Source organism: Mycobacterium sp. P4_H6 (genome assembly GCF_056400845.1).
This window is the reverse complement of the sequence record NZ_JBFUKN010000024.1, coordinates 1-56,205: the sequence shown is the minus strand read 5'-3', so window position 1 is coordinate 56,205 and position 56,205 is coordinate 1. Positions and strand designations below refer to the sequence as shown.

61 protein-coding genes (1 of these 61 only partly in view) are annotated in these 56,205 nt (G+C 68.3%); 18 read left to right on the top strand and 43 right to left on the bottom strand.

Annotated elements, in window-relative coordinates; all coding sequences use genetic code 11:
* On the bottom strand, positions 1-164 hold the start of the coding sequence (locus AC1DTF_RS12600) for an NAD(P)H-dependent flavin oxidoreductase (protein WP_477474278.1). It extends 967 nt beyond the left edge of the window; 164 of the gene's 1,131 nt are visible here — the first part of the coding sequence; the start codon lies at positions 162-164; the stop codon falls past the left edge of the window.
* Between the two features lie 71 nt (positions 165-235).
* Here AC1DTF_RS12600 and AC1DTF_RS12595 point away from each other — a divergent pair, with 71 nt between their 5' ends.
* Positions 236-1,591: a hypothetical protein gene (locus AC1DTF_RS12595; RefSeq protein ID WP_477474277.1), complete on the top strand. Its 1,356-nt coding sequence runs from the start codon at positions 236-238 to the stop codon at positions 1,589-1,591.
* Here the strand turns inward: AC1DTF_RS12595 and AC1DTF_RS12590 are convergent.
* Genes AC1DTF_RS12590 through AC1DTF_RS12570 form a run of 5 tightly spaced genes read right to left on the bottom strand, consistent with a single transcriptional unit; the run spans position 1,517 to position 5,028 of the window.
* A complete protein-coding gene (locus AC1DTF_RS12590; RefSeq protein ID WP_477474276.1) occupies positions 1,517-1,981 on the bottom strand; it encodes a hypothetical protein in 465 nt (154 codons plus the stop codon). The genes AC1DTF_RS12595 and AC1DTF_RS12590 overlap by 75 nt on opposite strands.
* On the bottom strand, positions 1,978-3,069 hold the full coding sequence (locus AC1DTF_RS12585) for a molybdopterin-dependent oxidoreductase (RefSeq protein ID WP_477474289.1): 1,092 nt from the start codon (positions 3,067-3,069) through the stop codon (positions 1,978-1,980). Before AC1DTF_RS12585 ends, AC1DTF_RS12590 begins: the two co-directional genes overlap by 4 nt.
* Before the next feature lie 5 nt (positions 3,070-3,074).
* Positions 3,075-3,704, bottom strand: coding sequence for a class I SAM-dependent methyltransferase (locus AC1DTF_RS12580; protein ID WP_477474275.1), 630 nt, complete (start codon positions 3,702-3,704; stop codon positions 3,075-3,077).
* Between the two features lie 2 nt (positions 3,705-3,706).
* On the bottom strand, positions 3,707-4,366 hold the full coding sequence (locus tag AC1DTF_RS12575) for a TIGR04282 family arsenosugar biosynthesis glycosyltransferase (protein WP_477474274.1): 660 nt from the start codon (positions 4,364-4,366) through the stop codon (positions 3,707-3,709).
* Positions 4,366-5,028, bottom strand: a complete 663-nt coding sequence (locus tag AC1DTF_RS12570; RefSeq protein ID WP_477474273.1) for a glycosyltransferase family 2 protein — start codon at positions 5,026-5,028, stop codon at positions 4,366-4,368. Before AC1DTF_RS12570 ends, AC1DTF_RS12575 begins: the two co-directional genes overlap by 1 nt.
* A gap of 103 nt (positions 5,029-5,131) precedes the next feature.
* On the opposite strand from AC1DTF_RS12570, the gene AC1DTF_RS12565 reads away from it, so the two are divergent.
* Positions 5,132-5,806 (top strand): response regulator transcription factor, encoded by a 675-nt coding sequence (locus tag AC1DTF_RS12565; protein ID WP_057170081.1) that lies wholly within the window; start codon positions 5,132-5,134, stop codon positions 5,804-5,806.
* A gap of 14 nt (positions 5,807-5,820) precedes the next feature.
* Positions 5,821-6,819 (top strand): sensor histidine kinase, encoded by a 999-nt coding sequence (locus AC1DTF_RS12560; protein WP_200962287.1) that lies wholly within the window; start codon positions 5,821-5,823, stop codon positions 6,817-6,819.
* On the opposite strand, the gene AC1DTF_RS12555 is transcribed toward AC1DTF_RS12560, so the two are convergent.
* Genes AC1DTF_RS12555 through AC1DTF_RS12545 form a run of 3 tightly spaced genes read right to left on the bottom strand, consistent with a single transcriptional unit; the run spans position 6,816 to position 8,841 of the window.
* Complete coding sequence (locus AC1DTF_RS12555; protein ID WP_477474272.1) at positions 6,816-7,847, bottom strand: NAD-dependent epimerase/dehydratase family protein; 1,032 nt, start codon at positions 7,845-7,847, stop codon at positions 6,816-6,818. The two genes, AC1DTF_RS12560 and AC1DTF_RS12555, sit on opposite strands and share 4 nt — an antisense overlap.
* Entirely contained in the window at positions 7,844-8,623 is a 780-nt protein-coding gene (locus AC1DTF_RS12550; RefSeq protein WP_477474288.1) for an S-methyl-5'-thioadenosine phosphorylase, read from the bottom strand. The genes AC1DTF_RS12555 and AC1DTF_RS12550 overlap by 4 nt, the downstream gene beginning before the upstream one ends.
* Positions 8,620-8,841, bottom strand: coding sequence for a hypothetical protein (locus tag AC1DTF_RS12545; protein WP_057170085.1), 222 nt, complete (start codon positions 8,839-8,841; stop codon positions 8,620-8,622). Before AC1DTF_RS12545 ends, AC1DTF_RS12550 begins: the two co-directional genes overlap by 4 nt.
* Before the next feature lie 106 nt (positions 8,842-8,947).
* Here AC1DTF_RS12545 and AC1DTF_RS12540 point away from each other — a divergent pair, with 106 nt between their 5' ends.
* Positions 8,948-9,817, top strand: a complete 870-nt coding sequence (locus AC1DTF_RS12540) for a 1,4-dihydroxy-2-naphthoate polyprenyltransferase (RefSeq protein ID WP_057170663.1) — start codon at positions 8,948-8,950, stop codon at positions 9,815-9,817.
* 79 nt (positions 9,818-9,896) lie between these two features.
* On the opposite strand, the gene AC1DTF_RS12535 is transcribed toward AC1DTF_RS12540, so the two are convergent.
* Positions 9,897-10,583 carry a DUF3159 domain-containing protein gene (locus AC1DTF_RS12535; RefSeq protein ID WP_057170086.1) on the bottom strand — a complete coding sequence of 229 codons (687 nt, stop codon included), beginning with the start codon at positions 10,581-10,583 and terminating at the stop codon, positions 9,897-9,899.
* 63 nt (positions 10,584-10,646) lie between these two features.
* On the opposite strand from AC1DTF_RS12535, the gene AC1DTF_RS12530 reads away from it, so the two are divergent.
* Positions 10,647-11,387 (top strand): helix-turn-helix domain-containing protein, encoded by a 741-nt coding sequence (locus tag AC1DTF_RS12530; protein ID WP_477474271.1) that lies wholly within the window; start codon positions 10,647-10,649, stop codon positions 11,385-11,387.
* Here AC1DTF_RS12530 and AC1DTF_RS12525 read toward each other — a convergent pair.
* Complete coding sequence (locus AC1DTF_RS12525; protein WP_477474270.1) at positions 11,367-13,598, bottom strand: S9 family peptidase; 2,232 nt, start codon at positions 13,596-13,598, stop codon at positions 11,367-11,369. The genes AC1DTF_RS12530 and AC1DTF_RS12525 overlap by 21 nt on opposite strands.
* A gap of 79 nt (positions 13,599-13,677) precedes the next feature.
* Here AC1DTF_RS12525 and AC1DTF_RS12520 point away from each other — a divergent pair, with 79 nt between their 5' ends.
* A complete protein-coding gene (locus AC1DTF_RS12520) occupies positions 13,678-14,883 on the top strand; it encodes an MFS transporter (protein WP_477474269.1) in 1,206 nt (401 codons plus the stop codon).
* Here the strand turns inward: AC1DTF_RS12520 and AC1DTF_RS12515 are convergent.
* Positions 14,880-15,152 (bottom strand): DUF4229 domain-containing protein, encoded by a 273-nt coding sequence (locus AC1DTF_RS12515; protein ID WP_200962288.1) that lies wholly within the window; start codon positions 15,150-15,152, stop codon positions 14,880-14,882. The two genes, AC1DTF_RS12520 and AC1DTF_RS12515, sit on opposite strands and share 4 nt — an antisense overlap.
* Positions 15,153-15,231: 79 nt before the next feature.
* Between AC1DTF_RS12515 and AC1DTF_RS12510 the strand changes: the two genes are divergently transcribed.
* Positions 15,232-15,393 (top strand): hypothetical protein, encoded by a 162-nt coding sequence (locus AC1DTF_RS12510; RefSeq protein ID WP_200962272.1) that lies wholly within the window; start codon positions 15,232-15,234, stop codon positions 15,391-15,393.
* Here the strand turns inward: AC1DTF_RS12510 and AC1DTF_RS12505 are convergent, their stop codons facing one another.
* The 7 genes from AC1DTF_RS12505 to hemL are packed head-to-tail and all read right to left on the bottom strand — an operon-like array spanning position 15,394 to position 22,231.
* Positions 15,394-16,473 (bottom strand): MinD/ParA family ATP-binding protein, encoded by a 1,080-nt coding sequence (locus AC1DTF_RS12505; RefSeq protein WP_477474268.1) that lies wholly within the window; start codon positions 16,471-16,473, stop codon positions 15,394-15,396. It abuts the gene before it with no gap.
* A 3-nt stretch (positions 16,474-16,476) separates the two neighbouring features.
* Complete coding sequence (gene ccsB / locus AC1DTF_RS12500; protein WP_057170091.1) at positions 16,477-17,442, bottom strand: c-type cytochrome biogenesis protein CcsB; 966 nt, start codon at positions 17,440-17,442, stop codon at positions 16,477-16,479.
* A complete protein-coding gene (resB, locus tag AC1DTF_RS12495) occupies positions 17,439-19,001 on the bottom strand; it encodes a cytochrome c biogenesis protein ResB (protein ID WP_057170092.1) in 1,563 nt (520 codons plus the stop codon). Before resB ends, ccsB begins: the two co-directional genes overlap by 4 nt.
* Entirely contained in the window at positions 18,998-19,729 is a 732-nt protein-coding gene (locus AC1DTF_RS12490; protein WP_442928766.1) for a cytochrome c biogenesis CcdA family protein, read from the bottom strand. The genes resB and AC1DTF_RS12490 overlap by 4 nt, the downstream gene beginning before the upstream one ends.
* Positions 19,726-20,286 (bottom strand): TlpA disulfide reductase family protein, encoded by a 561-nt coding sequence (locus tag AC1DTF_RS12485; protein WP_477474287.1) that lies wholly within the window; start codon positions 20,284-20,286, stop codon positions 19,726-19,728. The genes AC1DTF_RS12490 and AC1DTF_RS12485 overlap by 4 nt, the downstream gene beginning before the upstream one ends.
* 23 nt (positions 20,287-20,309) lie before the next feature.
* Positions 20,310-20,897 (bottom strand): histidine phosphatase family protein, encoded by a 588-nt coding sequence (locus tag AC1DTF_RS12480; RefSeq protein ID WP_057170093.1) that lies wholly within the window; start codon positions 20,895-20,897, stop codon positions 20,310-20,312.
* A gap of 23 nt (positions 20,898-20,920) precedes the next feature.
* A complete protein-coding gene (gene hemL, locus AC1DTF_RS12475; RefSeq protein ID WP_477474267.1) occupies positions 20,921-22,231 on the bottom strand; it encodes a glutamate-1-semialdehyde 2,1-aminomutase in 1,311 nt (436 codons plus the stop codon).
* A gap of 188 nt (positions 22,232-22,419) precedes the next feature.
* On the opposite strand from hemL, the gene AC1DTF_RS12470 reads away from it, so the two are divergent.
* From AC1DTF_RS12470 to AC1DTF_RS12460, 3 genes are read left to right on the top strand one after another with little or no spacing between them, the layout of a single operon-like run.
* Complete coding sequence (locus tag AC1DTF_RS12470) at positions 22,420-23,283, top strand: class I SAM-dependent methyltransferase (RefSeq protein ID WP_057170095.1); 864 nt, start codon at positions 22,420-22,422, stop codon at positions 23,281-23,283.
* Positions 23,280-30,728, top strand: a complete 7,449-nt coding sequence (locus AC1DTF_RS12465; protein ID WP_477474266.1) for an amino acid adenylation domain-containing protein — start codon at positions 23,280-23,282, stop codon at positions 30,726-30,728. The genes AC1DTF_RS12470 and AC1DTF_RS12465 overlap by 4 nt, the downstream gene beginning before the upstream one ends.
* Positions 30,729-30,738: 10 nt before the next feature.
* The gene (locus tag AC1DTF_RS12460; protein WP_477474265.1) at positions 30,739-31,122 is read left to right on the top strand and encodes a nitroreductase family deazaflavin-dependent oxidoreductase; all 384 of its coding nucleotides are present in this window, start codon (positions 30,739-30,741) and stop codon (positions 31,120-31,122) included.
* Here the strand turns inward: AC1DTF_RS12460 and AC1DTF_RS12455 are convergent.
* From AC1DTF_RS12455 to AC1DTF_RS12435, 5 genes are all read right to left on the bottom strand, one after another.
* Complete coding sequence (locus AC1DTF_RS12455; RefSeq protein ID WP_477474264.1) at positions 31,106-31,585, bottom strand: pyridoxamine 5'-phosphate oxidase family protein; 480 nt, start codon at positions 31,583-31,585, stop codon at positions 31,106-31,108. The genes AC1DTF_RS12460 and AC1DTF_RS12455 overlap by 17 nt on opposite strands.
* A gap of 9 nt (positions 31,586-31,594) precedes the next feature.
* Positions 31,595-31,810 carry a hypothetical protein gene (locus AC1DTF_RS12450; RefSeq protein ID WP_477474263.1) on the bottom strand — a complete coding sequence of 72 codons (216 nt, stop codon included), beginning with the start codon at positions 31,808-31,810 and terminating at the stop codon, positions 31,595-31,597.
* 37 nt (positions 31,811-31,847) lie between these two features.
* Entirely contained in the window at positions 31,848-32,438 is a 591-nt protein-coding gene (locus AC1DTF_RS12445; protein WP_057170099.1) for a TetR/AcrR family transcriptional regulator, read from the bottom strand.
* Positions 32,425-33,300 (bottom strand): oxygenase MpaB family protein, encoded by an 876-nt coding sequence (locus AC1DTF_RS12440; protein WP_057170100.1) that lies wholly within the window; start codon positions 33,298-33,300, stop codon positions 32,425-32,427. The genes AC1DTF_RS12445 and AC1DTF_RS12440 overlap by 14 nt, the downstream gene beginning before the upstream one ends.
* A 74-nt stretch (positions 33,301-33,374) precedes the next feature.
* Positions 33,375-34,106: a cutinase family protein gene (locus tag AC1DTF_RS12435; protein ID WP_477474262.1), complete on the bottom strand. Its 732-nt coding sequence runs from the start codon at positions 34,104-34,106 to the stop codon at positions 33,375-33,377.
* A gap of 254 nt (positions 34,107-34,360) precedes the next feature.
* Here AC1DTF_RS12435 and AC1DTF_RS12430 point away from each other — a divergent pair, with 254 nt between their 5' ends.
* On the top strand, positions 34,361-34,921 hold the full coding sequence (locus tag AC1DTF_RS12430; RefSeq protein WP_477474261.1) for a hypothetical protein: 561 nt from the start codon (positions 34,361-34,363) through the stop codon (positions 34,919-34,921).
* Positions 34,922-35,030: 109 nt separating this feature from the next.
* Complete coding sequence (locus AC1DTF_RS12425; protein WP_477474260.1) at positions 35,031-35,402, top strand: heme-binding protein; 372 nt, start codon at positions 35,031-35,033, stop codon at positions 35,400-35,402.
* 13 nt (positions 35,403-35,415) lie between these two features.
* Here AC1DTF_RS12425 and AC1DTF_RS12420 read toward each other — a convergent pair whose 3' ends face one another.
* The 9 genes from AC1DTF_RS12420 to AC1DTF_RS12380 all read right to left on the bottom strand — a co-directional run bounded on the left by AC1DTF_RS12420 (position 35,416) and on the right by AC1DTF_RS12380 (position 42,288).
* Entirely contained in the window at positions 35,416-35,652 is a 237-nt protein-coding gene (locus tag AC1DTF_RS12420; RefSeq protein WP_477474259.1) for a hypothetical protein, read from the bottom strand.
* Complete coding sequence (locus AC1DTF_RS12415) at positions 35,649-36,140, bottom strand: DUF3093 domain-containing protein (protein ID WP_477474258.1); 492 nt, start codon at positions 36,138-36,140, stop codon at positions 35,649-35,651. The genes AC1DTF_RS12420 and AC1DTF_RS12415 overlap by 4 nt, the downstream gene beginning before the upstream one ends.
* Positions 36,137-36,580 (bottom strand): hypothetical protein, encoded by a 444-nt coding sequence (locus tag AC1DTF_RS12410; protein WP_477474257.1) that lies wholly within the window; start codon positions 36,578-36,580, stop codon positions 36,137-36,139. Before AC1DTF_RS12410 ends, AC1DTF_RS12415 begins: the two co-directional genes overlap by 4 nt.
* Positions 36,581-36,592: 12 nt before the next feature.
* A complete protein-coding gene (locus AC1DTF_RS12405) occupies positions 36,593-37,027 on the bottom strand; it encodes a hypothetical protein (protein ID WP_477474256.1) in 435 nt (144 codons plus the stop codon).
* Positions 37,015-37,995 (bottom strand): porphobilinogen synthase, encoded by a 981-nt coding sequence (hemB, locus tag AC1DTF_RS12400; protein ID WP_477474255.1) that lies wholly within the window; start codon positions 37,993-37,995, stop codon positions 37,015-37,017. Before hemB ends, AC1DTF_RS12405 begins: the two co-directional genes overlap by 13 nt.
* The gene (locus tag AC1DTF_RS12395) at positions 37,995-39,662 is read right to left on the bottom strand and encodes a bifunctional uroporphyrinogen-III C-methyltransferase/uroporphyrinogen-III synthase (RefSeq protein ID WP_477474254.1); all 1,668 of its coding nucleotides are present in this window, start codon (positions 39,660-39,662) and stop codon (positions 37,995-37,997) included. Before AC1DTF_RS12395 ends, hemB begins: the two co-directional genes overlap by 1 nt.
* Positions 39,659-40,594 carry a hydroxymethylbilane synthase gene (hemC, locus tag AC1DTF_RS12390; protein ID WP_477474253.1) on the bottom strand — a complete coding sequence of 312 codons (936 nt, stop codon included), beginning with the start codon at positions 40,592-40,594 and terminating at the stop codon, positions 39,659-39,661. The genes AC1DTF_RS12395 and hemC overlap by 4 nt, the downstream gene beginning before the upstream one ends.
* Entirely contained in the window at positions 40,591-41,934 is a 1,344-nt protein-coding gene (locus AC1DTF_RS12385) for a glutamyl-tRNA reductase (protein ID WP_477474252.1), read from the bottom strand. Before AC1DTF_RS12385 ends, hemC begins: the two co-directional genes overlap by 4 nt.
* Before the next feature lie 114 nt (positions 41,935-42,048).
* Complete coding sequence (locus AC1DTF_RS12380; RefSeq protein WP_442928779.1) at positions 42,049-42,288, bottom strand: glutaredoxin family protein; 240 nt, start codon at positions 42,286-42,288, stop codon at positions 42,049-42,051.
* A 50-nt stretch (positions 42,289-42,338) separates the two neighbouring features.
* Between AC1DTF_RS12380 and AC1DTF_RS12375 the strand changes: the two genes are divergently transcribed.
* The 3 genes from AC1DTF_RS12375 (at position 42,339) to AC1DTF_RS12365 (ending at position 44,650) form a co-directional block, all read left to right on the top strand.
* Positions 42,339-43,139 (top strand): HAD family hydrolase, encoded by an 801-nt coding sequence (locus AC1DTF_RS12375; RefSeq protein ID WP_057170110.1) that lies wholly within the window; start codon positions 42,339-42,341, stop codon positions 43,137-43,139.
* Positions 43,140-43,165: 26 nt separating this feature from the next.
* A complete protein-coding gene (locus tag AC1DTF_RS12370) occupies positions 43,166-43,696 on the top strand; it encodes an FAS1-like dehydratase domain-containing protein (RefSeq protein WP_057170111.1) in 531 nt (176 codons plus the stop codon).
* A 111-nt stretch (positions 43,697-43,807) separates the two neighbouring features.
* The gene (locus tag AC1DTF_RS12365) at positions 43,808-44,650 is read left to right on the top strand and encodes a hypothetical protein (protein ID WP_477474251.1); all 843 of its coding nucleotides are present in this window, start codon (positions 43,808-43,810) and stop codon (positions 44,648-44,650) included.
* A 61-nt stretch (positions 44,651-44,711) separates the two neighbouring features.
* Here the strand turns inward: AC1DTF_RS12365 and AC1DTF_RS12360 are convergent, their stop codons facing one another.
* The 9 genes from AC1DTF_RS12360 to AC1DTF_RS12320 form a co-directional block, all read right to left on the bottom strand.
* Positions 44,712-45,776: a lysophospholipid acyltransferase family protein gene (locus tag AC1DTF_RS12360; protein WP_477474250.1), complete on the bottom strand. Its 1,065-nt coding sequence runs from the start codon at positions 45,774-45,776 to the stop codon at positions 44,712-44,714.
* A gap of 35 nt (positions 45,777-45,811) precedes the next feature.
* The gene (locus AC1DTF_RS12355; protein ID WP_477474249.1) at positions 45,812-46,867 is read right to left on the bottom strand and encodes an SDR family oxidoreductase; all 1,056 of its coding nucleotides are present in this window, start codon (positions 46,865-46,867) and stop codon (positions 45,812-45,814) included.
* A gap of 29 nt (positions 46,868-46,896) precedes the next feature.
* On the bottom strand, positions 46,897-46,998 hold the full coding sequence (locus AC1DTF_RS12350) for a 30S ribosomal protein bS22 (RefSeq protein ID WP_003402602.1): 102 nt from the start codon (positions 46,996-46,998) through the stop codon (positions 46,897-46,899).
* 76 nt (positions 46,999-47,074) lie between these two features.
* Positions 47,075-47,305 carry a cell division/environmental response transcriptional regulator gene (locus AC1DTF_RS12345; RefSeq protein ID WP_057170115.1) on the bottom strand — a complete coding sequence of 77 codons (231 nt, stop codon included), beginning with the start codon at positions 47,303-47,305 and terminating at the stop codon, positions 47,075-47,077.
* 137 nt (positions 47,306-47,442) lie between these two features.
* Positions 47,443-48,294 carry a pyrroline-5-carboxylate reductase gene (gene proC / locus AC1DTF_RS12340; protein ID WP_477474248.1) on the bottom strand — a complete coding sequence of 284 codons (852 nt, stop codon included), beginning with the start codon at positions 48,292-48,294 and terminating at the stop codon, positions 47,443-47,445.
* A 58-nt stretch (positions 48,295-48,352) separates the two neighbouring features.
* The gene (locus AC1DTF_RS12335) at positions 48,353-49,159 is read right to left on the bottom strand and encodes a thioesterase family protein (protein WP_477474247.1); all 807 of its coding nucleotides are present in this window, start codon (positions 49,157-49,159) and stop codon (positions 48,353-48,355) included.
* Positions 49,156-50,001 (bottom strand): sugar phosphate isomerase/epimerase family protein, encoded by an 846-nt coding sequence (locus AC1DTF_RS12330; protein ID WP_477474246.1) that lies wholly within the window; start codon positions 49,999-50,001, stop codon positions 49,156-49,158. Before AC1DTF_RS12330 ends, AC1DTF_RS12335 begins: the two co-directional genes overlap by 4 nt.
* Positions 50,002-50,997 (bottom strand): FUSC family protein, encoded by a 996-nt coding sequence (locus AC1DTF_RS12325; protein ID WP_477474245.1) that lies wholly within the window; start codon positions 50,995-50,997, stop codon positions 50,002-50,004.
* A complete protein-coding gene (locus tag AC1DTF_RS12320; protein WP_057170120.1) occupies positions 50,994-51,974 on the bottom strand; it encodes a Ppx/GppA family phosphatase in 981 nt (326 codons plus the stop codon). Before AC1DTF_RS12320 ends, AC1DTF_RS12325 begins: the two co-directional genes overlap by 4 nt.
* A 34-nt stretch (positions 51,975-52,008) precedes the next feature.
* Between AC1DTF_RS12320 and AC1DTF_RS12315 the strand changes: the two genes are divergently transcribed.
* Both AC1DTF_RS12315 and AC1DTF_RS12310 read left to right on the top strand, forming a co-directional pair.
* The gene (locus tag AC1DTF_RS12315; RefSeq protein ID WP_235571546.1) at positions 52,009-52,797 is read left to right on the top strand and encodes a DUF3109 family protein; all 789 of its coding nucleotides are present in this window, start codon (positions 52,009-52,011) and stop codon (positions 52,795-52,797) included.
* A gap of 425 nt (positions 52,798-53,222) precedes the next feature.
* A complete protein-coding gene (locus AC1DTF_RS12310; RefSeq protein WP_477474286.1) occupies positions 53,223-54,569 on the top strand; it encodes a sugar transferase in 1,347 nt (448 codons plus the stop codon).
* Here the strand turns inward: AC1DTF_RS12310 and AC1DTF_RS12305 are convergent.
* The gene (locus tag AC1DTF_RS12305; RefSeq protein ID WP_477474244.1) at positions 54,547-55,476 is read right to left on the bottom strand and encodes an amino acid--[acyl-carrier-protein] ligase; all 930 of its coding nucleotides are present in this window, start codon (positions 55,474-55,476) and stop codon (positions 54,547-54,549) included. The genes AC1DTF_RS12310 and AC1DTF_RS12305 overlap by 23 nt on opposite strands.
* 354 nt (positions 55,477-55,830) lie before the next feature.
* On the opposite strand from AC1DTF_RS12305, the gene AC1DTF_RS12300 reads away from it, so the two are divergent.
* Positions 55,831-56,076, top strand: a complete 246-nt coding sequence (locus AC1DTF_RS12300) for an acyl carrier protein (protein ID WP_057170122.1) — start codon at positions 55,831-55,833, stop codon at positions 56,074-56,076.
* The last annotated feature ends 129 nt before the right edge of the window (positions 56,077-56,205 follow it).

Here is a 56,205-nt window from a genome sequence, read left to right as displayed (position 1 = left end):
AGCTCGCGGTCCAGCTGTTCGGGCGAATACGCGGCACCGCCGAGCACCCCGAAACCGCCGGCGTTGCTGACCGCGGCCACCACATCGCGGCAGTGGCTGAAGGCGAAGAGCGGGAAGTCGATGCCGTAGCTCGCGCAGAAGGCGGACGAAGAAGAGGGGCTCATCCGCTCATTATCGACACCCGTCAAGTTTGGTGTGCGCGGGGTCCCCGGCAAACACCCATAGTGTGGAGGACATGCGTATCGGACGACGAGAAGCTGTGGCGCTGTCCGTGGGGGTGGTGTTGCTGGTCGCGGCGTTCGTGGTGCCCCATCTGAATCTCGGCATCGTCACCCCGATGATCAACAGCACCCCCCAACGACTGCGCGATTTCGCCGACACCGCACCGATCTTCGGATGGTGGAACGCCCACGTCGGCTGGGGCACCGTGCCGGCGCTGCTGATCGCCGCAGCGGTGATGCGGTGGGGCCCGAGCGTGGCTGCCACGATGCGCTGGCGGTCACTCGTCGGTCTCACCTGGGCGACGTCATTTCTGTGGGCCTTCTCGCTGGCCATGATCGACGGCTGGGAGCGCGGTTTCGCCGGGCGCCTGGCCGCCCGCCACGAGTATCTGCGCCAGGTCCCGACGATCACCGACATTCCCGAGGCGCTACGCACGTTCGCCGGCAGAATCCTGGATTTCCAACCGGATTCGTGGATCACCCATGTTTCCGGCCACCCGCCGGGCGCCCTGTTGACCTTCGTCTGGCTGGATCGCATCGGGCTGGGTGGTGGCGCGTGGGCCGGCCTGCTGTGCGTACTGGTGGGCTCCAGCGCCGCCGCGGCGATCATCATCGCGATCCGCGCGGTCTCGGACGAGGCGACCGCGCGGCTGGCAGCACCCTTCGTCGCGGTGGCCCCGACCGCCATCTGGATCGCGGTGTCGGCCGACGGGTATTTCGCCGGGGTGGCCGCCTGGGGTATCGCGCTGCTGGCACTGGCAGTGCACGGCTCGAGGCGCTGGTCAATACCCGCCGCGGCCGGTGCCGGGCTGCTGTTGGGCTGGGGCATCTTCCTCAACTACGGGCTGGGCCTGATCGCGGTGCCCGCGGTGGCGGTTCTGCTGACCGCCAACGGTTGGCGTGCAGCACTGCGCGCCCTGGTGCCCGCTGCGATCGCGGCGCTGGCCGTGGTGGCGGTGTTCTACGCGGCCGGATTCTGGTGGTTCGACGGGTATCACCTGGTGCAGGAACGCTATTGGCAGGGCATCGCCAACGACCGGCCGTTCCAGTACTGGGTGTGGGGGAACCTGGCCTCCGCGGTGTGCGCCATCGGCCTGGGCAGCGTGGCGGGCCTCGGCAGGGTCTTCGACATCAAGGCGTTGCGCCGGCGATCCGGACTGCACGTGCTGCTGACGGGGGCGTTCCTGTCCATCGTGCTCGCCGACCTCAGCATGCTCAGCAAGGCTGAGACCGAACGCATCTGGCTGCCGTTCACGGTCTGGCTGACCGCGGCCGCGGCGCTGCTGCCGCCCCGGTCACACCGGTGGTGGCTGGCGCTCAACGTCATCGGCGCCCTGACGATCAACCACCTGATCCTGACGAATTGGTAACCGCCGCAACAGAAGGTAGATGGGCACGCACAGCCACACCACGGCCAACGCAATGGACAATCCCAGCGGGTAGTCACGATCGAGCACGCTGGGGTTGTCCGGCCGCATACCCGGTCGGCTGAACACCGGGATCGCCAGCAGCACCAGCACCGCGCTGCACAACCCGGCCACCGCGACCGGGGACTGCCATGGCAGCGGAATCAGCCGCCGCCCGGCCAGCCCGATGGCCACGCACACCGGCGCGAACACCAGATCGTGGACCACCGCGGCCACCACCGCCCAGACCAGGATGCGCACGATGATCACCGACGGAAGGTCCAGGAGCAGCACGGCCCCGTAGCCGCCGAGACCGATTCCCAGCAGTGCCAGCAGAATCCGGGTGAGTGTCACGACAGCACCTCGATGCGCGAGAGCCATTTGGTCTGCAGCACTCCCGGGCGACTTGGCGCGATCAATCGGCACGGATATCCGTGGTCCAGGTTCAGGGTCTCACCGTTGAGTTCCAGGGCGATCAGGGTGTGCTCATCGCGGGCGTGGCGGGCGGGCAGCACCGTCCGCGAATACGGCCCCGGCGGCTCCAGCGACACCATCCGCACATCGGCATCCGGTGAACCATCGACGGCGGCCACGAGATCGGCCAGCACCACCCCGGTCCATTCGGCGTCCGCGCTCCAGCCCTCCACACACGCGATCGGCAACCGGTGGGTGGACTGCGGCAAAGCGCGCAACTCGTCGACGGTGAAGGTTCGGGTGCGCTCACCGTTGACAACCGTCAGCCGGTAGTCCGGGGCTGCGGCGGCCCGCCCCACCCCGGCGGCAGCGGCCGAGCGGTTCACCGGAAGACCCTGCGGCCCTTCACCGGTGCGTGGAGCGAGCACCGACACCCGGCGCAGCAGCGGCACCGACTGACCCACGGTGACCACCGTGGCCGCCGCCACCGCCAGCCAGGCGCCGCGCAGCACGGTGCGCCTGCCCGGTCCGACCCGCCCACCGTCGGCGAGCACGTCGAGGGGTTCACCGAGAGCGCGGCGGATGACCGGCAGTTTCACTGCGATGTGCACCAGTACCGCACCCGCCGCCACATAGGCCATCGCGTAATGCGCTGTGGGGAAATAGAATTTGAACGCATACCACTGGGCGATGTTCAGCAGACCGGTCGACAGTTCGAACAGGACGGCCGCGACGAGCACCAGGATCGAGGCCCGTTCCAGCATCCTGACCGGTCCCCCGATGATCGGTCGCTCGAACAGCTTCGGCCACACCGACCACAGTTTCACCACCACCAGCGGTATCGCGGCGATACCGGAAGCAACGTGCAGGCCCTGGGTGAACCGGTACAACCACACCGGACGAGTGGGCCAGAGGAACCACGGCTGCGGATGCTGGATGAAGTGACTGAGCAACCCGGTGATGAAGCACACCGTCACGGCGATCCCGAGCGCAATACCGACCCTGGCGGTCACGGCGGTGCCGCGCAGTGCGGTCACCGCGCGACCAGGCTCCCGATCACCCGATCACCGATGGGATGCACGGCCCGCAACGCCAGCCCGACATCCTCGGCGATCCGCGCCGCGCAGTCCAGGCCGACCGAGGCCCACCGGAACCACGGACCGATGGCATCGGCCGATTCCAGCCGCACCCACCGCGCCTCGACTCCGGTTACCGCCGTGTCGAATTCGGCCAGGCACTCGCCTCCCCGGCGCAGCAGCTCACCGGCGCGCTGCAGGACCCGCCACGGATCCCCGCCCAGCCCGATATTTCCATCGGCCAGCAGCGCGGTGTGCCAGCGCCCGATTCCGGGTAGCGGACCGAAGAGGTCGCGGCGCAGTACCGGCACGCCACTGCTGCGGGCCAATTCGACGGCGCAGGCGGATTGGTCGACGCCCAGCGCCGGCACACCGCGCTCCAACAGATCGGCGACCAGGCGACCCGGGCCGCATCCCAAATCGATGGTGGGACCGGTGCACATGCTGACGATGGCGCGATCGAACACGCTGTCCGCGCGCGACCCGATCAGCCAGTCGTGCACCGGAAGCCGTTTCACCCGGCCGTCCTCCTGCCGGATCCAACATCGCTCACCGTCCAGGGCCTGTTCGTACAGATCTCCGTGCACCCCTACACCCCCGCGGTCCGGGTGGTCTGCGCGAACCGGCCGGTGGGGGCACACGCGCACCGCACCCCGTCGATATCGGCGATGGTGTCGACGTCGGCGAGTTCGTCGACCAGTCGCACACCCAGACCGGCATCGAACAGCGCGAGCAGTGTGCGGGCACCGGTATCGGGCTGCGACATCGGCACATCACACAGGCAGCCGGCCATCGCCGGGTCCTGCACGCCGAGCACCCACCAGCCACCGTCGGCGGCCATGCCGAGCACCGTGTCGGCTTCCCGTAGCGCGTCACCGCATTCGCCGATCAGTGCGGGACTGACCTGCGGGGTATCCATGCCGATCTGGATCACCGGCAGTCCGGCCTCGGCTGCGTCCTCGTGAGCATGCGCGAGCCGCTCAGAAAAACCGTCACCGCGTTGCGCGATGACGGTGAAATCGGCCAGCCGGTCCGCGATCTCGTCGGACCGACACGCCTTACGTAGATCACCGGTGAGCGCCACCACCCTCCGTGCCACCGGGGCGGCGGCCACCGCGTCCAGCGTGTCGAGCAGGGCCGCCGCGGCGATATCGGCGGCCACCCTGTCACCGACGGCGGCGGCCAGCCTGGTCTTGGCCAGACCGGGCACCGGCGCCTTGGCCACCACCAAGACGGTCCCGCGCCACATCAGATTGCCCGCCAGAAATCCCAGGCGGCGGTGGCGCTACCGCGCACCGAACCGCTGACCTTGGACTTGCCGCCGGTGCGGGGGCCGTAGACCACATCGCATTCGACCACTCGCCAATCCGCCTTCGCGGCGCGGACCAGCAACTCCAGCGGGTACCCGGACCGGCGATCGGTGACACCGAGTGCCAACAGCTTGTCCCGGCGGACCACCCGCATCGGCGCGATATCGTGCACCGGCAGGTGGTAGCGCTGGCGTAGCCGCCAGCACACCGCGGCCGTGCCGAGCCGGGCGTGCCACGGCCAGCTAAGTCCCGGCGCGGCGCGGCGCCGACCGATCGCCATATCAGCGCCCAGGTCGAGTTCGTCAACCAGACCCGGCAGCTCCTGGGGGTCCAGCGAACCATCCCCGTCGAGCACCGCCACGATGGGCGTCGCCGCGGCGACCACCCCCGCATGCACCGCCGAGCCGTAACCCGGACGTGCCTCATGCACCACTGTCGCGCCGTGCGCGCGAGCCACGCTCGCGGTGTCGTCTGTGCTGTTGTTGTCGACCACCAGCGCCCTATACCCGTTCGGGATCGCCGCCAACACACCTGCCAGCGAATTTTGCTCATTGAGGCATGGAAGTACGACCGTGACGAGAGCCGGTTCGCGGTCGGTCATGGCAACGACGGTAGGCGGCCTACCGGACGGATGCCACAGCAAAACGGTGACGGAACCGTGACACCGCAGCTCCGCGGGCCTCCGGCGGCTAGCCTCGGAAGCTATGACCCGGGTGCTGATCGCCGACGACGACACCGTCGTGCGCGATGTGGTCCGCCGGTATCTGGAACGCGATGGGCTGGATGTGGCGATCGCGCACGACGGCACCCAGGCCCGGCAGCTGTTGGAATCCGGTCAGATCGACGTGGCCGTGCTCGACGTGATGATGCCCGGCTCGGACGGGCTGACCCTGTGCCGCGATCTGCGCCGCGACGGTGACTTCAGCCTGCCGGTGATCCTGCTGACCGCGCTCGGCGAGCAGGATGACCGGATCGCCGGACTGGAAGCCGGCGCCGACGACTATCTGACCAAACCGTTCAGCCCGCGCGAGTTGGCCCTGCGGGTGCGCTCGCTGCTGCGGCGTCTGCCGGGACCGATAATGCCTGTGCCGATGGAACTTTCGGTGGGCGAGCTGTGCGTGTCGACCGCTGCCCGCGCTGTCACGGTGGCCGGGCGTCCGGTCAGTCTGACCAACCGGGAGTTCGATCTGCTGGTCTTCTTCCTGACCCACACCGACACCGTGTTCTCCCGTGCCGATCTGCTCAAACAGGTGTGGCGTTGGGACTTCGGGGACATGTCCACCGTCACGGTGCATGTCAAACGACTGCGCGCCAAGCTCGGCGACCAGCACCGGGTGCAGACCGTGTGGGGCCGCGGCTACCTGTGGAGCGCACAGTGACCGACCTGTGGGAGATGGCCGGGTGGGCGTTGGCCTGCTCCATACCGGTGGTCGCGGCGGGAGCGCTGGTGATCCGGCTGGCGCGATCGTGGTCCCTGGCGGTCAGCATGGTGGCACTGGTGCTGATCCCGACACTGGCCACCTTCACCGGTGTGCTGGGCGCCAGCGGGTTCATGATCACCCAGACCTTCGAGCAGATCGCCGTGGTCCTGGTGATCGTCTCGGTGGTGACCATTCCGACCGCCGTCATGCTGGCCCGCTACCAGGCCCGGCGCACCGTGTGGGAGAAAGAGATCCGCGATTCGGAGCGGGCCGCCGAGGAGTCCCGGCGCCGCCTGGTCGCCTTCGTCAGTCATGACCTGCGTACACCGCTGGCCGGGATCCGCGCGGTCTCCGAAGCGATCGCCGACGGTGTCGTCACCGACGACGAGGTACGCATACAGGCCAAACACATCGAGCAGGAATCGATCCGGCTCGCCGCGATGGTCGACGACCTGTTCGAGATGTCGAAGATCAACGCCGGTGCGGTGGCACCCACACAGGAACCGGTGGCACTCGACGAGGTGGTCGACGATGTCCTTGCAGCGCACCGCATTCCCGCGCAGCGGGCCGGGGTGAGCTTGCGGGCCGAACTTCCCGAGCAGCCGGTTCGCATCGTGGGTAGCGATCGTTCCCTGGTCCGGGTGTTATCGAACCTGGTGGCCAATGCCGTCGCCCACACACCGGCAGGCGGCAGCGTCACGCTGGCGGTCGGCTCCGAGGGCGGGCACGCCTGGGCCAGGGTCGACGACACCGGTGTCGGCATCGACGAGGCCGATCTGCCGCGGGTGTTCGACGTGGCGTACCGCGGGTCCAACGGTCGTGTGCCACGTGATGATTCGTCGTTGCCGAGCGGGTCCGGTCTGGGACTGGCGATCGCCGCGGGGCTGGTGCAGGCGCACGGGGGATCGCTGACCGCCCACAACCTGGACACCGGCGCCCGGTTCGAGGTGCGGTTACCGCTGTCGGGTTAATCCCGCAGCGGCGCGAAGGCGAACTCGGCCAGACCGTCGTGCGGGTCCACCGCGGCGCGGAAGCCCAGCAGCTCGGCCGCCCGCGCCGGGTCGGCGACGATATGGCGGACATCCCCGTTGCGGTACTGCCCGGTGACCTCCGGAGCGGGCGCCTCGCGCGCTTCACTGAGCCGGGTGGCGACATCGAGAATCGACACCGGCCGCCCCGAACACACGTTGAACGCGGTGAATCCGCCGAGGTTCGCCTCGACCGCCGCGACATTGGCCGCGGCCACATCGTCGACGTGCACGAAGTCGCGCATCTGCCCGCCGTCCTCGTACACCTTGGGCACCCCGCCGGCTTCGAGCTGCGAACGGAAGATCGCGGCCACCCCCGAGTACGGGGTGTCCCGGGGCATCCCCGGCCCGTAGACGTTGTGATAGCGCAGTGCGACCACCGAACCGCCGACCGAGTCGTTGAACGCCAGCGCGTAATGCTCCTGCGCGGTCTTGCTGGCCGCGTACAGGCTGCGCGGCTTCAGCGGTGCGTCCTCGTCGACCAGGCGCCAGCGCAGCGGTTCCCCGCCGAGCGGGCAGCGGTGATCGAAGACCCCGCCGTCGAGGTCCTTCTTGGTGCGCGGCAGCGGTTCGACCGGTCCGTGCTCGGGGCAGTCATAGCCGCCCTGCCCGTAGACCACCATCGAGGACGCCAGCACCAGCCGCGAGCAGCCCGCGGCGAACATCGCGGCCAGCAGCACCGTGGTGCCGTAGTCGTTGTGACTGCCGTAGGACGGCGCGTCCGCGGCGTTGACCCCGGCACCGACCACCGCGGCCTGGTGGCAGACCACGTCGACACCGTCGAGCAGGCCTGTCACGGCGTCGGCGTCCCGGATGTCGAGCAGCCGGCATTCCGGTGGCGGCCCGGCGCCGCCGCGATGCGCGGCGGGCAGCATGACGTCGACGGYGACCACCTCGTGACCGGCATCGGTCAGCTGCGCCCAGATCCGGCTGCCGATGAATCCGGCGGCACCGGTCAGCAGCACCCTCACGGCAGTTCGAACGGCAGCGTGACGCCTTCGTGTGCCAGGCAGTGCGTGCAGGTGCGTTCGGGTGCGACCCCCGCGATGGCCTCGTGCACCAGCTGCTTGAAGCCGCCGATGTTGCGTTCGAACTCCGCGAACRCATCCACCGCGCGCACACCCGCACCGGCTTCCACGCCGGCATCCAGATCGGTCACCAAAGCAATCGCGGCGTAACACATTTCGAGTTCCCGTGCCAGCACCGACTCGGGATAGCCGGTCATGTTCACCAGCGTGAAGCCTTGAGCGGCCCACCACTGGCTCTCGGCGCGGGTGGAGAACCGCGGGCCCTGGATGACGACCATGGTGCCGCCGTCGACCACCGAGGGCAGCTCGGATGCCGCAGCCCGCAGCGTCGGGCAGTACGGGTCGGCGAACCCGACGTGGATACCGCCGGAATCGAAGTAGGTGTCGGCACGCCCGCTGGTCCGGTCGACGAGCTGATCGGGTACCACGATGGCGCCCGGCCCGAGTTCCGGGGTCAGGCTGCCGACCGCGCACGGCGCGAAAATGCGCCGCACCCCGAGCGCCCGCAGCGCCCACATGTTCGCGCGGTACGGCACGGTGTGCGGGGAGAACTCGTGGCTGAGCCCGTGCCGCGGCAGGAACGCCACGTCATGGCCGGCGACGGTGCCGACGGTGATCGCCGCACTGGGCGCACCGTAGGGGGTGTCCAGGCTGATGGTTCGGGCGTCCGGGCCGAAGAAGGTGTAGAAGCCGCTACCTCCGATGACGCCGAGCATCAGGCGTCGGGCTGCCCGTCCAGTTCGGCGCGTTCAGCGGCCTGCCGCGCGGCATCACGGATGGCGAACGCATCGGTGGCCAGCCCGCCGATCGCATTGGCCACATCCTTGACCGCGGTGGTGATGATGGTCGCGACCTCGCCCACCGTGGATGCCACAGTCTCCACGCCCTCCTGCAGGGCGTCCTTGGTGATTTCACTCTTGCTGAGTCGGTCAGTCATGTGCTCAGTCTCATGCCGACCACCCGATGTGACAAGGTGCGCCGCGTCACGCCTGCTCAGGCAGGTTGTTCCCCCGCCCCGGTGCGCACGTGCAACGATGGCGCGCGTGGCTAGCTTTGCGCAATGGATAGAGGGCGCCCGCCCGCGCACCCTCCCGAATGCGGTCGCGCCCGTCATCGCCGGCACCGGCGCGGCGGCGTGGCTCGGCGAGGCCGTGTGGTGGAAGGCGCTACTCGCGCTGGTGGTCTCGCTGGCCCTGATCGTCGGGGTGAACTACGCCAACGACTACTCCGACGGGATCCGGGGCACCGACGATGTCCGCAGCGGACCACTGCGGCTGGTCGGTTCCAAGGTGGCCTCTCCGCGCGCGGTGCTGACCGCGGCGCTGGTGAGTCTGGTGGTGGGTGCCGGAGCGGGGCTGGCGCTGGCGATCGTGAGCCAGCCCTGGCTGATCGCCATCGGCGGCGCCTGCATCGCGGCCGCCTGGCTCTACACCGGCGGGTCCAAACCGTACGGCTACCGCGGGCTCGGCGAGGTCGCGGTCTTCGTGTTCTTCGGTCTGGTCGCGGTGCTGGGCACGCAGTACACCCAGGCGCTGCGGGTGGACTGGGTGGGCCTGGCCATGGCGGTCGCGATGGGCTCGTTGTCCTCGGCGGTGCTGGTGGCCAACAACTTACGAGACATCCCCACCGACACCGACTCCGGCAAGATCACGCTGGCCGTGCGCCTCGGCGATGCGAAGACCCGAATCCTCTACGTCGGCCTGCTGGCGGTGGCCTTCGCGTTGACCCTGGTGCTCATGCTGGCCACGCCCTGGACCGCGGTGGGGCTGGTTGCCCTGCCGCTGGCCGTGCGGGCGGCCGGACCGGTGCGGCGCGGACTCGGCGGCCGCGAACTGATTCCGGTGCTGCGCGACACCGGGCTCACCATGCTGGTGTGGGCGATCGCGGTCGCGCTGGCACTGGCGCTGGGCTGACCGTCCCCGCAACCCTCGTTGCGAGATCGACCTGAGGGTCGCGATCTCTGCGGAACTGACCGGAATCACGACCGTGAGCTCAATCTCGACCTGAGCACTCCGACCGCACTGCAGCCGGGGCCAGCGTCGTCGGGGGTGCGGGCTCGCGCTCCTCGACCACGGTGACCGATCGCCGGTTCGCCCGGCGGACCGCCCAGAAGACCACCAACAGCGCGACCCCGAGCAGCGGATAGCCCATCCCGATCCGGGCGAACGCCAACCAGCCGGTGTGGCCACCGTCGTAGAGCCACTGCTGGACCACGAACCGCGCCGCGAACAGGGCCACGAACGCCAGCGTCGCGATATCGAAACCCCGCAGCACGGACCTGTCGGCACGCCACGCCGGGTCCGGTCCGCTGCTGCGCAACAGATTCCAGATCACCCCGACCAGCGGACGGCGCGCCAGCAGGGACACCGTGAACGCGGCGGCCATGGCCAGGCTGATCCAGATGCCCGGCAGGAAGTAGTTTTCCGCCGAGCCGGTGTAGTAGGCGATCAGCGCCGCGATGACCACGCCGAGCAGACCGGACACGGCAGGCTGAATTGGTTGCCTGCGCGCCAGCCGGAACACGATCAGTGCGGCACTGACCGCGACAGCCACCACCACCGCCACATCCAGTCCGGCGATCGCGTTGGCGATGACATAGGCGAAGGTGGGCACGCTCGCGAGCACCAGCCCGGACACGCCACCCACCCGTTCCAGCACAGTCGGTTCAGCTTTGTTCATGGCGCCATCGCACACTCGGACGTAACGGCACAGTCAAGTCCGGGCCTGGGCCAAGATGGACAGGTGGCCTGGAGTACCCGTGAAATCGCCGAACTCGCCGGCACCAGCCTGCGGGCCGTCCGGCACTACCACCAGATCGGCCTGCTCCCCGAGCCCGATCGGCGCTCCAACGGCTACAAGCAGTACAGCGTGGCGCACCTGGTCCGGCTGGTGCGCATCAAACGACTCGTCGACCTGGGGTTCTCGCTGCCGCAGATCGCGGCGCTGGGCGACGACGACGATCATCCCGAGCAGGCGCTGCGGGAGCTCGATGCCGAACTGGCCGCGACGATCGAGCGGCTGCAACGGGCGCGGGACGAACTGGCCGTGCTGTTGGAGCACTCGGCGCCGACCGATCTGCCGCACGACTTCGTGCCACCGGAAGCGGCGGCCAAGATGACCGACGCCGATCGTGCCCTCGTCGTCGTGCTGAGCCGGGTCCTGGGGCCCCGCGGTATGCAGGTCTATGCGGACATGATGCGGGAGACGCCCGAGGACCCGGCGTCGGCCGAATTCGACACCCTGCCCGCCGATGCCGATGAGCCGACGCGGAACGACCTCGCGGAACGTCTGGCGCTCTACATCCGGGCGGTGAACCAGGCTCATCCCGGACTCGCCGAGTCCCGGTCCGACGCCCCCCGCGGGGAACGCTTCGCGACCAAGACGATCAGCGGCGCGATGGCCGATCTCTACAACCCGGCGCAGCTCGACGTGCTGCGCCGGGCCGGCGAGATCCTGCGCGCCTCAGCCACCCAGGGTCGGTAGCGGCAGCGGCGCCAGCCGGTGGCCCGGCGGTTCGGTGCCGTGCAGGTGCCGGACGAAATAGTCCCAGGTGCGACGCAGGAAATAGTGCTGCCGACCGATCAGCGCGTGCTCGGCGCCCGGGATCATGATCAGGTCGAAATCCTTGTCGGCCTTGATGAGTGCGTCGATGAGACGCATCGTCATGTACGGGTGCGCGTTGTCATCGAGCTCACCGTGGATGAGCAGCAGCTTGCCGGTGAGGTTGCCGGCCAGCGTGGCGTTCGAGATGGCACGCCTGCCTTCGTCGCTGAGGTCGCCGTGGTAGTGCTCGGCCCACATCGCGAGGTTGATGTTGTTGTCGTGGTTGCCCGATGTCGCGACCGCCACGTGGTAGGCCTCGGGGTACATCAGGACGGCACGCGCGGCGGCAAAGGCGCCGGCGGACTGGCCGGTGATACCGACGCGTCCGGTGTCCAGCCACGGGTATCGGTGCCCGAGTTCCCGGATCGCCGCGACGTGGTCGTCCAAGGCTCCACCGTTGCCGAGGTCGCCGTAGGAATGGTCCTGAAATGCCTTGCCCCGCGCCGCGCTACCGCGCCCGTCGATCGCCACGACGGCGAAGCCGAGCGCTGCGAAGGCCTCCGGTTCGCCCTGATGGGGCGGATCGAACGATGGTCCGGCCCGGTAGATCTGCGGGCCCGGATAGATGTGCTCGATGATCGGATAGCGCCGATCCGGGTCGAAATCGTGTGGGCGCCAGAGCAGACCGTAGATCGGTGTCCTGCCGTCCGCGGCGGTCGTGCGGAAGCGCTCGGGTGGGCTCCAGCCAAGTGCCTGCAGCGCCGCCGTGTCCGGTGACTCGAGCTCGACGGTGACCTTCCCATCGGCGTCGAGCACAACAGATCGGGGCGCCACGCTCGACGACGATGCCCGGTCGACGATGTAGCCACCCTCGGGTGGGCTCACGGCGTCGTGGTCGAGATGGTCGTCGGTGAGCCGGGTGAATCCGGAACCGTCGAGATCGATCCGGCAGATCTGCCGGAGGTACGGATCGTCGGCGACGAGACCGCCCGCGACGAACCACACCTGCCGGCGTTCCTCGTCGACCCACAGCAGCGAGCGCACAAGCCACGGCCCGGTGGTGATCTGGCTGATCTGTTGTCCGTCGGCCGAGTAGAGATACAGATGCCCCCAGCCGTCGCGCTGCGACCACCAGACGATCTCGCCGGAGTCCAGCACATGCACCATCTGCGGGTCCCCCAGTTGCACCGTGGGGTCGACGCGGGTTTCGCCGGTCTCGGTGATGAGGGTGGTCGTGGCGCCCGTCGCCGGGTCGAGGCGGCGCAGCTCGAGGGTGCGGGCGTCGCGGGAATGGTGCAGGAAGTGCACGGCATCTGTTCCCGTCCACCAGGCGTAGACGAGCGCGGTGTTGTGCATGATCGCCGTCGGCGGATCCTGCTGCCGGACCACGGAACGATCGGTGACGTCGAGGACGTTCCACGTCATCTGGGCCACCGCGTCCTCACCGGGCATCGTGTAGCGGGTGCGGTGCTCGACCGGGCGGCCACCGTCGCGCGGCGTGGATTCGATGAGCACCAGCTCCGGCAGGTCACGTTGATCGATGCGCTGCACCAGGATTCGCGTGGAGTCCGGTGACCAGTGGAAGAAGAGCGGGGCCGGCAGGCCGAGAAGGCGCATCAGAGCCTTCGCCCCGGTGGTCTCGGGCAGACTGCCGTAGTCGAAGTGCGGTTCGGCATCCTCGGTGAGCGCGAACTCGTGCCCACCGTCGGCCCGCCGGACCCAGATGTTGCCGTCCCGACTGAACGCCACCCACTGCTCATCCGGGGACGGCACCTCACCGGGCAGGGGCGTCACATGATCGGACTTGCGCAGGCCCAGACCGTCCGACCATTCCCACGCCTGCTCGAGCGCGTTGAACCGCACCGCATCGCCATGGAACTCGACCGCCGCGATCGACAGATCGTCGCCGTTCACCGCATGTCCCGATGCCACCGAGAGCGCCGCGGCCAATCGGTCGTGATCGAACGCGTCGCGGCGGCCACCGGCGGCCGGATCGACGATCACGTAACGGGTGCCGACCTGGTACCAGAACCGTGTGCCGCCGGAAAGCCACTGCGGCGCCAGCCTGCTGCCCGGGACCTTGCGCTCCCGGTAGGGGGCGAGCAGTTGCTCGGCGCGTGCGTAATCGGAGTCGGTGAGGATTCGGGTCACGGACACATACGACACCCGGACGTAGCGGCATGGTCAACCGCCTTGACCGTGCCGCAACGGCACAGCCTTACCTGGAGCCATGCCGTTCATCGCCGTCGCCTACCTGAGCTCGCACTTCCTGAGTTTCCTCGGGAACGGGATCCTGGCGGTCGCACTGCCGCTGATCGTGCTGCAGACGACGGGGAGTCCGCTCAGCGTCGGCGCGGTGTCCGCGGCCACCGCGGGTCCCGCGCTGCTGGTGGGACTTGCCGCCGGCGTGCTGATCGACCGGGTGAACCGGCGGACCTGCTCGATGCTCTCCGATATCGTCTCGGCCGCCGCGGTGGCGGCGATACCGGTGGTCGATCTGCTCTGGGGTCTCAGCCTCAGCTGGCTCGTCGGGCTCGCCATCGTCGGATCCTTCGGCGATGTGCCGGGCATGACCGCCCGGCAGGTGATGGTCCCCGCGGTGGCCCGCCACGCCGGGGTGTCGCTGGAGCGGCTGATCGGCCTGCGGCAGTCCATGACATCGATGGCACTGGTCATCGGGCCGGCCGCCGCGGGCACACTGCTGTCCTTGTTCGACGGCAGCACAGTGCTTTTCGTGACCGCTGCGACATCGGCCGCCGCCGCGCTGATCACCACGGCCCTGCCGCACCGGCTGGGTCGCGTCGACGCCGTCACCACCGACCGCGACTCGCTGTGGACTCAGCTGGCGGCGGGCGCGGCGGCGGTGCGCAACAGCCTGTTCCTGACCGGTACCGTCACGCTCACGGTGGGGCTGGCGGTCACCCTCGGCGGACTGCAGGGCCTGGTGCTGCCGCTGTACTTCAGCGTCATCGGGCGGCCGGACCTGCTCGGTTTCGTGCTGACCGCACTCGCCCTCGGGATGCTGGCGGGGACCACCACCTTCGCCGCGGTCGGTACGCGGATGTCGAGGACGTTCTGGTTGACGTCCGCGTTGATCGGGACGACGGTGGGCTTCCTGTTGATGGCGACGCTGATCTCGCCGGCGTGGGTGTTCGCCGGGGCGGCGATCCTCGGCGTCGCGAACGCGGTGCTCGGCGCCGTCCTGGGGGTGTTGCAGGCCGAACGGATTGCGGACGGGGTCCGTGGCCGGGTGCTGAGCCTGCAGAACGCGTGCCTGCAGGTCGCCGCGCCGGCAGGCATCGGGATGGCGGGCGTCATCGCGGAGTTCGGCTCGCCGGTCGCGGCCGGTGTCACCGTGTTCGTCATCTGGCTCGCCGTCGCAGGCACGCTGATGGCGTCGCGGGCGCTGGCCGATCTCGAACCGGCGGCCGGTTAGCTGTCCTCGCCGCGCAACCGCGCCTGCAGGGTTTCCTTGTCCTTGCGGCGGCGCTCGTCGAACTCGGCGATGCTCAGGGTGGCCCGCCGGCGCAGCGGCGCGAAGATCCAGATGCCCAGCGGCAACGCCAGCACCAGAGCGAACAGCACCGCGACCACGACCGGGAACTCGCGCAGCCCGACGAGATGTCCCGCGCCGATGATCACCCCGGTGAGGACTGCGGCGAGCGCCAGCCGGGCGAACAGGTAGGCACCGACATCACGCAGCATCCGGGGACCCGGCCGAGAATCAGACACGGCCCGAGCCTACCGAGGCAACGCGTATATTCGGAGCAAGGAGGTTATTCGCTTGCAGTACTTACTCCTGGCCCTGATCGTGGCCGGGCTCGCATATGCGACTTACCGATTGGTGCGCGCTTCGGCCAATCGCCCGAGGCCGCGCGTCATCGGACCGGACGACGATCCCGATTTCCTGCGCAGGCTCCGCGACGGCGACAACCCGCGCAGCTAGTCAGCTCGCGCTCGGGAACCCCGCGGCAACCACCGCTGCCAGCCGCAGCAACGCCTCACGCGTCGGCGGCTTCAGGCGTTCCAGACTGATCTCGGCGCCCTCCTCCAGGTGCGGGTCGAAGGGCACCTGAAGCACCGCCCGGCACCGCCGGGAGAAGTGGTCGACGACCTTCTGCAGATCGACCTTGCCGGAGCGCGGACGCACCGCGTTGACCACCGCGACGGCATTGCGCACCAGATCCTGATGGCCGTGGGCGTCCAGCCAGTCCAGCGTCGCCGATGCCGAGCGCGCCCCGTCCACCGAACCGGAGCTGACGACGATCAACACATCGGCCTTCGACAGCACCGCGGCCATCGCCGAGTGCAGCATCCCGGTACCGCAATCGGTCAGTACCAGGCTGTAATAGCGCTCCAGCAGTTCGACGGTCCGCGCGTAGTCCTGTGAACTGAATGCCTCGGAGACCGCCGGATCGGATTCCGAAGCCAGCACCTCCAGCCGGCTCGGGCCCTGCGAGGTGTAGCGCCGGACATCGCTGTAGGAGGCGATCCCCTCGGCGTCGCGCAGCAGGTGCCGCACGGTCGCCGGGGTCTCCAGGGGCACCTTCTGGCTCAGGGTCCCGCGGTCGGGGTTGGCGTCCACCGCGATGACCCGGTCACCCCGGCTGGACGCGAAGGTGGCCCCCAGCGTCGCGGTGACCGTCGTCTTGCCGACGCCGCCCTTCAGCGACAGCACCGCGATGCGGTAGCAGCCACGCAGCGGCCGGCCGACCTCTTCGAGCAGGGTGATCTGGTTGGTGACCTTCGGGCTCTCACCGACGTTGAGCAGCTTGAACGACCCGAGATACACCCAGCGACGCCAACCCTTCGAGGGTGCCTGTTTGGGCCGGCCGAGCAGCGCCACGGTGGACAGATCGAGGTAGGGCGCCGGCAGCGGGACCGGGCTGGTCTGTGGCGGCAGATCCGCTGCGCTCGGCCCACCCTGCACAACAGGGAACCCGTGCGGCGGTGTCGGCGCCGTCCACTCCGGCGGCAGCGCCAGCGAGGGATCGACGAAGCGGTTCTGCGCCCGGAAGCTCGGCACGGCTCAGACCCCCGCGTACGAGTGCAGACCCACCGTGACCAGGTTGATGAAGAACAGGTTGAAGACCATCGCGATGAACCCGACGACGTTGATCCAGGCGGCCTTCTTGTCGCGCCAGCCCGCGGTCGACCGGGCGTGCAGGTACGCGGCGTACACCACCCATGCGATGAACGACACCGTCTCCTTGGGGTCCCAGCCCCAGTACCGGCCCCACGCCTCCTCGGCCCAGATGGCGCCGAAGATGACACCGAACCCGAACACCGGGAAGGCGAAGATGGTGGTGCGGTAGGCGATACGGTCCAGCAGCTGCGCATCCGGCAGGCGTTGCAGCATCCGCCCGAAGCCGTTGTCCCGCTGGGCGAGCGGGGACATCTTCAGCAGGAACAGCACACTGGCCACACCGCCGACCAGGAAGACACCCGAGCCGAGGCTGACCACCGAGACGTGGATCGGCAACCAGTAGGACTGCAGAGCGGGCATCACCGGCGCGGCATGGGTGTAGAGCCACTTGCCCGAGACGGTCAGCAGGACCAGCACCGGCGGCAGCACGAAGACCCACAGCCCGCGGTACTGCGGCCGGCGCAACACCACAGCGGCGGCGACCAAACCGGAGAAGCACGTCAGGTTGATGAACTCGTACATGTTGCCCCACGGCACCCGCGAGGTCGCCAGACCGCGCAGCACGATGCACGCCGCGAGCAGCGCGATACCGACGTAGGTCAACGCGACACCCGCGCGTCCGATGCGCTCATCGGCGGTGCGGGTCGGGGCATCGGTGACGATGCCGGGGGTGGCGCTGTCGGCACCCACGGCTGCGCCCACCAGTTCGCGGGCCTCGACCTTGCGGCCGCGCGAGTACGCCAGTTCGACGGCCAGCAGCAGCAGCGCCAGCACCAGGACCACCACCGACGAGGTGAAGGCCCAGTCCGAATACCTGGCCAGCTCGATATCGATGTCGGTGCTGTTCACGCGTGCTTACCTCCGTCTGTGAGCAGTCGGTCCGTCAACCGCTCGAACTCGTCGCCCCACCCGGAGTTGTCGGTGCGGGCCAGTCCCCCGAGTTCGACGCTCACGGTACCCGCAGGTGCGGGGGTGATCCGAACCCAGATGCGGCGGCGTCGCACCACCAGCGACACCACCAGACCGGCCATCATGGTCAGCGAGAACACCAGCACCCAGATCTGCGCGGGATCGTGGGACACCTGCAGATTGATGAACGGGACGGCTCCGTCGAAACGGACGGTGGTGCCGTCCTCGAGGCGTTTCTCCTCGCCCACGTTGAGGTTGACCCGGGCCTCCTTGTTGAGGCGGCCCTGCCCGATCAGCCGGGGATCCAGGTCGAAGATGGACTGCGGGCGCCCGGTGTCCAGGCCGGCGTCGCCGCGGTAGATGTCGATGGCCACCGCGGGCTTGTTCAGCGCCGGGAAGCTGGAGGACAGCAGCGTGCCCTGCAGGAATTCGGTCGGGGCGAACAGACCCTGGATCGCGATCTGTTGCTCGCGGCGTTCATCGGGATCGGGATAGGTGCCCGCCGGCGGATCGACCCGGATCACTCCGGAGGACAGCAGCGTCATCGGATCGTCGGGGCGCCACTGCATCGTGCTGGTGCGGGTCTGTCCGTCGGGGAAGGTGACGGTGAACGTCGGTGCGTATCCGTGGCCCTGCAGGTAGACCCGGTCCCCGCCGACGCGCAACGGGTGGTTGACCTCGAGGCGGTAGTCATTCCAGGTGTTGCTCTCCAGATCCGCGCCGGCCTGGTATTCGATGTTCGCGGCGAAGGTGACGGCCTGACCGCTGGGCAGGTAGTCGGCGTCGAAATCGTTGACCTTCACACAGATCGGGTACAGCGAGGTGCCGTCGACGGTGTTGCCGGCCCGGAACGAGTCGAAGGCGGCCGGGGATGCCGAACAGAACCCGGGTCCACCGTCGGCGATGACGATGACGTTGCCCTCGTAGCCGAACAGCTTGCCGGCGGCGATGGCCACCAGCAGGCCGAGCAGGGAGAAGTGGAAGACGATGTTGCCGAACTCGCGCAGATAGCCCTTCTCGGCCGAGATCTCGGTGACACCGTCGTCCACCCGCGTGGTGCGCCGCCAGCCCTTCAGCCGGTCGTCGATGGACGCGGCCAACTGCGCCGGCTCACCGGGTATCTCGGCCTCGTGGTGTTTGGGCAGCCGGGACAGGTTGCGCGGCGCGGGGACCGGCACCGCACGCACGCTCTTGATGTGCTCGGCGAGCCGCGGGGTCAGGCAGCCGACCAGCGAGATGAACAGCAGCACGTAGATGGCGGTGAACCAGAAGCTGGAGAAGACGTCGAAGCCCTGCACCCGGTCCAGCCACGGGCCGATGGTCGGGTGTTGGGCCAGGTACTCGTCGACCTTGGCAGCGTTGAGGCTGCGCTGCGGCAGCAGGGCTCCGGGGATGGCGGCCAGCGCGAGCAGGAACAACAGCACCAGCGCGGTGCCCATGGAGGTCAGGGTGCGCCAGGTGTTGCGGATCAGCGCCCACACTTTCCGGAAGGCCCTCATATCGGCAGCCTCACATCCGACACGAACGCGTCGCGCACCCAGGCCACGAAATCACCCCAGAGTCCGGTCACCAGTGCGATGCCGACCGCGATCATCAGCACGCCACCGAAGATCTGGATACCGCGGGTGTGGGCGCGCAGCCAGCCCAGCCCGCGCACCGCCCGGGCCGACCCGAAGGCCAGCAACACAAACGGCAGACCCAGGCCCAGGCAGTAGGCGATCACCAGGGTGATGCCGCGGGCCACCGCCGATCCCTCGGTGGCCGAGGACACCGCGATCACCGCGGTCAGTGTCGGGCCCAGGCACGGCGTCCAGCCCAGCGCGAACACCGCACCCAGCAGCGGCGCCCCGGCCAGCGTCGAGAGTTGTCGCGGCGCGAATCGGGCTTCACGTTGCAGCAGCGGGATGAAGCCGATGAACACCAGACCCATCGCGATGGTGACCACGCCGCCGATGCGTTGCAGCAGTTCCTGATTGGTGATCAACGCCGTCGTCATGCCAAGGACCGCAACGCTGCCGAGTACGAACACCACGGTGAATCCCGCGACGAACAGGCCGGCCGCGCCGGCCACCCGGAAGCGGCTGTCCCCGCCGGAGATCGCGGCAAGGTAGGACAGGTAGCCGGGCACCAGCGGCACCACGCACGGTGAGGCGAAGGACACCAGCCCGGCCAGCATGCTCAGCCCGACCGCCAGCAGCAGCGGTCCACCCGTGATCAGATCGGTCACTGTTCTGCAGCCAGCCGTTCGACCACCGGTTTCAGATCCGTGGCCAGTAGCTCACGCAGGAACACCGCGGCCACCCGGTGCTGACGATCCAGCACCAGTGTGGAGGGGATGACGGTGGTCGGGTACTTGCCGCCGAACGCGATCATGGTGCGCATCGACGGGTCGTAGATCGACGGGAAGGTGACATTGCGGTCGGTGACGAAATCGACCGCGGCATCCCGGTTGTTGTCGCGCACATCGATTCCCAGGAACTGCACGCCCAGGTCCTTGGTCTGTTCGTGGACCCGCTGCAACTCACCGATCTCGGCGCGGCAGGGCCCACACCACTGTCCCCACACGTTGATGACCACGACCTTGCCCGCGAAATCCGAGAGCGCCAGCGTCCGCTCCGGGTCCATCAGGTCCGGGCCTGCTAATTTCCCTGGCACACCGCGAGATTCGGRGGGATCGTAAAAGATGTCGGTCTTGCCACCGGGCGCGACGAACTCGAAGGTGCCGCCCTGAGCGACGGCGTCGTCACCGGTACTGCACCCGGACACCACGACCGCCAGCGACATCGCCAGGGCGAAAACCCACTTCACTAGATGCCCCAGGGCTCCGTGTAACCCCAGCGGACGAGGCGGTCATCGTCGAAGGTGAACGAGGTGATGGACGCCAGGTTGCACAACCGGCTGTGCGGGAGCGGTAGATGCGGCAGCTTGCGGCCCGTCATCGCCCGGCGCAGCGTCTCCACCGGCAGCTGATGGCTGACGCAGACCGCCTCGTGGCCGGCCGCCTTCTCCCGCGCGCGGTGCAGCGCGGCGATCATCCGCGGCGCGATGTCGTCATAGTGCTCACCCCAGGTCGGTTTGCGCGGGTTGCGCAGGCGCGGCCAGTTGCGCGGGTCGCGCAGGGCGCCGTCCCCGGGTGCCACGCGCTTGCCCTCGAAGTCGTTCCACGATTCGATCAGGTCGTCGTCGGTGTCGATGTCCAACCCGTGCACCGCGGCGATCGGCGCCGCGGTCTGCTGGGCGCGCTCCAGCGGGGAAGCCACCACATAGGTGATGTCCTTGGGCGCCAACCAATCCGCCGCGGACTGGGCCTGCAGCCGGCCGCGGTCGGACAGGTTGTAGCCGGGCAGCCGGCCGTAGAGCACCTTCTCCGGGTTGTGTACCTCGCCATGGCGCATGACATGGACCGTCGTACGTGTCGTCACCGCGTCGCCTCGGCGGCCGCGCGCGCCGCGTGCGGCAGGGCCGCGGCGATCCGGTCGAAGGCGTCATCGTCGAGGGCGGTCGAGACGAACCAGGTTTCGAAGGCGCTGCACGGCGGATAGATGCCGGCGTCCAGCAGCGCGTGGAAGAACGCGGGGTAACGCCAGGTCTCGGTGGCCTTGGCGGTGGCGAAGTCCGTCGGCTCACTGTCCCCGAAGAAGACCGTCAGGAAGTTCCCGGCGCGCGATACCCGGTGCGCGACCGAGGCCTCGGTGAGGGCGCCGGTGATCAGCGCGCCGAGCCGGTCGGCGTTGGCATCGAGGGTGGCGTACACGGTGTCATCGGCGGCGCGCAGCGTGGCCAGACCGGCCGCCATGGCCACCGGGTTCCCCGACAGCGTGCCCGCCTGATACACCGGGCCGAGCGGGGCGAGCTTCTCCATCACCTCGGCGCGGCCACCGAACGCCGCAGCAGGCAGGCCGCCGCTCATCACCTTGCCGAAGGTGAACAGATCGGCGTCGACGGGATCCAGGCCGTACCAACCGGACCGGCTGAGCCGGWATCCGGTCATCACCTCGTCCATGATCAGCAGGGCCTCGTGCTCGGCGGTGATCCGGCGCAGCGCCGCGTTGTAACCCGGCAGCGGCGCCACGGTGCCCATGTTGCCCGGGCTGGCCTCGGTGATGACACACGCGATCTGTTCGCCGTGCGTGGCGAACGCCTCCTCGACGGCGGCGACGTCGTTGTAGGGCAACACGATGGTGTCGGCGGCGGCGGCGCCGGTGACCCCGGGCGAGGACGGCAGGCCCAGGGTCGCCACACCGGATCCGGCGTCGGCGAGCAGCGCGTCGCTGTGACCGTGATAGCAGCCGGAGAACTTGATGATCTTGGGGCGCCCGGTGAATCCGCGCGCCAACCTGATGGCGCTCATGGTGGCCTCGGTACCCGAGTTGACGAAGCGGATGCGCTCGACGGGCGCGACGCGGTCGATGATCTCGCGGGCCAGTTCGGTCTCGGCCGGCGTCGGGGCGCCGAAGGACAGCCCGTCGGCGGCGACGCGCTGCACCGCCTCGACGACGCCCGGGTATGCGTGTCCGAGGATCATCGGTCCCCAGGAGCACACCAGGTCCACGTAGCGGTTGCCGTCGGCGTCGGTCAGCCAATAGCCGTTGGCCGAGGTGATGAAGCGCGGGGTCCCGCCGACGGCGCTGAAGGCCCGCACCGGCGAGTTCACCCCGCCGGGGATCACCGATGACGCGTCGGCGAACAACTTCGCGGAGGCCGAAACGGATGAACCGGTACTGCTCATGACCCCCAGTGTTCCAGTCAATGCCAACTCAGCAACTACAGGGTGTAGTGGAACAGATCCGCCGTAGACGTGGCAAATCCCACACTCCACTATCGCAAACTCGCATGTTCGGGCAAAATGCCTGATTTAGCGGATAATCATCCTGAATATGCGTCGTTAGGAAAATTCTTGTGACCGATCAGCTACCTATGAGCCAGGCCGCGATCCGATATCCGTTCGGATTGCCGGAACAGGGCTGGCGCAAAGCGGTCAAGGTCAGCCTGGGGCGCACCCTGCTCACGCTGCGCCCGCGCTACGGCCGGCAGCTGCTCGATCAGGGCGATCCCGCAACCTTCACGCTGGCCGATCGGCTGATGCTGGCCGGCTGGACCAGCCGCGCCACGCCCGCCGACTGGCCGGCGCTCAGCGCCCTGCACCAGCGGTTCTGGGCTGGACCCGGTGGCGCGCGGTTCAGCGCGGACCCCGACATCGCCGAGCGTTTCCAGGAGTGGTTCCTGCGCGAGCACGCCCGCCCGTTGGAGTTCCTGCGCCGCGAGCTGAGTACCCGGTCCTGCCCCGCGCTCTGCGAGATCGGCAGCGGCAACGGCCTGGCCCTGGAGTACCTCAGCCGGCAACTCCCCGAGATCGGCCGCTTCGTCGGCGTCGACATCAACGCCGAGGCGACCCGCACCAACGCCCGCCGCTGGCAGCACGAGGACCGGCTGGGATTCGTCGCCGCCGACGCGGTGTCCTGGATCGACGCGAACACCGGCGCCGACTGGACGTACTTCTCCAATGCCGGCGTGCTGGAGTACCTGCCCGAGGAGAGGGTCACCGAGCTCTACCGGATCACCGCGCAGCGCGGTGGCTGGTGGCTGCTCACCGAACCGGTCTACACCGGCTACGACCTGAGCACCGAAACCCGCTCGCGTCCGCACGGCAACGAGTTCAGCTTCTGCCACAACCACCCGCACCTACTCACCCGGGCCGGCTGGGACGTCGTCGAGCAGTACGAGACCGAAGTGGCGGGCATGCGCTTCCTCACCATTTCTGCGCGAAAGGCTGCCGCGTGAGCACCATCCAGGATCTGTTCGCGCAGCAGGTCGCCCGCACCCCGGACGCCGAGGCGATCGCCCACCGCGACGGGTCGCTGACCTACGCCGAGTTCAACGCCCGGGCCAACGGCCTGGCGCACCGACTGATCGATGCCGGACTGACGCCGGGCACCGGGGTGGCCTTTCTGTGCGACCGCACCCCGCTGCTGCCGATCGCGCTGATGGGCATCCTGAAGGCTCGCGGCTACTACATACCGCTGGACCCGACCTACCCCGCCGCCCGCATCGACGGAATCCTGGCCGACGCCCAACCGTTCGCAGTGGTCACCGACCGTGACGCGGAGGGCCTGCGCGCCATGGGTATTCAGGCCGGCACCCGGGTGGTACAGCTGCGCGATGACGATGCCGGCCACGACACCAACCCACCGGCGGGCAGCGCCGATGACCTGGTGTACTCCATCTACACCTCCGGATCCACCGGAAAACCCAAGGGCACCCTGAACTTTCAGCGCGGCGCGGTCAACGTCAACCGCTGGATGATCGACGGTTTCGGCGTCGGCCCGCAGACCCGTGCACTGGTGGCGACCTCCATCGGCTTCGACATCACCAGCAAGGCGATCTGCTCACCACTGCTGGCCGGGGGCACCGTGGTGCTCTACGACTCCCCCGTCTATGACCCGCCGCGTATCCGCGCCGCCATCGTCGACTTCGGCGTCAACACCCTCAGTCACACGCCGACCGGTCTGCTCGGCCTCATCGAGGACGGCAGTGCGGCGACCTACGCGCAGATGGCCGGCGTGCGACGGCTGTTGATCCTGGGCGAGGCGCTGCGCCTGGACCGGTTCCGAAACTGGCTGACCCACGCCGATATCCGGCCCGCGCTGTTCAACGGCTACGGGCCCACCGAGTGCGCCGACACCATCGCCGCCCACGAGGTCACCGACGCCGATATCAGCACCGGCGGTGACTGCCCGCTCGGTGACGCCCTGCCCAATATCGTGCTCACCGTCCGCGACCGTGACCTGCGCCTGGTCACTCACGGCGAAAAGGGCGAGCTGTGCGTGCAGGGTGTCTGCGTGGGCGCCGGGTACCGCAACCTGCCCGAGCAGACCGCGGCCGCGTTCGTCGCCGACCCGCTGGGCGGTGACACGCTCTACCGCACCGGCGATCTGGTCAGCCGGCGCGCCGACGGGGTGTTGCTCTATCACGGCCGGATGGACCACCAGGTCAAGATCCGCGGTCACCGGGTGGAACTCGGCGAGATCGAACAGGCCCTCAACCGCATCCCCGGTGTACTGGAGAGCGTGGTGACCGCGCCGTCCCGACCGGACGGGGAACGCTTCGTGGCGGCCTACCTGCGCACCTCCTCCGAGGGTGCGCGGGACCGAACCGCACTCAATGCCGTACTGGCGCATGATCTTCCCGACTTCATGGTCCCGGCCAGCTACACCTTCATGGACGCCTTCCCGGTCAACGCCAGCTTCAAGGTGGACCGCAAGGCGCTGCCCGCACCGGTGCTGGGGCGCCCCGCACTGGGCACCGCGTACCGGCCGCCGGCCGATGCGCTGGAACGCACGCTGACCGCCATCTGGGAAGACCTCCTCGGGTTCCCCGGCGCCGGTGCCGAGGACCCGTTCTTCGAACTGGGCGGCAACTCGCTGCTGGCCACCCGGCTGGTGACCCGGGTCAACGCCGAAGTCGGTGCGGCACTGACGATCACCGAGTTCTTCGAGAAGCCGACGATCGCCGGGGTGGCCGCCAGGCTGGCGCGGCCCGAACCGGCCGCCGCGCCCGTGCCGCGCGCCCCGCGGCACCGCCGCACAGGCGAACACATCGCGATCGTCGGCATGGCGGCCAGGGTGCCCGGTGCCGCCGACGTAGCGACGTTCTGGCGCAACCTGCTCGACGGGGTGGACTCGCTGGAAGTGCTGGAGTTCAACCCGGACCTGCCCGGGCAGGTGCCGGTCAGCGGCTGGGTCGCCGACTCGGAAACCTTCGACCACACCTTCTTCGGCTACACCCCGCACGAGGCCGAACGGATAGACCCGCAGCAGCGCCTGCTGTTGCAGACCGCGGTGGCCGCCTTCGAGGACGCCGGGCTGGCCACCGCCACCAGCACGCTGCGCGCCGGCATCTACGCCGGTGTGGCCGCCAACAGCTACCTCACCCGCAACGTGTTGCCGCACGATCAGACCGGCGATTACGGCCTGGGCTACGCACTGGTCGGCAATGACAAGGATTACGCCGCCACCCGCATCGCCTACAAACTGGGACTGACCGGGCCCGCGATGAGCGTGCAGACGGCATGCTCGTCCAGTGGCGCCGCGCTACACCTGGCCTGTCAGGCACTGCTGGCCGACGACTGCGATGTGGCGCTGGCCGGCGGCGCGTCGCTGCCCTGGCAGTACCGCCACGGGCACGAGCACATTCCCGGCGGGGCGCTCAGCGCCGACGGGCGGGTACGCGCGTTCGATGCCGATGCCAGCGGCATGGTGCTCACCGGCGGCGGCGCGTGTGTCGTGTTGCGGCGCCTCGACGACGCGATTGCCGACGGCCACACCATCCACGCCGTCATCCGCGCCACCGCCCTGAACAACGACGGCGGTGAGCGTGCCAGTTTCACCGCGCCCAGCATCGCCGGGCAGCGGGACGTGGTGCGTACCGCGCTGGACCGTTCCGGTATCAACGCCCGCAGCATCGGCGTGCTGGAGGCCCACGGCACCGGCACCCCGCTCGGCGACCCCATCGAGGTGGCCGCCATCACCCAGTCCTGGCGGGAGGACACCGAGGACACCGGGTTCTGTGCGATCGGCAGCGTGAAGACCAACATCGGGCACCTCGATGCCGCAGCGGCCATGACCGGCGCGATCAAGCTGGCCCTGATGCTGCGCCACGGCGAACGCCCGGCCACCCTGAACTTCGAAAAGCCCAACCCGGACTGCGCCTTCGAGTCCTCGCCGTTCTTCGTCAACGACACCCGCACCAGCTGGGCGCCCGACGGTCCGCGCCGAGGCGCGCTGTCCTCGTTCGGTTTCGGCGGCACCAATTTCCACGCCATCCTGGAGCAGGGCCCGGTCCAGGCGTCCACCCCGGCCCGCCGGGAGTGGCAGGTGCTGCGCCTGTCGGCGCGCAGCGCCGAGGCGCTGCAGACCCAGATCGACGACCTGGCCCGGGTGCTGACCGGCTCCGCGGATTCGCTCGCCGATATCGCCTACACACTCGATGTGGGCCGCAACCGGCACCAGTACCGGGCCGCGGTGGTGGCCCGGTCCCCCGGGCAGGCCGCCACCCGGCTCGCGGACCCAGAAAGCGTTGTCACCGGACGTGATCCGCAGGGGCGCCCGCACCTGGTGTTCGGTTTTCCCGGCCAGGGCGCCCAGCACACCGGGATGGGACGCCGGCTCTACGAGACCGAGAGCGTGTTCCGCAGCGCGGTCAACCAGTGCGCCGACATCCTGCTGCCAGCGCTGAACGTCGATCTCCGCGATGTGCTCTTCGATGCTGATTCCGCCGATGCACTGCGCGACACCCAGCTGGCCCAGCCGGCCATCTTCACCATCAGCTACGCCACCGCCAAGCTGTGGATGAGCTGGGGATTGAAGCCGCACACCATGATCGGGCACAGCGTCGGCGAGTTCGTGGCCGCCACCCTGGCCGGTGTGTTCGAGCTCGAGCATGCGCTGCTGATCCTCGCCGAACGCGCCCGGCTGATGCAGTCGATGCCGGCGGGCGGGATGCTCGCGGTGCGGCTGTCCGAACAGGACGCCGGCCGGTACGTGCGCGGGTCGGTCGCCGTTGCCGGTGTCAACTCGCCGAAGCTGACCGTGCTGTCCGGCCCGCATGGTGAACTCGACGAGGTACGGGCTCAACTGGAGTCCGCGGGGGTGCCCACCACCGCGCTGCACACCAGTCACGCCTTCCACTCACCGATGATGGATCCGATCGTCGATGCGTTCACCCGGGTGGTCGCGCAGTATCCGCGCACCGCGCCGTCGCTGCCGTTCTACTCCAGCCTGTCCGGGCTGCCGATCACCGACGAGCAGGCCCAGGACCCGAATTACTGGGCGCAGCAGTTACGTCACGCGGTGCGTTTCGCGCCTGCCCTGCGCCACGTCGCCGAACATCCCGGCGTCGTGTTGCTGGAATGCGGTCCCGGTCAGAACCTCACCACCAGTGCCCGCCAGTGCGGGGTCACCGCGGTGGCTTCACTCCCCCATGCCGGTGCCGCCGACGCCGACGATGCCGAGCACGTCGCCGCCGCGGTGGGCCGGCTGTTCCTGTGTGGGGTGGACACCGATGCCCGCCGGGTGCACGCCGGCGAGACCCGGCTCCGGGTCAGCCTGCCGACCTACCCGTTCGCCAAGTCCCGGCACTGGCTCACCCCGGCCGGAGCGCTGCCCGTCACCGCCGCCGCCCCGGCACCGGAAACAGAGGCACCTCAGCAGGACATCGAGGCCGACCCGGCGGACCGGATGACCACCTTCGTGCGGACACTGTTCGCCGAGGTGGCCGGTGTCGACATCGGCCCTGATGACGATCACCGCTCCTTCCTGGAGATGGGGTTCGATTCCCTGCTGCTGACCCAGATCACCACCCAGGTCAACCAGCGGCGCTCGGTCTCGCTGCGGTTTCGCCAACTGCTGGAGGAGTTCACCACCCCGGCCGGGCTGGCGGCGCACCTGCTGGAACTCGACGCCGGCGGCGCAGATCCGCAGAAGCCCAAGGTCTTCGGTGCGGGAGCCCGCATCAGCAAGACCGCCGACGAGTCGTTGACGCCGCGGCAGCGGGCCGCGCTCGACGATTTCGTCGCCCGCTACACCGCGCGGACCACGCGCAGCCGTGCCTACGCCGACGAGCATCGTCCGCACCTGGCGGATCCGCGTGCGGTGTCCGGGTTCCGGCCGTTGTGGAAGGACCTGGTCTACCCGATCGTGTCGGAGACCTCGAAGGGCCCGCGGTTCACCGATATCGACGGCAACGACTATGTCGACATCACCAACGGCTTCGGCTCGGTGTTCTTCGGCCATCGACCGGATTTCGTGGTGGACGCGGTGCAACGGCAGATCGAGCGCGACATCATCATCGGCCCGCAGAACCCCATCGCCGGTGAATGCGCCAAGCTGTTCGGGGAAATGACCGGCCATGAGCGGGTCGCCTTCTGCAACACCGGTTCCGAGGCGGTGCTGGCCGCGATCCGGCTGGCCCGCACCGTCACCGGGCGCAACCTCATCGTGCAGCACGAGGGTGACTACCACGGCATCACCGATGAGGTCCTGGTCCGCAGCACACCGAGCGGCCGGACCGTGCCCGCCGCGCCCGGCGTCCCGCCGGAGAGCGTGGCCAACACCATCGTCCTGGAATACGGCACCGCGGAATCGCTTGCGGTGCTGCGTGAACGGGCCCACGAGCTGGCGGCCGTGCTCATCGAACCCGTGCAGTCCCGCAAGCCCGATCTGCAGCCCGCCGACTATGTACGCGAGGTGCGCCGGATCTGCGATGAGAGCGGCACCGCACTGATCATGGACGAAGTGGTGTGCGGTTTCCGCGTGCACTGGGCAGGCGCCCAGGGTGTGTGGGGTGTGAAGGCCGATATCGGTTGCTACGGCAAGGTTTTCGGTGCCGGGCTGCCGGTCGGTGCACTGGCGGGCACCGCCCGGTTCATGGACGCCCTCGACGGTGGCAGCTGGCAGTTCGGGGACGACTCGATGCCCGAGGTGGGAGTCACCTACTTCGCGGGCACCTTCGTGCGCCACCCGCTCACGATGGCCGTCGTGCACGCCACCCTCAAGCACATGAAGGACAATCCGGGCCTGCAGGACCGGGTCAATGCCACCGCCGCGGACATGGTGGACCGCCTCAACGCGCTGTTCCGTTCCGAGGGTGTGCCCATGCACATCGGCCGGTTCGGGTCGCTGATGAAGCCGGAGTGGACCCAGGAACTCGCCTTCGGCGAACTGTTCTACTACTTCCTGCGCGAAGCCGGGGTGAACGCCTGGGATGCCCGGCCGAACTATCTGACCACCGAACACGGTCCGGCCGAGGTGCAGTTCATCGTCGATGCGTTCGCCTACGCCATCGCGCAGATGGAGCAGGGCGGCTTCTTCGACGATGTGACGCCGACGGCGGAACTGTTCGGCGCGACCGTCAGCGCGGACGGCACGACGATCACTTTGCCCAGCACCGAATCCCAGCGTGAGGTCTGGCTGGCCGCCCGCTTCGTCGGCAACAACAGCGTCGCCTACAACGAAGGTCTGAGCCTGGACCTGGCCGGGCGCCTCGACGAGCAGGCAATGCGGCACGGCCTGCAGACCCTGCTGGACCGGCATGAGTCGCTGCGCGCCCGGTTCTCCCGCGACGGCCGGTCCCTGGTGATCGACACGACCGTCGAACTCGACCTGCCGGTGCACGACCTGAGCGGACTCGACGAGCCGACCCGGRCCGCCTCGCTGGCCCAGATCCACGACCACGAGATGAGCAGCCGCTTCGATCTGCGCAACGGGCCGCTGGTGCGGTTCCGGTTGGTGCGACTGGGCGCCGAGCACCACAAGCTGCTGTTCGTGACCCATCACGCGGTGTGCGACGGCTGGTCGGGTGCGGTCGCGCTGAGCGAGCTGGCCGCGCTGTATTCGGCACGGGTGGAGGGACGCGACGCGGCGTTGCCCGCCGCACCGCGATACGCCGACTACAGCGCCGTCGAGCATCACTTCCTGCAGTCCCGTACCGGCCGGCTGCACCAGGACTACTGGCTCAAGCAGCTGCGCGAGGTGCCTGCGCCACCGCAGATTCCGGGCGACCGGCCCGGCGGTGACGACAGTGATTTGTCCGCGGCCCGGGTGGACCTACCGCTGGATGCCGATCTGGTGAGCCGGTTGCGCACCGTGGGCAGCGCGCACGGCGCCAGCCTGGTGGCCACCATGCTGACCGGGTTCGCCGGTCTGCTGCAGCAGCGAACCGGGCAGGACGATCTGGTGATCGGGCTGGCCGCGGCCGGTCAGTCCTTCCACGATCAGGGCAGGCTGGTGGGGCACTGCGTGAACCTGCTGCCCCTGCGTCTGCAGATCGACGGCGCCGACAGCTTCACCGACGCCCTGCGGGGCACCCGAGGCGCCCTGCTGGACGCCTACGACCACCAGGGCGTCAGCGTGGGCACACTGACCGAGCAGCTCAACCTGACCCGGGTCGGCAACCGCCCGCCCCTGGTCAGCGTGGTGTTCAACATCGACGTGCGTGACGACGACATCCGGCATACCGGGCTGACCGTCGGCTACGAGACCCTGGTGCGGCAGGCCGAGACGTTCGAACTGTTCATCAACGTCGTCGACAGCGGCTCGGCCATGGTGTTGGAGGCGAGTTACCGCACCGCCCTGTACAGCGGGGAGCTGATCCGGAATCTGCTGGCGCAGTTCGAGAATCTGCTGCGCAATGTCTGCAGCAACCCCGCGGCGACCGTCGGAGAGCTCTAGAATCCACCGCATGCTCTTCGCCCGCCAACGTGCCGAGTTCAACCGTAAGTACGTCAACCCGGTGGTGGAGCCGCTGGCCGGGTATGTGCCACTGTGGTCGGCCGTCGACCACGTCGGCCGCAAATCCGGGAAGGACTACCGCACACCGGTGACGGCGTTCCCGACGACCGATGGGGTCGCGGTGCTGTTGCCCTACGGCACTGACACCGACTGGGTACGCAACCTGCAGGCCTCCGGGTCCGGGCGGGTGCAGATCGACGGTCGCAGCCTGCTCGTGGAGGAACCCCGGGTGGTGCCGCTGAGTGAGGCGCTGAGCGTCGCGAAGGGGCCGTGGCGACACGTATTGCGCATCGCCCCAATCGAATCCGCGTTGTTGCTCACGCGCTCCAGCTGAGCACCTCGCCGGTCGCCGCGGTCATCACGGTGCCGGGTTGCACGCGCAGCCGGTACGGCGCCAGCCGGAGGACGGCGAAGGCGGACGAGGTGGGCGAGTCCCAGCCCGGGATGATGGTCGGGTTGTAGCCCAGCGGTTCGGGGGCGTTGACGAACTTGTCCCACACCATCTTTCGGGTGTCGTCATCGGTGTACCACTCGACGAGGCAGTCTGCGCTGCAGGTGTCGTGGTTGGGCGCCCAGTAATTGACCGACATGAACGGGTGCACGGCGAGGTGCTGCTGCTTGACCGGCGACGGTACGGTGGCCACCCAGCCGAACAGGTCGGTGCCGTCCCACTCCCAGATCGGGTGCAGAACTCTGCTGCGCGGCTTGCTGTCGGCGTCCACGGTGGCCACCGAGGCCCACACGATGGAATGGGCCATGTCCACGAAGGCGGGGGCGGTCTGTTCCAGCGGCGTCACCCGGTCAGCTTAATTCTTCGGGGTCTGGTCTTCTGTGGAGTCCTGGTCTTCTTCGGTGGAGTTCTCGTTGTATTTCGGGTTTCCGTCGTCGTCCAGCCAGTCGGTCACCGCGGTGCCCGATACCGTGCCATCGCTGCCGGGCAGCACGGACGTCGGACGGTTGTCCTCATAGGCCCCGATTTCTTCCGGCGTCGCCTTGGTGCCGCGGTCAGGTTGAGTAGTCATGGCTCACGGCTGCCCGAATATGTGACCCACCAAACAATCAGGCCGAGACCGAGCGTAAAGCCGCAGGCAGGCTGGGCAGGAAGTGCCGGGTCGCGAAGGCCCGTACGTCGTCGGCGGTCTGCAACGGCTGCACGCTGGGCAACAGCAGCACCATGGCCGCATACCGCAGGATGGTGTCGGCCAGGTCGTTGACGGCTTGAGCGCCGATCCGCTCGGCGAATCCGTCCGGGAAGATCACGAGCAGTGCGGCGGCCATCCTTTCGACGGCGGCGCCGTAGTGCCGGTGCAGCATCTCCTGGGCCAGAGCGGGATCGTCGACGATCATCTGGTTGAGCACCCGGTGCCGACGGAACCGCATGATCGACAGCGTGAACGCCTCGACGTAGTAGTTCGATTGCGGCTTGGCCGCTTTCAACTCCTTGGCGATATCGGCGAACAATGCCACGTTCTCACGTTCGATGACCGCGCCGACGAGTTCGTCCCGGTTGGCGAAGCGCCGGTAGATGGTGGTCCGGCTGACCCCGGCCCGCCGCGCGACATCGTCGAGGGCGACCTTGCGGAAGCCGTGCCGCTCCAACTCGACGAGTGCCGCGTCGAGGATGGTTTCGCCGGCGTCAGCCCCTGGCATAGCCGGCTTGGGCGAACTTGCTGTAGCGCACCGACATCGGCAGTTTGTCCCAGGCCCAGTTGACCGGGCGGGACCGGCAGAGTGCGGCGAACCGTTGGTAGTTGCGTTCCTGGCGCTCGGTCCAGGGCAGGCCCAGCAGGTCGCGCGCCCGCGGTGGCAGCCCGCCGGCGGTGATGAATGCGGCGACGGGATCGAAGACCTTCGCGATGAGCTTCCAGACCACCGGGTTCACCCCCTTGGGGCACGGGAATCCCTTGGTGACATAGCCGACGCCGTACCTGGCGGACTTGTGCGGGACGGCGACCTCTTCGAGCATCCGGTCCCAGTACTGCACGAACTCGGCGTAGGTGGCCGGCTGCGGACGGTCGCTGACCCCGTAGCGCCGGTACCAGGTCTTGGATTCCAGATAGATCTGCTCCTTCTCCGCCTCGCTGAGCCGCTTGACGAAAGTGTCGGCGAAGTAGATGACCTGCTCGACGAACGTGGCGTGGGCCCAGTAGTAGGTATCCGGATCCAGTGCGTGGTAACGCCCGGCCGGCGTACCGTCCGGGCCCGGCATGTCGCCCTTGATGTTGTGGTGGAAGTCGCGTACCTGGGTGCCTGCGTTGTTGTCCTCGGAGCCGTACACCGTCTTGAAGATCGGCGGKATGGTGCGCTTGAGGCGCTCGGCGGTGTCGGAGAAGAACGTCGAGTGGTCCAACACGCCCTGGCCGAGTTCGGCGAGCATGTTCTGCAGCACCGCGGGGCGCGGCCCGATCAGGTACATCCGGTTCTCACCGAAGTACTTCCACACCAAGGAGTCGGGCCCGAGCGGCAATGCGTCGTCGAGTGCCTCGGGTACGTTCTCCGCCAGTTCCGTCATGGGGAACAGTGTTACAGATTTTGAACTTTGTTCCAACAGGCTGTGGTGTGGGTCATACGCCCCGCGGACTGCCGCTACCCGGAGGCCTGGTCGACGACGGCGTCTCCGGTTTCGGTGACGCCGGACCGGGACGCGGCGAACTCGGCGGCCTGGTCGACCAGACCGTTCGCCGCGTACATGTTGTGGGCGTTGCCGTCGCCGCCGCCCGGGGCGCACACCGGATCGGTCGGGATGCACAGATCCAGCGTCTTATCGGTGTATCCGGCGCCGACGGTGATGGGGGGAGCACCGGTGTAGATCATCTGCAGGAAACCGCTCGACGGCTTGCCGAACAACGCGACCGCGGCGACGTGATCGGCCACCGACGGTTCCAGCGGACCGGTCAGGCCCGGCGGCAGGGCGAAGCCCTCCGGCACCGCATCAGCGGTGATGTAGGCGGCCACCGCCGCCCCCTGGGAGAACCCGCCGAGCACCACCTTGGTGTCCGGGCAGGCCGCCACCGTGGCACGGATCTTGTTACCGGCGTCCACCACACCGTCGGCGGCCGTCGCGAAGTCCAGCGACGCGGGGTAGTTCACCGGATACACGTCCACCGACTTGCCTGCGGTCTTGGCGCGCAGCGCATCCACGAATGCCTGGCCCGTTCCGCCCACCCCGGGCGCTTCGAAAGTGCCCCGCGCGAACACCACCTGGATGTCCGGGCAGGCCTGGGGCTCGGCCGCGGCCTGCCCCGCCACCGCCAGCGATCCGGCCGCCACACACGCCGCGGATGCCGCGGCCCCCAACCAACGTTCGATTCTTGTCATCGTCTACCGCCCAGAGCTCGATTCCCGACTCCGCGGTGACGCCGCTGCCCCCGCGACCAGCACGGCCGAGATTACCCCTGAACGGGGCTGCCGAACCCGTCACATATTGTGTTCTGCCCCACGGCTCACGGGGTGCCGCCGGATGGGGCGTCTTGACGATCCGTGAAAATCCTGAGACCAAATTGTTGGTTTTCACCCTTTGCGACTTACGTAGGCGTAAATAAAGGGGAGGTCGTCACTCTGGTCGGGGGTCCATGATGGTTCGCACCATTGTCATCGCAGCTTCCATCGTCCTGACGGGTGCGACTCTTGCCGCCCCGGCGACGGCCGACCCGCAGGATGAGGTGTTCAGCTCCACGTGGCCAGTGCTGGACGCGCCCCTTCAGCCCGGTCCCGATATCGACATACCCAATCCCGATATCAACGTGCCCAACGTCAACATGCCCAACGTCAACGTGCCCAACGTCAACGTGCCCAACGTCAACGTGCCCGGCATCCCCGGCGACGTGAACGTGCCCAACGTCAACGTGCCCGGCATTCCCGGGAACATCAATGTTCCCAACGCCAATATCGATGCCGACCTGGCCGAGATCGTCCCAGACTTCAATGTCCCGGAGATCGCTGAGATCGTGCCCAACTTCGATGTCCCGAATGTCAACGTGCCGAACGTGAATGTGCCGAACGTGAATGTGCCGAACGTGAATGTGCCGAACGTGAATGTGCCGAACGTGAACGTTCCCAATGTCAACATCCCACGCGGCGGCGGTGGCGGCCGCGGCGGCGGTGGCGGTGGCGGTGGCGGGCGCGGACGGTAGCCGGAAGTTCCCGCCGACACGAACATCGCGACTGGCCATGGCCCGTGTTGTGTTGTCAGTTCTCGACTCTGGCAATTGCTCGTTGCACCCACACCCAAAGGAGTCCAACATGTTGCTCAATGCCCGTCTCGCCGGTCGCACCGTCGCCGGTGCCATCGGGGCCGGTTCGGCCGTCTGCGCGTTGCTACTGACCGCTGTCCCGTCAGCACTGGCCGACCCCCCGCTCAACTGCACTGCCGGCGACGCATCGCAGGTCAGGGCGAGCGTCTCGGCAGGAACGTCGGTCTACCTCTTCACACACCCCTGGGTGAACGATTTCTTCACCGGGCTGCAGGGCCAACCGCATGACCAGATCCGAACGCAGGTCCAGGATTACCTGACGGCCCATCCTCGGGAGCAGGCCGAACTACAGGCGATTCGCCAGCCGCTGGTCGACCTACGGAACCGTTGCGGGACCGGCGCCAACCTGCCTGAGCAGTAACCGGTGGAGCGGTCTAGCGCCGAGAGCGGCGCCACCGGGCGATGCCCAACACCGCCAGTACACCGGCGGCGGTGAGCAGCGCCAGCGCGAGCACCAGCAGCGGCGGGTAGTAGACCGTCGTCGACAGCGTGGGTTGGCCATCCATGATCGGTGGCACCTGCTCCGGGGAACCGGCGGCGCGCCAACTCGCCACCGCGGCAACCAGCGCCACGGCGGCAACGACGAGTTGCACCATCGCGGTGCGCCTCACGATGCCGCCTCCCCGACCAACGATTCCAGGGCCGCGCGCAGCGTGCGGTGCCTGCGTGCCCAAGCCTGTCCGGAACGGCCGTCGGTCAGCTTCATACCGATCCCGGTACGACCGCGGGGGATGCCGCTGAGCTCACCGAAGGCACGGTAGGACTGCCATTTCTCGGCCTCGTGACGCTTGGGCCCCGGATAGATCTTCACGATGTCGGCGATGGTGACGAACTCGGTCCCCTGCCGCAGCGTGGTGGGCGTCAGCTCCACCGAGGTGTGTATGCGGGCGGCCTTGATCTGGATCCAGAGGAAGCCACTGACCAGGATGGTGAAGGCCACAGGCACCCCGAACTGCACGCCGACGCCACCGGACAGCTGGATGAACATCATCGCCGCGCCGGCCGCCGGACCGGCCAGCAACCACCACCAGGTGCCACCCGGCTCGCGGAATAACACCTGCTCGGTGGTCTCGGGAGCCGGCGGGATGCTCTCGGTCATTGCACCTCCAGAAACCAGTCCGAGGCCGCCGGCCGCATGAACAGCGTCGCCCCGATGGCCACCGGCACCACCCCGAAAAGGGCCAGCGGCGCGACGGCGAACGGTGCCAGCAGCGCCAGCACGAACACCAGCGCCACCAGCACCACCGACAGCCACACCATCGCCCGGCGGAACCGCAGATCCCCGTTGCGGGCGCGGCCGGCCAGGAAGCTCAGCACCAGACCGGTGAGTAACAGCAGTGCGCTGATACCGCCCCGCATGATCACGATGCTGCGGACCTCGCTGTCGGACAGCTCGGTGGAGAAGGCGCTGCGCGGGGTGCTGATCGCGCTGCTCAGCCCGAGCAGACCACCGGCCAGCAGCAGCACCGATCCCGCCAGGACCAGCCAGAATGCGATGTTGACGAGGGCCGGGCGCGGCGCGGGTGTGGGTTTGGTCATATCGGCGCCAGCCTATCGGGTGAGGTATTCGTGAGCGTCCTTGCGGTGCAACAGCACCACGCCACCGAGGATCAGCACCGAGCCGATGATGGTGCACGCCGCGAACCCGACCGCGGCGAACTCGGACCGCTCCCCGGTGAACAGGCTGGAGACCGAATAGACCACCGCCGTCAGCCCCGCGGCGGTCAGCAGGGTGCGCGGCCAGCGGTAGCCCAGCCGCATCAGCACCGCGAAGGTCACGACGACGGCGATGGTCACCACGACGAACAGACCCGACACCGCGTAGACGTGGCTCCCGGCGTCCGGCATGGGTGCGGTGGCCAGGTCGATGAGGTAACCGATCACCATCAGCGGGAGCGCTGCCATCCAGAGCCAGAACCCGGTGTCGATGTCCTCTGGGCGGCTGGCCGGCGGTGTGGCGGGCGGTTCTTCGGTCACGCCAGCCATCCGGCGGCCTCGGCCGCCCAGTAGGTCAGCACGATATCGGCGCCGGCACGGCGGATGCTGACCAGCGACTCCAGCGCGGAGGCCCGCAGATCGATCCAGCCGTTGGCGGCGGCGGCGCTGATCATCGAGTACTCCCCCGAGATCTGATAGGCGGCCACCGGCACCGGCGAGATGTCGGCAGCGGCGGCGACCACATCGAGGTAACTCATCGCCGGTTTGACCATCACGATGTCGGCGCCTTCGTCGATGTCCAGCGCGATCTCGTGTACGGCCTCGCGGGCATTGCCCGGATCCTGCTGATAGGTCCGCCGGTCACCGGACAGGCTGGAGCCGACCGCTTCCCGGAAGGGGCCGTAGAACGCCGAGGCGAACTTCGCGGCATAGGCCAGGATCGCGACGTCCTCGTGCCCGGCCGCATCCAGACCGTCCCGGATGGCCGCCACCTGGCCGTCCATCATCCCGCTCGGGCCGACCACGTGCGCACCCGAATGAGCCTGGGCCACAGCCAGTTTCACGTACTGATCGTTGGTGGCGTCGTTGTCGACCCGGCCGTGCGCGTCCAGGACGCCGCAGTGCCCGTGGTCGGTGAACTCGTCGAGGCAGGTGTCGGCCATCAGCACGGTGACATCACCGAGATCCCCGGCGAGATCGGCCAGGGCCACGTTCAGGATGCCGTCCGGGTCCAGGCCCGCGCTCCCGACGGCGTCCTTGTCCTCGTCGCGCGGCACACCGAACAACATGAGTCCGCCCACACCGGCGGCCACCGCGTCGGCGGCGGCCCGGCGCAACGAATCCCGGGTGTGCTGAACGACTCCCGGCATCGAGGTGATCGGGCGTGGTTCCGACAGTCCGTCGGCGACGAACATCGGCAGCACCAGATGCCGTGGCTCCAGCGAGGTCTGCGCCACCAGCCGGCGCATCGCCGGCGTGGAACGAAGCCTGCGTGGACGGTGGCGGGGGTACCCCATTACCGCCGGCGGCTCTTCTTGCGCGGCGGAGGCAGCGCACCCTCGGCACGCAGTCGGGCGGCGTGCTCGGCCAGCGCCTCGACCAGCGGACCGACCGCGGCCGTCTCCGGCTGCACATCGACGCGCAGGCCGAATTCGACTGCAGTTTCGGCCGTCTTCGGGCCGATGCAGGCGACGATGGTGCGTGCGTGCGGCTTACCGGCGATACCGACCAGGTTGCGCACCGTCGAGCTCGAGGTGAAGCAGACCGCGTCGAACCCGCCGGTCTTGATCATCTCGCGGGTCTGCGCCGGCGGCGGAGCGGCGCGCACGGTGCGGTAGGCGGTGACATCCTCGATCTCCCAGCCACGTTCGCGCAGGCCCTCGGCCAGGGTTTCGGTGGCGATATCGGCACGCGGCAACAGCACCCGGTTCACCGGATCGAAAATCTCGTCGTAGTCCGGGAATTCGTCGAGCAGGCCCAGCGAGGACTGCTCGCCGGCGGGCACCAGCTCCGGGTTGATGCCGAAGGCACGGACCCGGTCCGCGGTGGCCTGACCGACACAGGCGATCTTCACACCGGAGAACGCCCGGGCATCCAGACCGAACTCGTTGAACTTCTCCCACACCGCACGCACCGCGTTGGTGGAGGTGAAGACCACCCACTGGAACCGGCCGTCGACCAGACCCTTGACGGCCCTTTCCATCTGGGCCGGGCTGCGCGGCGGCTCGACGGCGATGGTGGGCACCTCGACCGGCAGCGCGCCGTGGGTGACCAGGCGATCACTCATCTCGCCGGCCTGATCCTTGGTACGCGGCACCAGCACGGTCCAGCCGTACAGTGCGCGGCTCTCCCACCAGTTCAGCTTCGCGCGGTTGGCGACGGTCTTGCCGATCGTCACCACCAGCGGCCCACCCAGCGGACCCAGGGCACCGCCGGTGGACTCGGCGGCGGTCAGAATCGCCTTGTCTCCCAAGCCGATCAGCGTGGTCTCCACCGAATGCTGCTGGCAGGTGGTGCCGTGCGCGGTGACGACGGCCGGGGTGTTCTCGGCCAGGCCGAACTCGACCAGGGTGCGCGCAGCGTCCGCCAGATGCGAGGCTGTGGCGTGCAGGATCAGCGGCCCGGGGGCGGCGGCCAGCGCGGCCCAATCCACGTTCGGGTCACGGACGTCGGCCACGGTGTGCGAGGAACCCAGCGGCAGGCCGGCGTACGTCGGGACCGCGGTGGTGTCCGGCAGGCCGGGCACGATCTCGAAGTTCAGGTGGGTGCGGGCCAGCGTGTTGACCTCGGTGATGACCGCGTCGACCGACAGCGGGTCACCGGCCACCAGCCGGACCACGTCCACGCCGTGGCGGGCCTCGGCGGCCAGGGTCTTGGCGACCTCGGCCGGGTCCCCCAGTGCGGGACGCACATCGGGGCCACCGGGCAGCACGGCTGCCGTCTCGCCACCGTCGGAATCCGAGGCGGGAGCTTCCGGTGCCGGCCCGGAGGTGGGCGGCAGCTCGGAACCGACCAGCGCCAGCACCGCTTCGGGTACGTCGGGGTCGGTGAAGACCGTCGCGGCGTTGGCGAGTACCGTCCGCGCACGGGTCGTCAGCAAGCCTGGATCGCCCGGGCCTGAGCCTACGAACGTGATACGGCCGGGCCGGATCTTTCGGCCCCGGCTACCTGCGTGCCCAGTCATCTGTCACTCCCAGCATCTGCCAACACGTCGCGTGCACCCAGTTCGAACAGTTCCGCGGCCACCGAGAGCCCTAGCTCCCGTGCCCGTTCCGGAGTACCGATACCGGACGCACGGATCACGTCGGATCCGTCCAGCGCCGCCACGCAGGCACGCAGCGACAGCTCTTCGAAGACGCGGCCGTCCTCATCGATGGACTCGACCACCTCAGCGATGGCACCCACCGGCGCGGAACAACCCGCCTCCAGTTCGGCGAGCAGGGCACGTTCAGCGGTGACCGCGGCGCGAGTGTCGGCGTCATCCAACTCCGCCAGCACCGCGACAAGCTCACTGTCACCGGCGCGACACTCCACTGCGAGAGCCCCCTGAGCCGGTGCCGGCAACATCTGCACCGGTTCGAGCGACTCGGTCACAGCGTCGAGCCGTCCGATGCGGGCGAGACCCGCCCGGGCGACGACGACACCGTCGAGATCACCGCTACTTACCCTGTTCAACCTGGTGTCTAGGTTGCCTCGTAGGGGGCGAATTTCCAAACCGAGACCCAGTGCTCTAAGCTGCGCGGCCCGTCGCGGGCTCGAGGTGCCGATCGTGGAGCCGGCGGGCAACTCTCCCAGCACCATGTTGTCCCGGGCCACCAGGGCGTCCCTGGCGTCCTCACGGGGCGGGATGGCGGCGATGTCGAACCGGGGGTCGGGGGCGGTCGGCAAATCCTTGTAGGAGTGCACGGCCATGTCGACGACGCCGTCGACGACGGCTTCGCGCAGGGCGGCGGTGAAGACACCGACGCCGATTTCGGCGATGGGCGCACTCGATTGGTCACCGGCGGTAGCCACGATGACCAACTCGGCGGGGTGGCCGTTGGCGATCAGGGCGTCACGGATGAAGCCGGCCTGAGTCGTCGCGAGCAGGCTGCCCCGGGTGCCGATACGGATCACTCGGGCTTGTCGTTATCTGTTGCGATCAAAGGCAATTCGCCACCGGAGACGGCGTCGACGGCCTGCGGGTCGAGTTCGAAGAGCTCACGCAGCGCCTCGGCGTAACTGTCTCCGCCGGGGGCGCCTGCCAGCTGCTTGACCCGTACCGTGGGGGCGTGCAGCAGCTTGTCGACGACGCGGCGCACGGTGCGCGCCACCTCGTCGCGGTGGGTGGAGTCCAGGCCGGGCAGCCGGTTGTCCAGGCGCAGCAATTCGGCCTCCACCACATCGGCGGCCCGCTGACGCAGGGCCGTGACGGTGGGGGTCACCTCGGCCATCCGCTGGCCGGCCAGGTAGTTGGCAACCTCGGCGGCCACGATGGCGCGGGCGGCCTCAGCATCCGAGGCGGCCGCACGGGCGGTGGGCTCGCGCTGGATGCGATCCATGTCGATGACGTGCACGCCGGGCAGGCCGGCCACCGCGAGGTCGATGTCGCGGGGCATGCCCAGATCGCACATCACCAGCGGGCGGTCACCGTCGCGTGCCGCCAGACCGTGGTGCACATCGGCCAGCGACATCACCGGGCGGACTGCACCGGTGCTGCTGACCACCACGTCGGCGGTGGCCAGCACGGATGAGATGTCGTCGAGGGTGTACGGCGTGGCAGGCACGCCGAGTTCGGAGATGTTCTCCGCGAGACGGGTGGCACGCGGCAACGAGCGGTTGACCACGTCGATGCGCTCCACCCCGGCGCGGACCAGGTGCTTGGCGGCCAGCGCCCCCATGGCACCGGCGCCGACGACCACCGCACTGCGGCCTGCCAGGTTCCCGAGCCGCTTCTCGGCCATCTCCAGCGATACCGACACCACCGAGGCGCCCGCGGAGTCGATCCCGGTCTCGGTGTGCACCCGCTTGCCGACCGACAGCGCGCGCTGAGCCAGTTCGTGCAGGGTGCGCCCGACGGTGTGGTTGGACTCGGCGGCGGCGTAGGCACGCCGGACCTGGYCGAGGACCTGCTGCTCGCCCATGACGACCGAATCGAGGCCGCTGGTGACGGCGAAGAGATGCTCGACGGCGGCTTCGGCGTAGCGCACGTAGGCGTATTTGGTGAGGTCGTTGAGGCCCATGCGGGAATGCTCGGAAAGCACCTGCCCGATCACCGAGAGGCCGCCGTGGAATGCCTCGACCACGGCGTACACCTCGACCCGGTTGCAGGTCGACAGCACCATGGCCTCGGTGACCAGCGAGGACTGCAGCACCTCGTCGATGATCTTGGCCTGATCGGACTCGTCGGTGCTCAGCTGCTCCAGTACGGACACCGGCGCACTGCGATGCGAAACCCCGAATAGCAGCACGCTCACGGCATCATCACCTTAGATTTCTTCCCGTCGCTTCGCTCGCCCCTGGACGGTCGTACCCTCATTTCGCCCGCCCGGTCAGGGTCCAAAGTAGCCGTTCACCAGCGCGCCACCAAATTAACTGACATCCGCACGCAACCGGGGTTCGTCGACCTCCCAGTAGCTGTGTTCGGCGCCGTCGAGCAGCACGACCGGCAACCGATCGCCGAATTCGGCACGTAGAGCGGGCTCGCCTGCGGCAGCCGCCGCGTCGACGTCGGTGGAGCTCAGCGAGAACCCCAGTTCCTCGGCCAGAACGGCCAGCGTCGCGGCCGCTCGTTCGCACATGCTGCAGCCGGCCCGTGTGAGCAACACCACCTGATGGTCCACACATCCAGTATCGACCCTGCGTGACTTAGGGTTGAACGGTGTCCGAGACGCCCCTGCCGCCGCCGCCGGACCTGACCGCGGCCGCGTTCTTCGACGTCGACAACACCTTGGTGCACGGTTCGTCGCTGGTGCACTTCGCCCGCGGGCTGGCCGCCCGCAAGTACTTCACCTATGGCGACATCCTCGGGATCGTCTATGCGCAGGCGAAATTCCAGTTCACCGGCAAGGAGAACAGCGACGACGTCGCCGAGGGGAAGCAGAAGGCGCTGGCCTTCATCGAGGGCCGTTCCACCGCCGAACTGGTCGAACTCGGCGAGGAGATCTACGACGAGATCATCGCCGACAAGATCTGGCCGGGCACCAGGGCGCTGGCCCAGATGCACCTGGACGCCGGCCAGCAGGTGTGGCTGGTGACCGCCACCCCCTTCGAGCTCGCGGACACCATCGCGCGGCGGCTGGGCCTGACCGGGGCGCTGGGCACCATCGCCGAATCTGTCGACGGGGTTTTCACCGGCCGACTGGTCGGCGACATCCTGCACGGGGCGGGCAAGGCGCACGCGGTCCGGTCGCTGGCCATCCGCGAGGGCCTCAACCTGCGCCGCTGCACCGCCTACTCGGACAGCTTCAACGACGTGCCGATGCTGTCGCTGGTCGGCACGGCGGTGGCGATCAACCCCGATGCCGCGTTGCGCGATGTCGCGCGCGAGCGCGGCTGGGAGATCCGCGACTTCCGCACCGCGCGCAAGGCGGCCCGGATCGGGGTGCCGTCCGCGCTCGCGCTGGGCGCGGTGGGCGGTGCRCTGGCCGCGGTGGCCTCGCGCCGCGACGCGGGTCGTTGACCTTCGCGCTGATAGGCTGACCCGCCATGGGAATCGCTGAAGAGATCGTCGGAACCCACTTCCGGTACCCCGACTATTTCGAGGTCGGACGGGAGAAGGTCCGCGAGTTCGCGAACGCCGTCCAGGACCAGCACCCCGCGCATCACTCCGAAGAGGGCGCCGCCGAGCACGGGCACGACGCCATCCTCGCCTCGCTGACATTCATCGCGGTGGCCGGCCGGCGCGTCCAGCTGGAGATCTTCAACCAGTTCGATGTGCCGGTGAACATGGAGCGCGTCCTGCACCGCGACCAGAAGCTGATCTTCCACCGCCCCATCAAGGTCGGCGACAAGCTGTGGTTCGACTCGTACCTGGATTCGGTCATCGAATCGCACGGCGCCATCCTCACCGAGGTCCGCGGCGAGGTCACCGATGACGACGGCAACCCGGTGATGACCACGGTGGTGACGATTCTCGGCGAAGCCGAACACGAGGGCGAGGCCGATGAGGTCACCGCCCAGATCGCCGCGGCCCGCGACGCCGCGATCGCGAAGATGGTGGCCGGGCAGAACGCCTGAATTCTGCGCCGAGACCGACGTTTTCGCGGTCTCGAGGACATCCTGAGCGCAAAAACGTCGGTTTCGATGTAGTCATGGATCCAATCGGACCGACGCTGCGTCTGATCTTCTATGCGGATTCCTTTCATCGGCGCCGATGCAGTCGCAGCCGGTGAGCTGACGCCGTTCGAACTCCGCCGCTGGTATCGCCCGATCTACCGCGGCGTGCACGTACCCGTGCAGCACCCGCTATCGCTGCGAGATCGATTGGCCGGTCTGATGCTGGCCGCACCCGGTGCAGTCGTCGCCGGTGTGGCCGCATCCGCGCTGCACGGCGCCGACTGGATTGCGCCCGATGTCCCCATCGAGGTCGTCACCGGCGGACGCCGCCAAGCGGGGCTCATCGTCCGCGACGAAAGCCTGCATCCCGACGAGATCACCACCGTTGCCGGGATACGCGTCACCACCGTGGCCCGCACCGCTTTCGACCTCGCCCGTCATCTGCCGCGCGACCAGGCGGTGGCCCGTCTCGACGCCCTGCGGAGGGTCCGCAGCTTCTCACCCGACGAGGTCCTGCTCCTGGCCGAGCGGCATCGGGGAGCTCGCGGGTTACGCCGGGTGCGTACCGCCTTACCGCTGGTCGACGGCGGCGCCGAGTCTCCCCGAGAAACCTGGTTGCGACTGCTCTTCATCGACGCCGGGCTACCCGCGCCGACGACTCAGTTCGTGGTCTACGACGAGGACGGTCACTACGTGCGGCGAATCGACATGTGCTGGGAGAAGTACAAGGTGGGTGCCGAGTACGACGGTCAGCAGCACCTCACCAGCCGAAGCGCCTACGCCAACGACGTCAAAGTCGCACGGGTGCTGCACCGTCTGCAGTGGCACATCGTGCACGTCATCAAGGAGGATCGCCCGGCAGACGTGCTCGCCGAAACGTGCAGCGCACTGATATCGCACGGATGGCAACCGTGAAACCGACGCTTTTGCGCTATTCAGACCCGCCGGACCGCGAAAACGTCGGTTTCGCGGAGAATCAGCCCAGGAACGTGTTCCGGCGGTTCGCCAGCAGCTGATACAGGGTGTGCTGGATGGTCTCGCGCACCTGGTCGGTCAGTTCGAACGTCACCATCGGATCGTCGGCGGCCGTGTCGTCGTAGCCCTCGGTGGGGATCGGCTCACCGAACTTGATGTGCCATTTGGACGGCAGCGGCACCAGCCCGAGTGGACCGGCCAGCGGGAACAGCGGGGTCACCGGGAAGTACGGCAGGCCCAGCACCCGCGCCAGCAGCTTGATATCGCCGATCTTCGGATAGATCTCCTCGGATCCCACGATCGAGCACGGCACGATCGGCGCCTGCGCCCGCAGGGCAGCCGAGACGAATCCGCCGCGGCCGAATCGCTGCAGTTTGTAGCGGTCCTTGAACGGTTTGCCGAGGCCCTTGAAGCCCTCGGGGAACACCGCGGTGAGCTCACCGGCGGCGAGCAGGCGGTGCGCGTCCGAGGCGCAGGCCACGGTGTGCCCGGCCTTGCGGGCGGCCTGTCCCACCATGGGCAGGTCGAACACCAGATCGGCCGCGAGCATGCGCAGCACGCGGTTGCCCGGATGGTGATCGTGCACGGCTACCGCGGCCATCAGCCCGTCGAACGGCAGCACGCCGGCGTGGTTGGCCACCACCAGGGCGGCCCCGTCGAGCGGCAGGTTCTCGATACCGCTGACCTCGACCCGGAACCAGGAGTTGTACAGCCCGCGCAGCATGGGCAACACGACGGCGTCGTTGAGGTGCGCGTCGAAGCCGAACTCGTCGACGGTGTAGTCGCCGGTCATCCGCTTGGTGACGAACTCGGCGATCCCGGAGATGGCCCGGGACAGTTCGTTGGGGGTGTCCTCGGCAACCGTTTCGGCCCCGCCGTTGCGGTGCTGATCGATCTCGCGCACGACGGCGGACATCTGCTCGGCGGTGGCCCGGCCGTCGGGGTCGGCGAGCAGCGACGGGTGCCTGCGCGCACTGTCAGCCCGCTGCGAAGCCCGGCGCTGCGCCGAGGAGCGGCCCGAATTCGAGTGCAGCGGAATCACTTTCGCCCTGGGTTCACCCACCACGCGTCACCCTCTCCCCGGCCCTGTTTCGAGTCTGTCTAGCCACCGACGCGTTGCGCCAGCGTCACAGCACGACTCTCCACTGAGCGTACCCATTTCGGGTCGATGATCGGAGTCAGACCACGTCCCCGCACGTAATCGTCAAAAGCCTCCGCCGTCGTCCACTTAGGGTTATACCCTAGGTCGTTACGCATGCGCGCGGTGTCCATCACCCGCCCGTAGCTCAGATAATTCAGCTGCTCACGGTCGAGTTCGGTGTAACTCGTTGCGCGCCTCAGGGAATCGACGGCGGCCAGCGCGGAACGCGGCACCGGCAGCGCCACCCGTCCGGATCGGCGGATCGCCTGGCTCATCATGATGATGCCGGATGCCCCGACATTGAAGGTGCCCGCGCGACCGGCGACCGTGGCACGCTCCAGCGCGCCGAGGGCGTCCTGTTCGTGCAGCAGTTGCAGCCGCGCATCGTGACCCAGCACCGACGGCACCACCGGGCCGGCCAGATACCGGGACAGCGCGGTGTCCATCGCGGGCCCGATCATGTTGGCCAGCCGCAGGATCGTCACGGCGATATCCGGACGCCTGCGGGCCAAGCCGCGGACGTATCCCTCGATATCGATGCTGTCGCGGGCGAAACCGTCCGCGGGTGGCCGGCGTGCGCCGCCGTCCTCGGTGAACATCACCGGGTCTCGGGAACTCGCCCCGTACACCTCGGAGGTGGACTTGAGGATGACCCGGCGCACCGACGGCGCCTTCTGACACGCCGCGAACAGCTGGATCGCGCCCATCACGTTGAGCTCTTTGAGGGTCGCGCGCCCGCCTGCCCGCGGCGCGTACGACGCCGCCGCGGCATGCACGACGGTGTCGACGTCACCGTTTCGGATGACCTTGGCGATGAAGGGATTGCGGATGTCGGCGCGCACGAATTCCGCGCGCCCCATCCTGCGTAAGAGATCCTTGCTCGGCGYGATGGCGTCGACCGCGATGACGTGGTCGATCGCCGGGTTCTGCACGAGCCGAGCGGTGAGATAGCCACCGAGGAACCGGCAGGCACCGGTGACCAGCACCACTTTGGGATCGGTCGCCTGCTCGTCCATCGGGCCAGCCTATCGGCTGAAGCTGAAAGCTACTTACCGAGTTTTCTGCGTTGAACCCGAGTGCGACGAAGCAGCTTCCGGTGCTTCTTCTTCGACATGCGCTTGCGCCGCTTCTTGATAACTGAACCCATGAACTCCGCTACCTACCAATGAGTGAACTGACCGCGTCACCTTACCTGGGTGGCCCGGTGAAGCGGAAAACGCGTGCTATCCGGCGTCGAAGTACGACGTCTCGAGCAGATCGTGGACCGCCTTGGCATGCACCCGGAATGACCGTCCGACACGCACCGCCGGCAGCTCGCCGTTGTGCACCAGCCGGTAGACGGTCATCTTGCTCACCCGCATCAGGCTTGCCACTTCCGCGACGGTGAGAAATTGAGCCTTCGGCTGGCCGTCGCCGGCGGAATCCCGCGCCGATGGCCCGTTCAATGACGTCATCGCAACCCAATCCATAAGGCACGGCCGTTCCAGCGGCTTCCCCACCGCTGGCACGTACGCGTGCATACACGAGGAGAATAGCGTGGCCACTGGGGTTATTGCGACGGGTGTGGGTTAATCCGTCCGAAATTGGTGAACTACTCGGATGTAATTCCGAGCTGCTCAGAGCGCCTTTTTGCGGCCGCGATGGCATCGGAGACGGCGCTGCGCAGGCCACCCCGCTCAAGTTCCCGCAGACCAGCCGCTGTGGTGCCGCCCGGGGACGTCACGATGGCCCGCAGCGCGGCCGCCGAGGTGTCCATGACACCGGCCTGCGCGCTGTCCCGACGATCCAGCAGCATGGCCGCGGATCCGGCCATGGTGTGCACCACCAGTTCGGTGGCCACCTCCCGGCTGAGCCCGGCGTCCACGCCGGCGTCGACCAGCGCCTCGACCATCAGGAAGAAGTAGGCGGGTCCAGAACCCGACACCGCGGTCACCGCGTCCAGCTGCGATTCGGCCACTGTCAGCACATCACCGACGGTGTCGAAGATGGCCGTGACCTCCTTGACCTGCTCGGGCGTCGCGAAACGGCCGGCGGCCACCGCGCTGACACCACCACCGACCACCATCGGGGCGTTCGGCATCACCCGGATCACCGGAGTGCCCGCGGGCAGTTTGGCCTCGAAGAACGCCGTGTTCACACCCGCGGCGACGCTGACGAAGACCTGCTCCTCGCTCTCGCCCTCCGCGCGGGCGACGGTCTCGGCGATCTGACCGGTCACCGACTCCACATCGGCTGGCTTGACCGCGATGATGATGTAGGTGGCACTGTCGGCGGCATCGGCCACCGAGGTCACCCGCACCGAATAGGTTTCCGCCAGCTGTTTGGCGCGGTCGGGATGCTTCTCGGMGATCGCCAGGTCCTTGACCTGACGGCCCGCCCTCAACAGCCCCGAGAGCAGCGCTTCGCCGATACTTCCTCCGCCGATGATCGCAATTCTTGCCACGGGTGCAGTTTCCCACGGCCCGCGCCGGGGCGAGCGAAGCGACGGGGAAAGTTCGCGTCTAGGACGTCGGCACCAGCGCGAGCTGACGGGTCTGCACCACGATGCGGCCCGCCGAGTCCACCACGACGTGGTCCTCGTCGAACCATTCCTGACCGATCTGCGTCGTCGTGCACAGCACCCGCAGCCAGCCGTCGGCCGGGCGGGCCCGCAGGAGGGCCGTCAGCTGCACGGTGGGTGCCCAGCCGAACCGGTTGACCCCGAAGGTCACCGGGGCCGACACATCGCCACACAGCAGGGCGAAAAGCACATCAGGGGCTTCGCCGCGGGGCCGCACCCAGTACTCGATGACCGGCGGTCCGCCATCCGAGCGCGGTTGCATGGTCGTCAGCGACGGCCGGATGTCGCAGCCGTGGGCCAGGTGCACGACGTCGGCCATCCGGTGTCCGGGACCGATGGGCTCCAGACCGGGCGGCGGCTCGGGCGTCATCAACGGCACGACGGGGTTGGTCGACAGCAGCGGCGGCGCATCGTGCTCGGGGACACCGAGGGTGATCGCGGCCCGGACCGCGACCCGATCGCCCTGCATGAGTTCCACGTCGACCAGGCTGATCCGCCGGCCGACCTTGCGCACCGTGGTGACGACCCGCAGCGCCCCGGGATCCGGTGCCCACAGGAAGTTGCCGGACACCGCGATGGGTTCGAAGTCCGGCGTGCCCAGTTCGGTGCGCGCCGCATTCGCGCACAGCGCCAGCATCGCCCCGCCGTGCACCTTGGGCCCGATGGTCCAGTGCTCGTTCAGAACACCCTCGTACACACCGCCACCGGCCGACTCCAGCCGCATGGCATCGCTGAACAGCACGCTCATCGCAGCAGGTRCTCCCGCGCGAACTGCAGGGACTCGGTCAACAGGGCCTCCCGTTCGGCGGCGTTGCGGGCTCCGGAGGTGGTGACCTCCAGGATGACGTGGCCGGTGAAATCGCTGGTCGCCAACTGCCGGCAGACTTCGGCGGCGGGCTGGGTGCCCCGGCCGGGCACCAGGTGCTCGTCGGTGGACGCGCCACTGCCGTCGCACAGGTGCAGATGCGCCAGGCCCTCCCCCATCCGTTGCGCCATCTCCAGCGCATCGGTGCCGGCGGTGGCGCTGTGCGACAGGTCCAGGGTGTAGTGCGCGTGCCCGCCGTCGAGCGGGTCGTAGGACGGGGCGAATGCCGAGATCCCCGGCCCGGGCCTGCCGCCGCGTTTACGCATCCGCTCGATCGAGGGCTGGCCGGTGCCCCAGAACCGGTCCGCCCGGAACGGGAACATGTTCTCCACCGCGACCAGCACGTCGCTGCCGGCCTCCAGTTCGGCGACCTGCTCGCTGAAGCCCTCGGCGTAACGGCGCTGCCAGCGGAACGGCGGGTGCACCACCACGGTCTGGGCGCCCAGCTGCTCGGCGGCCCGCACGCTGCGTTCCAGTTTGGCGATCGGGTTGGCACCCCAGACCCGCTGCGAGATCAGCAGGCAGGGTGCGTGCACCGAGAGCACCGGGATGCCGTACGTCTCCGACAGCCGGCACACCGCATCGATGTCCTGGCTGACCGGTTCGGCCCAGACCATCAGCTCGACACCGTCGTAGCCGAGGCGGGCGGCGTAGTCGAAGGCCGCCTCGGTCCGCAGTGGGTACACCGAGGCCGTCGACAGGCCGACCTTGATCGCGGGGCGCACTTAGGTGGACTGCAGCAGCGCCAGTGGCCCGAGCGTCACCATGGCGCCCACCGCCACTGCGATCAGGGTGCTCGCGATGTCCTCGGTCTTACGCACCACCCGCACACCGACCACGAGACCCAGGATCACCAGCACCGAGAGTGCCAGCGCCACAATGTTGTTCCACTTCCACAGCTGGTCGAAGGCGATGAACAAGCCGGCGCCCAGCGCGACCGCGAGCACGCTCTGCACCACGATCCACACGCCGCGCATGAACGGCGACGGAGCCTCGGGTTCGGTCAGGTCCAGGGCGGCCAACGGCTCGTCGGCGTCGAGGGCCACCTTCTGGGTGTCCTCGAGATCGATGTCCTCGGGACCGGGTGTCCGGCCCCGCCGGGCCACATCGTCGGCGACGGAATCCCCGCCGAACAGCGCGTCGGAAGGCGATCTCAGATACGACGGACGCGTCTTGACGCTGCCGCTGTCATCGTCGTCGTCCTGCGCGTCGTCGTCGTGCAGCGAGTCGAAGGTCATCTCCTCGGCACCACCGGCCGAGACATGCGGGGCGTGCTTCTTGAGGGTGTGCGCGTGGCGGCGCGGGGTGAATGCCAACGGGGCCGGGTCCACGTCGCGGTGCTGCAGATGCTCGGCGTAGTCGGTCTCGGCGGCGTCGGGCTCGATTTCGACGTCGGGCTCTGCTTCCGCGTCGGCCGCGGGCTCTGCCTCGGGCTCCGGTTCCGGTTCGGGCTCGGGCTCGGCGGGGAGGTCTTCGACGACGGGGGTGTCCTCGGCCGTCGGCGGCTCCTCGACGACCGGGGTGTCCTCGGCCGTGGGGGCGTCCTCGAGCGCGATGATCGGGATCTCACCGGTCAGCTCGGCGACGGTGACGGCGTCGGCATTGCCCCGCCGTCGCCGGCGTCGGCCGCCCGGCGCCGGGGATCCGATCGATCCGTTCTTGGCGAGCAGCTCCGCCACCGAAATCGGACGGGTGGCTGTGTTTTCGCTCGGTTCTGTCATCGTGTGTTGCCCTTGGGAGTGGCTGGGGTGGTCTCGACCAGGGCGGTCCCGTCCGCTTCACTGTCGAGTTTCCGCAGAATCAGTCCCTCCCGCAATGCCCAGGGACAGATCTGTACCGTTTCGACACCCAACGCTCGCATGCTCGCCTCAGCTACCAATGCGCCCGCCACGATCTGTGGCGCCCGTTCGGCACTCACCCCTTCCAGCTCTGCTCTGTCGGCCGTAGTCATCCTAGAGATGAACGCGATCAGCTGCCGCAGACCGGCCGCGGTCAGCGTCCGCTTCACCCGCGGCCCGGCACCCGAGGGCGCCGCGCCGGTGAGCCGGGCCAGCGAACGGAACGTCTTGGACGTGGCGACCGCCAGATCCGGTGTGCCCGCGGCCTGCATCACCGCACCGGCCTCGGACAACTCGGTGGACAGCCAGTCCCGCAGCATCGCCACCCGGCGGCGACCCGGCGGATCCTCGGACAACCACTCCCTGGTCATCCGGCCGGCACCGAGCGGCAGCGACATCGCGACCTCCGGCTCCTCGTCGACGCCGCTGGAAAGCTCCAGCGACCCGCCACCGATATCGATGTTGATGATGCGTCCCGCACTCCAGCCGTACCAGCGGCGCACCGCCAGGAAGGTGAGCCGGGATTCGTCGACCCCGCTGAGCACCCGCAGCGCGACGCCGGTTTCGGATTTCACCCGGGCCAGTACCGCCTCGGAGTTCTTGGCATCGCGCACGGCGGAGGTCGCGAAGGCCATCATCTCCGCGCACCCCGAACTGCTGGCGATCTTCGCGAATTCGTCGACCGTCTCGACCAGGGCGTCGGAGCCCTTGCGGGTCAGCTTTCCGCTCGAGTCGATGGCCTCGGCGAGGCGCAGCGCGGCCTTGGTGGAACTCATCGGGGTCGGGTGGCCGCCCCGGCGCGCATCGACAACCAACAAATGCACCGTATTGCTGCCCACATCCAGCACGCCCAATCGCACGCGACCCACGTTAGTGGGTTTACCGTTGACAACTGTGGGGACATCACATGTCGGCGGTATCGGTGGCGAGGTCGAATTGGACTTCCCCAGGGAATGGGTGGAGTTCTATGACCCCGAGGATCCCAAGCATCTGATCAAGGCCGATATGACCTGGCTGTTGTCCAGATGGACCTGCGTGTTCGGCACCCCCGCCTGCCAGGGCACCGTCGAGGGCCGCCCCGATGACGGGTGCTGCTCGCACGGTGCGTTCCTCTCCGACGACGATGATCGGGCCCTGCTCGACGACGCGGTGAAGACGCTGACCGACGAGGACTGGCAGTTCCGGTCCAAAGGTCTGGGGCGCAAGGGCTATCTGGAACAGGACGAGTACGACGGCAAGCCCAATCTGCGCACCCGCAAGTACAAGGGCGCCTGCATCTTCCAGAACCGGCCCGGTTTCCCCGGTGGCATCGGCTGCGCGTTGCACTCCAAGGCGCTCAAGCTCGGGGTCGAGCCGCTGACCATGAAACCCGAGGTCTGCTGGCAGCTGCCGGTGCGCCGCACCCAGGACTGGGTGACCCGCCCGGACGGTTCCGATGTGCTGCAGACCGTCATCACCGAGTACGACCGGCGCGGCTGGGGCGAAGGCGGCCTGGACCTGCACTGGTACTGCACCGGCGACCCCGCCGCGCACGTGGGTGAACGACCGGTCTGGGAGTCCTACCGGCCCGAGCTGATCGCCCTGCTCGGGGACAAGGCCTACGCCGAGCTCGCCGCCATGTGTAAGCGCCGCGGCCAACTCGGTCTGATCGCCGTGCACCCGGCCACCCGCGCCGCCCAATAGGGCACACCACCCGGAGCCCACAGCCCCCGAGCTTCGCTGTCGGCGATTTTAGCTACCAGCGTTAGCTTTGCTATTTCCGGTTGAGTTAATACTTTTCGGTGGTCAGCGTCACACGCCCAGCTGTTGTGCACATAACTCTGCGCCGCTAAAGTCCGTAGCTATCGCAGGGCGTTCACCAGGGGTTCTGCACACCGAGACAGGTGCACGTCATGACATCGATCGACCTGAGCAAGCCCTCGAGCGCCGGATTAACGCAGCTCAAAGCCGTTGACGACGCTCTCGCCGGGGGCACCGGCCGACGCAATACCGCATCACAGCGTTCCGCGGCGTCCCCCCGTCAGCGCCGCCGCAGGAAAACGACCCAGATGATCATTTTTAGCGATGTAATCATGATTTGCTGTGTCGTCATTTTCAGTCACGTGGTGATGTTCGGCGGCACCGGCACCCAGCTCTACCTCGGCGCCACCGGCGCGGGGAACATGAGCTACGCCTGGGTATCGGTGGCCCTGGCGCTGGTCTGGTTGGGGTTCCTGGCACTGGGCAGCTGGACGCCCCGGGTGGCCGGACGCGGTGCCGACGAGTACGTGGTGCTCGGTTTGGTGACGCTGCAAGTCTTCGGCCTGATCGCCGCGGTGGCACTGCTGCTCTCGATCGACATCTCGGCCCGTTACCTCGGTATCGCACTGCCGCTCGGACTGGTCGGGCTGATGGTGAACCGGTGGCTGTGGCGCCGGGTTTCGGCGCGCCGGCGCCGTCAGGGCCTGGACCAGGCGCCGCTGCTGATCGTCGGTTCCGAGCCTGCGGCCCGCGATATCGCCACCGAGTTCGCGAAGGATCCGTGGGCGGGATACCGCGTCGCGGGCGTCTGCACCCCGGCCGGGCCCACCACGGCCAAGGCATCCATGACCATCAACGGCGACATCGTGCCGATCGTGGGCATGGATCAGGCCATCCTGGACGCCGTCGCACGCACCGGCGCGGAGACCGTCGCACTGGCGGCCACCGATCACCTGCGTCCCGTGGAAATCCGGCGGCTGATGTGGGAACTGGACGAGGTCGGCGTCGACCTGATGATCGCTCCCGGCCTCATCGATGTCGCCAACCAGCGCCTGGTCAGCAACCCGGTCGCCGGGATGGCCATGCTGGAGGTCACCAAACCCCAGTACAGCCGCGCCAACTCACTGCTCAAGCGCACCTTCGACATCGCGTTCGCGACCACCGCGCTGCTGCTGGCCTCCCCGGTGCTCATTGCCGCCGCGATCGCCGTGCGACGTTCCGGGCCCGGCCCGATCTTCTACCGGTCCGAGCGCATCGGCATCGACGGCACCGAGTTCCAGATGACGAAGTTCCGCAGCATGGTCACCGGTGCCGACGCCATGATGGCCGACCTGATCGCCAGGAACGGCGGCGACGCCCTGTTCTTCAAGCTCAAGGATGACCCGCGCATCACCACCGTCGGAAAGTTCTTGCGCAAGTACAGCATCGACGAGCTGCCCCAGTTCTTCGACGTGCTGCGCGGTGACATGTCGGTGGTGGGCCCGCGCCCGCAGGTCCGTCGCGAGGTGGATTCCTACGACGACCTGATGGGACGCCGGCTGACCGTGAAGCCCGGCCTCACCGGCCTGTGGCAGGTCAGCGGCCGGTCGGACCTGGAGGCCGCAGACGCGTTCCGGCTGGATCTGTCCTACGTCGAGAACTGGTCCCTCATGGGGGATGTGGTGATCATCGCCAAGACGGTCAGCACCGTGCTCAGGGGCAGCGGAGCGTACTGAGGATCTCCGTGCTCCAGGCGTCCGGTTCGAACCCGTGGGTTCGGATCAGCGCCAACGCAATTCGCTCCATACCGAATCCGACGCAGGCGCTGTGCGCCACCGCCCCATCGGTGGTGCGCAGGCCGAAGGTCGCGCCGAAGTGGTCGCGGTGGCAGTTCRCCGACACCACTGCGGTGCCCTCGTCGAGGTCGCCGTACAGCCGCACCGTCAGTTCGGTCTTGAGTTCGTCGTCGCGCTGATTGGCCGCCAGCATCTTGCCTGCGCGACCGAAGAACGGATCGTTCGCCGCGACCGGGCTGGCCTCCAGACCCAGTGAAGTCAGCACGTCGAGACCATGGCCCACCCACGAATCTCGATGCTGCTGAGCTTGTTCGGGGCTGCCGACCGCGACGTACTCATGCATCCGGAAGGCCTGCATGCGCGCCGGGTCGATGGAAGGTTCGTGCCGGAAGCAGTAGCCGTACACGTCGAGCAGCACACCGTCGGCTTCGATGACCTCCGGCAGCGTCGCATAGCTCGGATGGCAGGCGGCCGACACCAGCATCGTCCCCGCGGGATGCAGGTGCCCGTCCCACGGCCGGCCCGCCTCCCGATCGGCGAGCAGTGCCCGATGGTCCCGGTTGTCCCCGGAGAAGGTCGACACCGCGCCGGTCAGATTGGGGAACGACGCGATGTAGTCGGTCTTCTCGAACGCCTCCCGCGGATACAGCGGCGGAAACCGCCGCACCGCGGGGCGATCACCGTGGACGGCGCGCCCCTTGGCCCGCACCACCCGGTCGATGCCGTCGATGACCTCTTCGAACACCCCACTGCGGCCGTACAGGCCGTCGATGCCCAGCGGAATGAGCAGGCCCGCTGCGACGAGATCGTCCCTGAACTGGAGGCGCGCGGCCTCAAGCGTGGTCATCGCCTCATCTTGCCATCGCGCGGCGCACCCCACCCACGGATGGCGGCTCACGACAGGCGCAAGTGGATGCAGATTTGCTAAAAATGCACCCTTGCGTCAAATATTTGCCGTCCGTCCGGATTGTGACGCATCACTCACCTCGACAACCGCGACCGGCAACACTATTCGCGAGCCGTAGATAACTGCATGTCAACGCCCTGTATAAGGCGTCTCGGTCCACTTCGATCACGCACTGGCAAACGTCGAGCACCCCTGGAGTCCCACGTCCACCGTTGTTTTCGTATTCCGCCATAAAAGTTGCCATGTTAGTGTCAGCGAACAAGTTTTGAGAATGCTAGGACGGGGACAGCCACCATGCAGGACCGCATTCGCGCAGTACTGGCCAGCCAAGGACGGATGCCGTCGGACCCGCAGGCCATCGCCGCCGACGCCGACCTGTACGAACTCGGTCTGACCTCGCATGCGTCGGTGAACGTGATGCTCGCGCTCGAAGACGAGTTCGACATCGAATTCCCGGACGACGCCCTCAACAAGACGACCTTCGCGACGATCGCCAGCATCGAGCGCGCGGTCGGCGAACTCACCGCCGTCGCGGCCTGACACCCAGGCCCGCCGTGAGCACCCCGAGCGAAACCCCGACATTCTTCGGCCCCAGCGACTCTCCGCTGTTCGGTGTGCTGCACCTGCCCGCCGACAACCGTGTGCGCGGCGGGGTGCTGATCTGTGGGT

Bases quoted from the DNA above. Each gene is read 5' to 3' on its own strand.
- AC1DTF_RS12595 (WP_477474277.1), top strand. From the start codon at position 236: ATGCGTATCGGACGACGAGAAGCTGTGGCGCTGTCCGTGGGGGTGGTG.
- AC1DTF_RS12575 (WP_477474274.1), bottom strand. From the start codon at position 4,366: ATGTGGCGCGGGACCGTCTTGGTGGTGGCCAAGGCGCCGGTGCCCGGT.
- AC1DTF_RS12570 (WP_477474273.1), bottom strand. From the start codon at position 5,028: ATGACCGACCGCGAACCGGCTCTCGTCACGGTCGTACTTCCATGCCTC.
- AC1DTF_RS12565 (WP_057170081.1), top strand. From the start codon at position 5,132: ATGACCCGGGTGCTGATCGCCGACGACGACACCGTCGTGCGCGATGTG.
- AC1DTF_RS12560 (WP_200962287.1), top strand. From the start codon at position 5,821: ATGGCCGGGTGGGCGTTGGCCTGCTCCATACCGGTGGTCGCGGCGGGA.
- AC1DTF_RS12545 (WP_057170085.1), bottom strand. From the start codon at position 8,841: ATGACTGACCGACTCAGCAAGAGTGAAATCACCAAGGACGCCCTGCAG.
- AC1DTF_RS12535 (WP_057170086.1), bottom strand. From the start codon at position 10,583: ATGAACAAAGCTGAACCGACTGTGCTGGAACGGGTGGGTGGCGTGTCC.
- AC1DTF_RS12520 (WP_477474269.1), top strand. From the start codon at position 13,678: ATGCCGTTCATCGCCGTCGCCTACCTGAGCTCGCACTTCCTGAGTTTC.
- AC1DTF_RS12515 (WP_200962288.1), bottom strand. From the start codon at position 15,152: ATGCTGCGTGATGTCGGTGCCTACCTGTTCGCCCGGCTGGCGCTCGCC.
- resB (WP_057170092.1), bottom strand. From the start codon at position 19,001: ATGAGGGCCTTCCGGAAAGTGTGGGCGCTGATCCGCAACACCTGGCGC.
- AC1DTF_RS12480 (WP_057170093.1), bottom strand. From the start codon at position 20,897: ATGCGCCATGGCGAGGTACACAACCCGGAGAAGGTGCTCTACGGCCGG.
- AC1DTF_RS12470 (WP_057170095.1), top strand. From the start codon at position 22,420: ATGAGCCAGGCCGCGATCCGATATCCGTTCGGATTGCCGGAACAGGGC.
- AC1DTF_RS12460 (WP_477474265.1), top strand. From the start codon at position 30,739: ATGCTCTTCGCCCGCCAACGTGCCGAGTTCAACCGTAAGTACGTCAAC.
- AC1DTF_RS12450 (WP_477474263.1), bottom strand. From the start codon at position 31,810: ATGACTACTCAACCTGACCGCGGCACCAAGGCGACGCCGGAAGAAATC.
- AC1DTF_RS12445 (WP_057170099.1), bottom strand. From the start codon at position 32,438: ATGCCAGGGGCTGACGCCGGCGAAACCATCCTCGACGCGGCACTCGTC.
- AC1DTF_RS12435 (WP_477474262.1), bottom strand. From the start codon at position 34,106: ATGACAAGAATCGAACGTTGGTTGGGGGCCGCGGCATCCGCGGCGTGT.
- AC1DTF_RS12430 (WP_477474261.1), top strand. From the start codon at position 34,361: ATGATGGTTCGCACCATTGTCATCGCAGCTTCCATCGTCCTGACGGGT.
- AC1DTF_RS12425 (WP_477474260.1), top strand. From the start codon at position 35,031: ATGTTGCTCAATGCCCGTCTCGCCGGTCGCACCGTCGCCGGTGCCATC.
- AC1DTF_RS12415 (WP_477474258.1), bottom strand. From the start codon at position 36,140: ATGACCGAGAGCATCCCGCCGGCTCCCGAGACCACCGAGCAGGTGTTA.
- AC1DTF_RS12410 (WP_477474257.1), bottom strand. From the start codon at position 36,580: ATGACCAAACCCACACCCGCGCCGCGCCCGGCCCTCGTCAACATCGCA.
- AC1DTF_RS12405 (WP_477474256.1), bottom strand. From the start codon at position 37,027: ATGGCTGGCGTGACCGAAGAACCGCCCGCCACACCGCCGGCCAGCCGC.
- hemB (WP_477474255.1), bottom strand. From the start codon at position 37,995: ATGGGGTACCCCCGCCACCGTCCACGCAGGCTTCGTTCCACGCCGGCG.
- AC1DTF_RS12395 (WP_477474254.1), bottom strand. From the start codon at position 39,662: ATGACTGGGCACGCAGGTAGCCGGGGCCGAAAGATCCGGCCCGGCCGT.
- AC1DTF_RS12370 (WP_057170111.1), top strand. From the start codon at position 43,166: ATGGGAATCGCTGAAGAGATCGTCGGAACCCACTTCCGGTACCCCGAC.
- AC1DTF_RS12365 (WP_477474251.1), top strand. From the start codon at position 43,808: ATGCGGATTCCTTTCATCGGCGCCGATGCAGTCGCAGCCGGTGAGCTG.
- AC1DTF_RS12350 (WP_003402602.1), bottom strand. From the start codon at position 46,998: ATGGGTTCAGTTATCAAGAAGCGGCGCAAGCGCATGTCGAAGAAGAAG.
- AC1DTF_RS12345 (WP_057170115.1), bottom strand. From the start codon at position 47,305: ATGACGTCATTGAACGGGCCATCGGCGCGGGATTCCGCCGGCGACGGC.
- AC1DTF_RS12335 (WP_477474247.1), bottom strand. From the start codon at position 49,159: ATGAGCGTGCTGTTCAGCGATGCCATGCGGCTGGAGTCGGCCGGTGGC.
- AC1DTF_RS12325 (WP_477474245.1), bottom strand. From the start codon at position 50,997: ATGACAGAACCGAGCGAAAACACAGCCACCCGTCCGATTTCGGTGGCG.
- AC1DTF_RS12310 (WP_477474286.1), top strand. From the start codon at position 53,223: ATGTTCGGCGGCACCGGCACCCAGCTCTACCTCGGCGCCACCGGCGCG.
- AC1DTF_RS12300 (WP_057170122.1), top strand. From the start codon at position 55,831: ATGCAGGACCGCATTCGCGCAGTACTGGCCAGCCAAGGACGGATGCCG.